This is a genomic window from Serpentinimonas barnesii, from assembly GCF_000696225.1.
GTDB classification, from domain to species: domain Bacteria; phylum Pseudomonadota; class Gammaproteobacteria; order Burkholderiales; family Burkholderiaceae_C; genus Serpentinimonas; species Serpentinimonas barnesii.
In genome coordinates this window covers 1-57,671 of the sequence record NZ_BAWN01000009.1, presented here as the reverse complement: position 1 = coordinate 57,671, position 57,671 = coordinate 1, and the positions used below count along the sequence as shown (strand labels likewise).

44 protein-coding genes and 1 tRNA gene (1 of these 45 running past the window's edge) are annotated in these 57,671 nt (G+C 64.4%); 17 read left to right on the top strand and 28 right to left on the bottom strand.

The window, feature by feature from the left end; all coding sequences use genetic code 11:
- A protein-coding gene (locus SRAH_RS03380) for a class III extradiol dioxygenase family protein (protein WP_029461944.1) crosses the window boundary here: on the top strand, positions 1-340 show its end. It extends 512 nt beyond the left edge of the window; only the last 340 of its 852 coding nucleotides appear in the window; the start codon falls outside the window, past its left edge; its stop codon occupies positions 338-340.
- Here the strand turns inward: SRAH_RS03380 and SRAH_RS11925 are convergent, their stop codons facing one another.
- Genes SRAH_RS11925 through SRAH_RS03365 form a run of 3 tightly spaced genes read right to left on the bottom strand, consistent with a single transcriptional unit; the run spans position 341 to position 6,103 of the window.
- Complete coding sequence (locus tag SRAH_RS11925) at positions 341-2,692, bottom strand: PAS domain-containing sensor histidine kinase (protein ID WP_052369069.1); 2,352 nt, start codon at positions 2,690-2,692, stop codon at positions 341-343.
- Positions 2,689-3,828 (bottom strand): ABC transporter substrate-binding protein, encoded by a 1,140-nt coding sequence (locus SRAH_RS03370; protein ID WP_076606974.1) that lies wholly within the window; start codon positions 3,826-3,828, stop codon positions 2,689-2,691. Before SRAH_RS03370 ends, SRAH_RS11925 begins: the two co-directional genes overlap by 4 nt.
- A gap of 37 nt (positions 3,829-3,865) precedes the next feature.
- A complete protein-coding gene (locus SRAH_RS03365; RefSeq protein ID WP_052369068.1) occupies positions 3,866-6,103 on the bottom strand; it encodes a putative bifunctional diguanylate cyclase/phosphodiesterase in 2,238 nt (745 codons plus the stop codon).
- Between the two features lie 394 nt (positions 6,104-6,497).
- Between SRAH_RS03365 and SRAH_RS03360 the strand changes: the two genes are divergently transcribed.
- A complete protein-coding gene (locus SRAH_RS03360; RefSeq protein ID WP_171816023.1) occupies positions 6,498-7,967 on the top strand; it encodes a methyl-accepting chemotaxis protein in 1,470 nt (489 codons plus the stop codon).
- Between the two features lie 4 nt (positions 7,968-7,971).
- Here the strand turns inward: SRAH_RS03360 and rpoD are convergent, their stop codons facing one another.
- The 5 genes from rpoD to SRAH_RS03335 form a co-directional block, all read right to left on the bottom strand.
- Positions 7,972-10,374 carry an RNA polymerase sigma factor RpoD gene (gene rpoD / locus SRAH_RS03355; RefSeq protein WP_045476026.1) on the bottom strand — a complete coding sequence of 801 codons (2,403 nt, stop codon included), beginning with the start codon at positions 10,372-10,374 and terminating at the stop codon, positions 7,972-7,974.
- Between the two features lie 310 nt (positions 10,375-10,684).
- Positions 10,685-12,775 (bottom strand): DNA primase, encoded by a 2,091-nt coding sequence (gene dnaG, locus SRAH_RS03350; protein ID WP_029461938.1) that lies wholly within the window; start codon positions 12,773-12,775, stop codon positions 10,685-10,687.
- A gap of 30 nt (positions 12,776-12,805) precedes the next feature.
- Positions 12,806-14,341, bottom strand: coding sequence for a GGDEF domain-containing protein (locus SRAH_RS03345; RefSeq protein WP_029461937.1), 1,536 nt, complete (start codon positions 14,339-14,341; stop codon positions 12,806-12,808).
- A gap of 61 nt (positions 14,342-14,402) precedes the next feature.
- The gene (locus tag SRAH_RS03340; RefSeq protein ID WP_029461936.1) at positions 14,403-15,161 is read right to left on the bottom strand and encodes a 3-hydroxyacyl-CoA dehydrogenase; all 759 of its coding nucleotides are present in this window, start codon (positions 15,159-15,161) and stop codon (positions 14,403-14,405) included.
- A gap of 118 nt (positions 15,162-15,279) precedes the next feature.
- On the bottom strand, positions 15,280-16,332 hold the full coding sequence (locus tag SRAH_RS03335) for a Fe(3+) ABC transporter substrate-binding protein (protein WP_045476044.1): 1,053 nt from the start codon (positions 16,330-16,332) through the stop codon (positions 15,280-15,282).
- A 116-nt stretch (positions 16,333-16,448) separates the two neighbouring features.
- Between SRAH_RS03335 and SRAH_RS03330 the strand changes: the two genes are divergently transcribed.
- Positions 16,449-17,396, top strand: a complete 948-nt coding sequence (locus SRAH_RS03330; RefSeq protein ID WP_082039925.1) for a patatin-like phospholipase family protein — start codon at positions 16,449-16,451, stop codon at positions 17,394-17,396.
- Between the two features lie 20 nt (positions 17,397-17,416).
- Here SRAH_RS03330 and SRAH_RS03325 read toward each other — a convergent pair whose 3' ends face one another.
- A complete protein-coding gene (locus SRAH_RS03325; RefSeq protein ID WP_029461933.1) occupies positions 17,417-17,971 on the bottom strand; it encodes a phasin family protein in 555 nt (184 codons plus the stop codon).
- A 195-nt stretch (positions 17,972-18,166) separates the two neighbouring features.
- Positions 18,167-19,258 carry a ferrochelatase gene (gene hemH / locus SRAH_RS03320; protein ID WP_029461932.1) on the bottom strand — a complete coding sequence of 364 codons (1,092 nt, stop codon included), beginning with the start codon at positions 19,256-19,258 and terminating at the stop codon, positions 18,167-18,169.
- A gap of 60 nt (positions 19,259-19,318) precedes the next feature.
- Between hemH and SRAH_RS11920 the strand changes: the two genes are divergently transcribed.
- The 4 genes from SRAH_RS11920 (at position 19,319) to SRAH_RS03300 (ending at position 26,505) form a co-directional block, all read left to right on the top strand.
- On the top strand, positions 19,319-20,467 hold the full coding sequence (locus tag SRAH_RS11920) for a sensor domain-containing diguanylate cyclase (RefSeq protein ID WP_045476023.1): 1,149 nt from the start codon (positions 19,319-19,321) through the stop codon (positions 20,465-20,467).
- Complete coding sequence (locus SRAH_RS03310) at positions 20,464-21,087, top strand: YitT family protein (RefSeq protein WP_171816022.1); 624 nt, start codon at positions 20,464-20,466, stop codon at positions 21,085-21,087. Before SRAH_RS11920 ends, SRAH_RS03310 begins: the two co-directional genes overlap by 4 nt.
- Positions 21,088-21,211: 124 nt before the next feature.
- Positions 21,212-25,552 carry a PAS domain-containing protein gene (locus tag SRAH_RS11915; RefSeq protein ID WP_171816021.1) on the top strand — a complete coding sequence of 1,447 codons (4,341 nt, stop codon included), beginning with the start codon at positions 21,212-21,214 and terminating at the stop codon, positions 25,550-25,552.
- Positions 25,552-26,505 (top strand): diguanylate cyclase domain-containing protein, encoded by a 954-nt coding sequence (locus SRAH_RS03300; RefSeq protein WP_029461928.1) that lies wholly within the window; start codon positions 25,552-25,554, stop codon positions 26,503-26,505. Before SRAH_RS11915 ends, SRAH_RS03300 begins: the two co-directional genes overlap by 1 nt.
- 20 nt (positions 26,506-26,525) lie before the next feature.
- Here SRAH_RS03300 and SRAH_RS03295 read toward each other — a convergent pair whose 3' ends face one another.
- The 15 genes from SRAH_RS03295 to SRAH_RS03225 all read right to left on the bottom strand — a co-directional run bounded on the left by SRAH_RS03295 (position 26,526) and on the right by SRAH_RS03225 (position 41,279).
- Positions 26,526-26,918, bottom strand: a complete 393-nt coding sequence (locus SRAH_RS03295; RefSeq protein ID WP_029461927.1) for a hypothetical protein — start codon at positions 26,916-26,918, stop codon at positions 26,526-26,528.
- 64 nt (positions 26,919-26,982) lie between these two features.
- Positions 26,983-27,684: a response regulator transcription factor gene (locus SRAH_RS03290; protein WP_029461926.1), complete on the bottom strand. Its 702-nt coding sequence runs from the start codon at positions 27,682-27,684 to the stop codon at positions 26,983-26,985.
- A 90-nt stretch (positions 27,685-27,774) separates the two neighbouring features.
- Positions 27,775-29,472 (bottom strand): sensor histidine kinase, encoded by a 1,698-nt coding sequence (locus SRAH_RS03285; RefSeq protein WP_029461925.1) that lies wholly within the window; start codon positions 29,470-29,472, stop codon positions 27,775-27,777.
- Positions 29,473-29,478: 6 nt separating this feature from the next.
- Positions 29,479-30,090 (bottom strand): metal-independent carbonic anhydrase family protein, encoded by a 612-nt coding sequence (locus tag SRAH_RS03280; protein ID WP_149028916.1) that lies wholly within the window; start codon positions 30,088-30,090, stop codon positions 29,479-29,481.
- A 170-nt stretch (positions 30,091-30,260) separates the two neighbouring features.
- Positions 30,261-30,656 carry a type II toxin-antitoxin system VapC family toxin gene (locus tag SRAH_RS03275; protein WP_029461923.1) on the bottom strand — a complete coding sequence of 132 codons (396 nt, stop codon included), beginning with the start codon at positions 30,654-30,656 and terminating at the stop codon, positions 30,261-30,263.
- The gene (locus tag SRAH_RS03270; protein ID WP_029461922.1) at positions 30,653-30,904 is read right to left on the bottom strand and encodes an AbrB/MazE/SpoVT family DNA-binding domain-containing protein; all 252 of its coding nucleotides are present in this window, start codon (positions 30,902-30,904) and stop codon (positions 30,653-30,655) included. The genes SRAH_RS03275 and SRAH_RS03270 overlap by 4 nt, the downstream gene beginning before the upstream one ends.
- Before the next feature lie 66 nt (positions 30,905-30,970).
- A complete protein-coding gene (locus SRAH_RS03265) occupies positions 30,971-31,630 on the bottom strand; it encodes an aspartate/glutamate racemase family protein (protein ID WP_029461921.1) in 660 nt (219 codons plus the stop codon).
- Positions 31,631-34,234: a TRAP transporter permease gene (locus SRAH_RS03260; protein ID WP_045476017.1), complete on the bottom strand. Its 2,604-nt coding sequence runs from the start codon at positions 34,232-34,234 to the stop codon at positions 31,631-31,633.
- Positions 34,235-34,354: 120 nt separating this feature from the next.
- Positions 34,355-35,350 (bottom strand): TAXI family TRAP transporter solute-binding subunit, encoded by a 996-nt coding sequence (locus SRAH_RS03255; RefSeq protein WP_029461919.1) that lies wholly within the window; start codon positions 35,348-35,350, stop codon positions 34,355-34,357.
- 156 nt (positions 35,351-35,506) lie between these two features.
- The gene (locus SRAH_RS03250; protein ID WP_029461918.1) at positions 35,507-36,844 is read right to left on the bottom strand and encodes an aspartate aminotransferase family protein; all 1,338 of its coding nucleotides are present in this window, start codon (positions 36,842-36,844) and stop codon (positions 35,507-35,509) included.
- Between the two features lie 189 nt (positions 36,845-37,033).
- The gene (mobV, locus tag SRAH_RS03245) at positions 37,034-38,116 is read right to left on the bottom strand and encodes a MobV family relaxase (protein ID WP_076606972.1); all 1,083 of its coding nucleotides are present in this window, start codon (positions 38,114-38,116) and stop codon (positions 37,034-37,036) included.
- Between the two features lie 212 nt (positions 38,117-38,328).
- Positions 38,329-39,555, bottom strand: a complete 1,227-nt coding sequence (locus SRAH_RS03240; RefSeq protein WP_029461916.1) for a tyrosine-type recombinase/integrase — start codon at positions 39,553-39,555, stop codon at positions 38,329-38,331.
- 77 nt (positions 39,556-39,632) lie between these two features.
- Positions 39,633-39,722 (bottom strand) — tRNA-Ser (locus SRAH_RS03235).
- 56 nt (positions 39,723-39,778) lie between these two features.
- Positions 39,779-40,699, bottom strand: coding sequence for an SPFH domain-containing protein (locus SRAH_RS03230; protein ID WP_029461915.1), 921 nt, complete (start codon positions 40,697-40,699; stop codon positions 39,779-39,781).
- A gap of 118 nt (positions 40,700-40,817) precedes the next feature.
- The gene (locus tag SRAH_RS03225) at positions 40,818-41,279 is read right to left on the bottom strand and encodes an NfeD family protein (protein ID WP_029461914.1); all 462 of its coding nucleotides are present in this window, start codon (positions 41,277-41,279) and stop codon (positions 40,818-40,820) included.
- 132 nt (positions 41,280-41,411) lie between these two features.
- Between SRAH_RS03225 and SRAH_RS03220 the strand changes: the two genes are divergently transcribed.
- Both SRAH_RS03220 and SRAH_RS03215 read left to right on the top strand, forming a co-directional pair.
- Entirely contained in the window at positions 41,412-43,706 is a 2,295-nt protein-coding gene (locus SRAH_RS03220) for an arginine/lysine/ornithine decarboxylase (RefSeq protein ID WP_029461913.1), read from the top strand.
- A 74-nt stretch (positions 43,707-43,780) separates the two neighbouring features.
- Positions 43,781-44,008, top strand: coding sequence for an HP1242/YdcH family protein (locus tag SRAH_RS03215; RefSeq protein WP_029461912.1), 228 nt, complete (start codon positions 43,781-43,783; stop codon positions 44,006-44,008).
- Between the two features lie 115 nt (positions 44,009-44,123).
- Here the strand turns inward: SRAH_RS03215 and SRAH_RS03210 are convergent, their stop codons facing one another.
- Entirely contained in the window at positions 44,124-44,828 is a 705-nt protein-coding gene (locus tag SRAH_RS03210; RefSeq protein WP_082210048.1) for a C40 family peptidase, read from the bottom strand.
- Between the two features lie 84 nt (positions 44,829-44,912).
- Between SRAH_RS03210 and SRAH_RS03205 the strand changes: the two genes are divergently transcribed.
- From SRAH_RS03205 to SRAH_RS03185, 5 genes are all read left to right on the top strand, one after another.
- Positions 44,913-45,527 carry an isochorismatase family protein gene (locus tag SRAH_RS03205; RefSeq protein ID WP_029461910.1) on the top strand — a complete coding sequence of 205 codons (615 nt, stop codon included), beginning with the start codon at positions 44,913-44,915 and terminating at the stop codon, positions 45,525-45,527.
- Positions 45,528-45,739: 212 nt separating this feature from the next.
- The gene (soxA, locus tag SRAH_RS03200) at positions 45,740-46,570 is read left to right on the top strand and encodes a sulfur oxidation c-type cytochrome SoxA (protein ID WP_082210047.1); all 831 of its coding nucleotides are present in this window, start codon (positions 45,740-45,742) and stop codon (positions 46,568-46,570) included.
- A 15-nt stretch (positions 46,571-46,585) separates the two neighbouring features.
- Positions 46,586-47,251 carry a sulfur oxidation c-type cytochrome SoxX gene (gene soxX / locus SRAH_RS03195; protein WP_029461908.1) on the top strand — a complete coding sequence of 222 codons (666 nt, stop codon included), beginning with the start codon at positions 46,586-46,588 and terminating at the stop codon, positions 47,249-47,251.
- 171 nt (positions 47,252-47,422) lie between these two features.
- Positions 47,423-51,505 (top strand): phosphoribosylformylglycinamidine synthase, encoded by a 4,083-nt coding sequence (gene purL / locus SRAH_RS03190; protein ID WP_029461907.1) that lies wholly within the window; start codon positions 47,423-47,425, stop codon positions 51,503-51,505.
- Between the two features lie 185 nt (positions 51,506-51,690).
- Entirely contained in the window at positions 51,691-52,548 is an 858-nt protein-coding gene (locus SRAH_RS03185; RefSeq protein ID WP_029461906.1) for a YbgC/FadM family acyl-CoA thioesterase, read from the top strand.
- Here the strand turns inward: SRAH_RS03185 and SRAH_RS03180 are convergent.
- Together SRAH_RS03180 and ygfZ are read right to left on the bottom strand one after the other, a co-directional pair.
- Positions 52,500-53,399: an NRDE family protein gene (locus SRAH_RS03180; RefSeq protein ID WP_052369065.1), complete on the bottom strand. Its 900-nt coding sequence runs from the start codon at positions 53,397-53,399 to the stop codon at positions 52,500-52,502. The genes SRAH_RS03185 and SRAH_RS03180 overlap by 49 nt on opposite strands.
- 11 nt (positions 53,400-53,410) lie before the next feature.
- The gene (gene ygfZ, locus SRAH_RS03175) at positions 53,411-54,490 is read right to left on the bottom strand and encodes a CAF17-like 4Fe-4S cluster assembly/insertion protein YgfZ (protein ID WP_082210046.1); all 1,080 of its coding nucleotides are present in this window, start codon (positions 54,488-54,490) and stop codon (positions 53,411-53,413) included.
- A 72-nt stretch (positions 54,491-54,562) separates the two neighbouring features.
- Here ygfZ and mltG point away from each other — a divergent pair, with 72 nt between their 5' ends.
- The 3 genes from mltG to SRAH_RS03160 are packed head-to-tail and all read left to right on the top strand — an operon-like array spanning position 54,563 to position 57,347.
- A complete protein-coding gene (gene mltG / locus SRAH_RS03170; protein WP_045476015.1) occupies positions 54,563-55,606 on the top strand; it encodes an endolytic transglycosylase MltG in 1,044 nt (347 codons plus the stop codon).
- Positions 55,603-56,334 (top strand): dTMP kinase, encoded by a 732-nt coding sequence (gene tmk, locus SRAH_RS03165; RefSeq protein WP_232840973.1) that lies wholly within the window; start codon positions 55,603-55,605, stop codon positions 56,332-56,334. The genes mltG and tmk overlap by 4 nt, the downstream gene beginning before the upstream one ends.
- Complete coding sequence (locus tag SRAH_RS03160; protein ID WP_029461901.1) at positions 56,331-57,347, top strand: DNA polymerase III delta subunit-related protein; 1,017 nt, start codon at positions 56,331-56,333, stop codon at positions 57,345-57,347. The genes tmk and SRAH_RS03160 overlap by 4 nt, the downstream gene beginning before the upstream one ends.
- The last annotated feature ends 324 nt before the right edge of the window (positions 57,348-57,671 follow it).

The window sequence follows — 57,671 nt, the reverse complement described above, 5'->3', positions numbered from 1 at the left end:
CGAAGCAATCGCCGCTTGGCAGAGCGACAAGCGGGTGCTGGTCATGGCCACCGGGGGCTTAAGCCACCAGCTCGAAGGCGAGCGCGCCGGCTTCATCAACAAGGCCTTTGACCAGCAGTTCCTAGAGAGCATGGTCTCCAACCCCGAGTGGGCGACCCAGTTCAGCGATCTGGAGCTGGTCGAGCGCGCCGGCACCCAGGGCGTGGAGCTGCTGATGTGGCTGGCCATGCGCGCCGCCCTGACACGCGGCGGGGCCGGGGTGCGCAAGGTGCACAGCAACTACCACATCCCGATCTCGAATACCGCCACCGGCGTGCTGGCGCTGGAGTGTCTGGCCTGATCAAGCGGGCTCGGGGTTGCCGCTGACTGATGCGGCCTCGCGTGGGGCCACCAGCGGGCACTGGATGGTGAAGCGCGCCCCATGGCCCGGGTTGCTCTGGAGCGCGATGCGCCCCCCCAGCACCCCGGTCACGAGGTTGTGCACGATGTGCAGGCCCAGCCCGCTGCCCCCTTGACCCAAGCGGGTGGTGAAGAAGGGTTCGAACACGCGGTCTTGCAGGTGCTGTGCAATGCCCTTGCCGTCGTCGCTCACGCTGAGCCAAAACTGCCCGTCTTCGATGGCGGCCTCAATGCGCACGCTGCCGCTGGGTCGGCCCTGCAGCCCATGCACCAAGGCGTTCTGGATCAGGTTGGCCAGCACCTGCCCAAGCGGACCAGGGTAGCTGTCGAGCCAGATACCGCTTGGTACCTGCACCTCGACCGCAAACGGGCTGCGCTTGAGCACCGGTTGCAGCGTGAGCAAGATTTCATGCACCACCTCGGCCAGGTCGAAGCGGCGCCGTTGCGAGCTGGTCTGGTCCACCGCCACCTGCTTGAAGCTGCTGATGAGCTCGCCGGCCCGCTCTAGGTTGCGGATGGCGATTTCATCGGCCGTGCCCACTTGCGCCACAAAGGCATCGAGGTCGCTGCGCCGCAGCCCTTGCTGCAAACGCTGGTGGAACTGGCGCAGGCTCTCGCTTAGGGTGCTGGCGGCCATCATGGCGTTGCCGATCGGGGTGTTGAGCTCGTGCGCCACCCCGGCCACCAAGCTGCCCAAGGCGGCCAGTTTGTCGGCTTGCAGCAGGCGGTCTTGGGTCGAGCGCAGCTCGCTCAGGGTGCGCTGCAATTCGTTGTTGGCTTGTTCAAGGCTCTGGGTGCGCAACTGCACCCGGTCTTCGAGCTCGCTGTTGAGGTTGCGCAGCTCGGTTTCGAGCCGTTTGATCTCGCTGATGTCAATGTCCATGCAGACGAACTGCAGCTCGCCCTCTTGTGGCCCGGGTATCGCAAACGTGGTGGAATAAATCCAGCGCAAGTTGCCATCGGCTCCACGCAGCGCGCCTTCGAAGGGGCCAAAGGGGGCGCCGGTTTCGGCGATGCGCGCCAAGATGGCTTCAAAGTCGGCCTGTTGCTGGGCATCGTAGTACAGCTCGCCAGGCCGCTTGCCCAGCGCCTGCTGGCGGCTGTAGCCCAGCATGCGCTCCGAGGCTGGGTTCCAATCGATCACGCGGCTATTGCGGTCGTAAATCTGCACCGCCACCGTGGGTCCGAGGTCAATGATGGCGCGCATCTGCTGCTCGCGGCGCCGGATTTCCAGCGCCATGCGGCTTAGGCTGCGCTCTAGGTGCTGCACCTCGGTGATGCGGCTGTGGGGCGGTGCAGCGTCGTAGTCGCCGCGCGCCACAGCGTCGGAATAGGCCACGCTGCGGCGCAGGTGGCGCCCGATGCGCGTGGCCACGAGCAGGTTGAGCAGCAAGCCAAAGCCAATTGCAAACAACACCGTCAGCCCGGTGACGACGATGGCCGCCCGTTCGCCGGTGCGAGCCAGCAGCAGCGGCTGGCCCGTGAAAGCCACCCATCCTAGGCGGTCGATGCGCAGGGCATAGCCCTCGAAGGTTTCGCCCAAGTGATCGATGCGACCGTGCGCCTGCGTCCCGCCGAGGGCGTGGGCGATCGGCGCTAGGTTGGCGATGTTGCGCCGGTGCAGCGGGTCGAGCGGGTCGGGTGAGCCGAGCAACTCGCCCGTGCCATCGGTGAGCAACACCAGCAGATCGCCGTGCGCGCCCCAGTCGGCGGTGGCGGCCACCAATTCTTGCACCGAGACTTCGGCGATCATGAAACCATTGGGCAACGGCAGTGCCAGTGCCACCACCGGCAGCCCCATCAGAGGTGAGAGGTACTGGTCGCTCCAAACCGGATGTTGACCTTGGGCCGCCAAGCGCAAAACCGGCAGATTGCTCAGGTCGGCCCCCACCCGGGCCATGACAGCGGGTTCGTCAAGGCTGAAGGGAAGCACGAAATCGATCACCAAACCGTCTGGACCGACCCAGTAAATGGCCTGAAACGTGATGGCCTGATCGGCCAGTTGCTGCGCAAACCGGCGCACTTGGGGGTGGACCAATCCGCCCTCGATCGGCCCGGCGGGGTGGGCACCTCTCAACATGGCCGTGAGCAACTCGGTGACATCGAGCCGCCCCTGCACCTGCTGCGCCACCACGGCGGCCATGCGCTGCTGCTCGTGGCGCTGCTGTTCACGGGCCAGGGGCAGGCGCCACGCCACCATCATCACCACCACCAAGGCAATCGCCAACACCAGCACCAGCGCGAACTGGCCCACCAGCAGGCGGCGGATCGACAGCGTGCGCACCACTTTCATGCGCCAAGGGTGATGAAACGGCCATTGCGGATTTCGCTCATCACCATGGGGCGTTGGCTGTCGCCATAATCGTCAAAGGTGATGGCGTCTTGCAAGCCGGGGAAGGTGCGCACGCGCAGCAGCGTGGCTTTGAGGGTTTCGTCCGGCGCCTGCTGCGCCAATCCGTGCAGCAGAACTTGGGCGGCGTCGTAGGCCACGACTTCGGCAAACTCGGGGGAGCGCCGAAAGCGCTGCTCAAAACGTTGCAAAAACAGCAGGTAGCTTTCAGAGCGGTTGTTGCGATCGACAAATTGCGCGACCAACATGCCCTCCACGGCGCGTCCGCCACGCACGATGAGCTGCCTCGATGAGGCCCATTCGGCGGCAAAGAGCGCTGTGGCTGGCTGGAGCTGCCGCGCCAGTTGAGCCAGCAAGGCCGCGTCATTGGCGTTGGCGACCAACACCAGCACCTCGGGCTGCTGCTCAAGGGCTTGCTGCAGCACGGTTTGCGCTTGCAGTGGTGTTAGCGGTCCGCGGTACGGCACCGGTTCGGCCACCGTGGCCCCCAAGCTGCGTGCTTGGGTTGCAAAAAAATCGGCCCAACTGCGCGTGAAAACGGCGTTGGAGTCGTCGCGGATCAGTGCCAGCCGGCGCCAGCCGCGCCGCTGCACTGCGAAAGCAGCGCTTTGCGTGGCGTACTCACTCGTGCTGGCGCTGACGCGGAAAAACTGGTCATCTAGGCCGCTGAAATCGTCGCTGGTCGCGGCTGGCGACACCGTGAGCAATCCATGCTGCTGCGCCAAGGGGATCCAGGCTTGTGCAATGTTGCTGGTTACCGGCCCAACCACGGCAGCCACCTGCGCGCTGGCCATGCGCAGCGCCACCTCGGGCAGCTTGTTGGGGTTTTGTGCATCGTCAAATTCCAGCAGCTCAACCGCCCGCCCGGCCGCGCGTGCAAGCTCGACTGCCAGCAACACACCATCACGCATGGCCAGACCCAAATCGCTGACAGGCCCTGTGAGCCCTCCCAGCACGGCCAGCCGAACCGGAGTCTGCTGCGCACAAGCCGATAAGCCGGCTGCCGCAAGGGCACTCCCTATGGGCCAAGCGGCCGCGCGCAGCAGCAAGCGGCGGCGCGTCGGATTGGCGGTGCTCATGCTGGCTTTGTGGGTTGCATTAGGGGGGCACGCTGGTTTAGCCGTGTGCACGGGTGTTCCACTCGCGCAACCATGCTGGCAGATCATCAAAAGGCATGGGCTTGGCGATGTGAAAGCCTTGCCCCTCGTGGCAGCCGATGGCCTGCAGTTTGCGCCACACCGCCGCGTCTTCGATGCCTTCGGCCAGCACGCGCAGCCCGAGTTTGGCACCCAGCTGGGCGATCAGGGCCGCGATGCGCGCTTCTTGGCCCTGCTGCAACTGGCTCACAAACTCGCGGTCGATCTTGATGCGGTCCAGCGGCAGCCGCTCCAGATAGGCCAGCGAAGAATAGCCGGTGCCAAAATCGTCAATGGCCACCGAAAACCCCAGCCGGCGCAAGCGCTGCAGCAGGGGCTCGACCACGCCGTGCCCAAGCGCCGCCACCGATTCGGTGATTTCGAGCTCGACCCGGTTCGCCGCCAGGCCCGAATCGAGCAAAGCCTGTTCGATCTGACCCACAAAGGCGGGGTTCTTGAACTGCGCCACCGACACGTTGACTGCCATCAGCTTGGGGGCCAAGCCGGCTGCAATCAGGCGCTGCATATCGTGGCAGGCGGTTTTAAAGACCCACAACCCCAAGCTGTCGATCAGACCCGACTGTTCAGCCACCGGGATAAAACGGTCGGGCGGCACCATTTGGCCGTCTTCGCGGCGCCAGCGCAGCAGGGCTTCGAGGCCGATTACGGCGCCCGACTCGAGGTCGATTTGCGGCTGATAGACGAGGAACAACTGCTTGTCGTTGAAGGCGGCGGTGAGGCGCTCCAGCAGCTCGGCGTGGTGGCGCGAGCGCTGCGCCATGTCGGCGTCGAAGCAGACCAAGGCACCCCGGTGCTGCAGCTTGGCGTGCTTGAGCGCGATGGAGGCGTTTTTGAGCGCATCGGCGCCCGATGGGCTCAGGTCTGCCTCTTCACAACAACCCATGGAAAGCCGCACCTTGAAGGGCTGGCCAGCCACGCTCAGGGGCGCTTCGAGGGCTCGTTGAACCCGATCGGCTTGCAGCGCTTCGTTGGCTCCAAACAGGCCGAAGGCATTGCCCGAGACGCGCGCCACCGTGACGGCTGCCGGCAGGCAATCGAGCAGACGCTGCGCCACGGCCTGCAGCACCCGGTCGCCAAAAGGGTGCCCCATGAGCTCGTTGATGCCGTTGAAGTCGTCGATGTCGGCCAAAATGAGGCGGTGCAGTGCATGGCTGCCGTGCTCGGTGCGCTCGATGCGTTCGATCAAGCTGGCCCGGTTCGCAATACCCAGCAGCGGATCTTGGTAGGCCACCAGTTGCAGGCGCTGCACGAGGTCGAGGTTGCGCAGGCAGGCGCTGAGATTGACGCACAGCACGTCGAGCAGTTGGCGCGTGATTTCGTCGTGTGGAAGCGGGGTGGGCAGATAAATCGCCATGTCCAAACCGCGCTCGCTGCCCACGTAGAGCACGGTTTCGGTGGCCCCCCACTGGCTGCACTGGTTTTTCAGGGCCCGTCGCAGATGCGCCAAGGCTGGGTGGCCATTGAGCGCATCGAGCGGCTGGTTGATTAGGGCCACGAAAGGGCCGGCGGCGGCCAGCACCGTGTAGGGGCCGCCCGGGGCCGGGCCTTGGGCGCAAACCAAGCCGTGCGGCGACACGCCCAGCAAGGCCGCCACCTGCGTCAGCACGCCGTCGGCAAAGCGCTGCAAACCGCTCAATTGCATCAGCTCGGCCGAGCTGAGCACGATCTGCTGCAGGCCGCGCCGGCTGGCTTCAATGGTTCGCACCTGCTCGTAGGCGCGCACCGCCGCCATCAGGGTGGAGACGAGTTTGTGCTGCGTGAGTTCGGACTTGGAGCGGTAGTCGTTGATGTCGTAGCGCGCCAAGGTCTCGTGCTCGGGGGCGTAGCCGGGCTGGCCGGTGCGCAGCACGATGCGCGTGGCGCTCAGGCCGAGCTCGCGCCGGATGTAGTCCACCAGCAACAAGCCGGCGTCGGCGGTTTCCATCACCACGTCGAGCAAGACCACGGCGATGTCGGCGTTTTCGGCCAAGATCTGGCGCGCTTGGGCTGCGGATTCGGCCCGCAGCAGCTCGATCGGGCGCTCCAACGTCCAGGTGAGGTCGAGCGCAAAGGCGGTGCTGATGTGCACGTCGGGGTCGTCATCGACCACCAGCACGCGCCAAGGCTTGCTAGGCGGCGTGAGGTCTTGGGGCGTCACAGGGCGGTCATCGGCAAAGACGAAGATGTCGGCCGGGTCTTGCAAGGGTTTGCCGGTCATGTATGCAATCGTTGAAGCTGATGGTGCGGGTTTAGGGGCAGCATGTAGTGGCGCCGATGCGGAGGTGCTGGATGGTGCACTGCGTGCATGTGCCAACAACACGCGCAAAAAGCGATTTAGCGGCTCATAATAGCATTTTGCGTAGAGGGAGTCTGCTTGCCAGCCCGGTGCAAACGCTGACTTTGAGTTAATATGCGCCCCGCTTACGCACTGCTTACGCACTTTGCGTGCATTTGGGCAGCATTTGGGCTTTGATGCCCACACGGATGTTTAGAAACGAAAGTTGGGAAACGGTATGGAACATAGCTTGCAAGCGCCATCAAGATACGCTGGTCTGAGCGTAGGGGCAAAGTTGTGGCTGGGTGTGGTGTTGCTGATGTTTGGATTGCTCGGCTTGGTCCTTGTCACATCCACGCAGTCGCGCGCCATCACAGCTCAATCGGAGGCCGTGCTGGCGCAAAAGAGCGAAAAGCTGCAACTGGCCACGCTCTGGGCCGGGCTGGTGGAAACCAACGTGACGCGGGTGCAAGCCACTTTCATTTCGGCCAACCCCGAACTCGAAACCCTGTACCGGGAGCTCATACCCCAGACGGTGCGCCAGATTAACGAGGTGCAAACCCGGCTCGCCGAGCTCGCCACCAGCGCGCCCGAGCGCGAACTGATGCAGCGCATTGCGGCGCAGCGCCAGGCGGTGCTGGATTCGCTGGCACGGGCAAGGGCGCTGCGCGAGCAGGGCAACGCGGCAGGGGCGATGCAAGAAATCGCCCAACAGTTCAACCCCGGTATTGCACCCTACATGAGCAGCCTGCGCGAATTTGCGGCGCTGCAAGCCACCCAGTTGCAGCAGTCGCAGGCGGTGTTTGCCGAATACCGCAACGCCAATATCCTCAGGTCCAGCGCCATGCTGGGGGTGCTGATCCTGTTTATTTTGGGGGGTGCAGCGGTGCTGATTCGCAGCATACGGGCGCCGCTGAACGATGTCATGGTCTTTGCGCAGCAGATGGCCGATGGCAACATCGGTGCGCGTTTGTCGATCGAGCGCGGCGATGAGTTCGGCCAGATGAGCCGCACCCTGAACGCCATGCGCGATCAGATTGCCCAGGTGGTGGCCGACGTGCGCCACGGCACCGACGGCATCACGGCGGTGGCACAGGAAATTGCGGCGGGCAACCAGAACCTGAGTGAGCGCACCGAACAAAGCGCCAGCAACCTGGAGCAGACCGCCGCCAGCATGGAGAGCATGTCGGACGCCATCGGGCACTCGGCCGCTTCAGCGCGCACCGCCAGCGAGCTGGCCCGCACCGCCGGCCAGAGTGCACAACAGGGGCGCGAGGTGGTGGGCAGCGTGGTGCATACCATGAGCGAGATCCAGCAAGCGTCGAAAAAAATCAGCGAAATCATCTCCGTCATCGACGGCATCGCGTTTCAGACCAATATCTTGGCGCTCAACGCCGCAGTCGAGGCAGCGCGGGCGGGTGAAGCCGGGCGCGGTTTTGCGGTCGTGGCCTCCGAAGTGCGCTCGCTGGCTGGGCGCAGCGCCGAAGCGGCCAAAGAGATCAAGGTGTTGATCAACAACAGCGTCGATCGGGTCGGGGCGGGCGTGGGTCTGGTGAACCAAGCGGGTGAATCGATCCAGGCCATCGTCGAACAGGTCGAGCGCGTGCGCGATGTGGTGGCCGAAATATCGAGCGCCTCGGGCGAGCAGGCCGAAGGCGTGGCGCAGATCAACGCCGCAGTCAGCCAGCTCGATCAGATGACGCAGCAAAACGCGGCGCTGGTCGAGCAAAGCGCGGCGGCCGCCAGCGCCATGAGCGATCAGGCGCGCCAGCTCTCGGAGGTGGTGCGCCGCTTCCGGCTGGAGTGAAAACTTAGAGCGTATCCATGAAGCTGCGCAGCTTGTCGGAGCGGCTCGGGTGCTTGAGTTTGCGCACCGCCTTGTTTTCGATCTGGCGGATGCGCTCGCGCGTGACGTCGAACTGCTTGCCCACTTCTTCGAGGGTGTGGTCGGTGGACATTTCGATGCCGTAGCGCATGCGCAGCACCTTGGCTTCGCGCGGTGTCAGGGTGTCGAGGATGTCTTTGACCACTTCGCGCAAGCCCGCTTGCATGGCGGCGTCGATCGGGGCGGTGTTGGCGCTGTCTTCGATGAAGTCGCCCAGGTGCGAGTCGTCGTCGTCGCCGATCGGGGTTTCCATGGAGATCGGCTCTTTGGCGATCTTCATGATCTTGCGGATTTTGTCTTCCGGGATCTCCATCTTCTCGGCCAGCATCGAGGCGTCGGGCTCGAAGCCGTGCTCTTGCAGGTGCTGGCGGCTGAGGCGGTTCATCTTGTTGATGGTTTCGATCATGTGCACCGGAATCCGGATGGTGCGCGCCTGGTCGGCGATCGAGCGCGTGATGGCCTGCCGTATCCACCACGTGGCGTAGGTGGAAAACTTGTAGCCGCGCCGGTATTCAAACTTGTCCACCGCCTTCATGAGGCCGATGTTGCCCTCTTGGATGAGGTCGAGGAACTGCAGGCCGCGGTTGGTGTATTTTTTGGCGATGCTGATGACCAGCCGCAAGTTGGCCTCGATCATCTCTTTTTTGGCGTTGCGCGACATGCGCTCGCCGTCGTTCATGCGCTTGTGGATGGCCTTGAGCTGATCGAGCGGCACCACCACGCTGGATTGCAGGTCGATCAGTTGCTGCTGCAGTTCTTGGATGGGCGGAATGTGGCGGCCCATGGTAGCGCTCCACGGCTTGCCGGCGGCGGCCTGCTTTTGCACCCACTGGCGGTTGAGCAGGTTGGGCGGGAAGTCGGCCACGAACTTGTCTTGCGGCATGCGGCACTTGTCGACGATGATGCGGCGCAGCTCGCGCTCTTTTTTGCGCACCGACTCGACTTGCTGGCGCACCGTGTCGCACAGTTTTTCGATCGCCTTGGCGGTGAAGCGGATCGTCATCAGCTTGTCGGTCAGCTGCGCTTGCGCCTGCTGGTAGGCCAGGCTGGCGTAGCCGTGCTGGTCGTAGCTGAGGCGCAACTGATCGAACAGCTCGCGCAGGGCTTCAAAGCGCAGCAAGGCCTCGCGCTTGAGTTCTTCCATTTTGCGCGACACCGCCTTGGAGCCGCCTTTGCCGTCGTCGTCGCTGGCTTCGTCGTAGTCGTCGAAGTCTTCTTCGGCCACGTAGTCGTCGGCGGCGTCGGCGTCGGCAAAGCCATCGACGACGGTGGAGATGACCACCGAGCCGGCGCGAATTTCGTCGGCCATGGTCATGATTTCGTTGATGGTGGCGGGCGACTGCGAAATCGCGGCCATCATCTCGTTCAAGCCGCCTTCGATGCGCTTGGCGATCTCGATCTCGCCTTCGCGCGTGAGCAGCTCGACCGTGCCCATTTCGCGCATGTACATGCGCACCGGGTCGGTGGTGCGGCCAAACTCGCTGTCCACGGTCGAGAGCGCGGCTTCGGCCTCTTCTTCGGCTTCTTCTTCGGTAGCCGAGGTGGGGCCGGCGTTGGAGAGCAGCAGCGTTTCGGCGTCGGGCGTTTGTTCATAGACCGCCACGCCCATGTCGTTGAGCAAGGAAACCACCACCTCCAGCGTTTCGGCTTCGGCCAGTTTGTCGGGCAGGTGGTCGTTGATTTCGCCGTGCGTGAGGTAGCCGCGCGTTTTGCCGAGCTTGATCAGGGCCTTGAGGTGGTCGCGCCGGGCCTTGGCCTCTTCTTCGGTGAGCACGGTGTCGTCGAGCCCGAACTCCTTCATCAGGGCGCGCTCTTTGGCCTTGCTGATTTTCATGCGCAAGGGCTTGGCTTTTTCGGCCGGCTCGGTGGCATCGGCGGCGTCGGTGACGTGGTCGGCTTCACCGGCTTCGGTCTCGACGCTGAATTCTTCTTCGAGGTCGATCAGGTCGACTTCGTCTCTGTCCGAAGGCGCCGCCGGGATCGGATCCTGAGCAGACTTGGGGCTTGCCTTGGGCTTGCGGCTGCGCTTGCTTGCGGGCGCCACGGCCTCGGCGGCAAGCTCGGCGGGCGCTGCTGCGGCTACCAGCGGTGCAGGCGTTGCCGCCGCAGCCTTGTTGGCACGAGGTGCCGTCGCTGGCTTGCTGGCGCTGCTGCGGGCCGGCTTGTTACGGGCTGCGGGCGCCGCAGCGCCAATCGGCTCTAGGCTGGAAGCTGCTTCGCTGGCCACTGGGGCACTGGCGGGGGCTTGGGCAGTCGGTTTTTTTGAGCTCACGAACGGCGCTTTCTGCACGGGCCAAAACCCGAGCGATGGGTGGGGCGGCAGCGGCATAGAGCCAGCCGACGCGCACAGGAACGAATAGGGGCGAACAAGGGCAACACAAAAGGTACTCAAGCCCCGTCAGGGGGAGTGCGGCACAAGTTGGGCGGGCGAACATTTGGGGTGCAGTCCTTGCGAGGGCTGGATGACCAGTGGCCGGGGGCTTGGAGCCCTGTTGCCCATGCATGGGCGTTGGCCGGTTCGGAGGTGCTGCTGTCGCACTTGTGCTAACCGGTCATTGTAGCCCATCAGTCGATAGGCCGCTTGGTTTGCAAATTTGCCTGATTGGTTAAGGGCCGGCCCGATCTGGCCCAAGGCGGCGTCAGGTCTTGCTGTTTTGCAGGATTTTTCGCTGCGCCGTCACCTCTCGGTAGCGCTGCATTTGCCCGGCGTCGGCTGCGGCATGGGCGATCAATTCGTTTTCGAGCTGCATCAGCCGTTCGATGTGCAGCAGCCGCAGCAATTCGCGCAGTTCGCTGCGCACGCCGGAGGGGTCGGTGGGGTCAAGGGCTTCGCTGGGCGCATGCGCTGGGGCCGCCGCTTGTTCCAGAACCATGCCGCCGCTGTGCAATTCCAGCGCCAGCGCCTCAAAGGCTTGACCGCGCAGCGCTTCACGCAGCGCCGCCCACGGCTGCGGGCCGTGTTCAAGCCACTGACCCTCCAGCCAGGCAAACAGCGCCCCGTGTGGCGCCGCTTGCTGGGCCAGCAACTGGTGGTCGTCGGCGCTGAGCCAGTCCCAGGCCTGCGAGGCGGCCAGCACGATGCGCGCCACCCGGTCGGCGCGCCCGAGCAGACCGCGCGGCGTGCGCCGGGTTGGGCGCTGGGCACGCGGGGGCGCAAACCCGGGCCAAGGGGCGCTGGCACGTGCGCCCTCCGAGGTTGGCTGGAGGTCGTGCCGCCGTGCAGGGGGGGGCAAATCGAGCGCCGCTGAGGCCGTAGCCGTCGCAGTGGGCGGGTAGGGCGGGTTGGGCGGGTTGGATGGGCTGCTCCGAGGGTAGCCCGGATCGGCAGCGGTTCGCCCGGGTACACGGCGTGGCGCCTTGGATGCGTGCGGTGGCTTGGGTTGCCACAGCGCGAGCAGGTCGCGTCCGTCTAGGGCCACCCGATCGGCCAGCTCCAGCAACATCTGGTGTTTGAAGGCGCCCTCGGGCAGCGCGCTCCATAGGGGCTCGGCCTGGCTGGCTAGGCGCGCGCGGCCTTCGGGCGTGTCGAGCGCGCAACCCTCGGCCGCCACATCGAGCAAAAAGCGGCTCAAGGGCAGGGCTTGCGCCAGCGCTTGCTCGAATGCCGGCGCGCCGTGGGCTCGAATGAAGCTGTCGGGGTCGTGTTCGGGCGGCAAAAAAAGAAACTTGACGCTGCGCGTGTCGCCCACCCAAGGCAGGGCGGCCGGCAGGGCCTTGCGGGCGGCGCGCCGGCCCGCGCTGTCGCCATCGAAGGCAAACACCACCGTGTCGCTGAAGCGAAACAGCAGCCGCACCTGCTCCGGCGTGCAGGCGGTGCCCAGCGTGGCCACCGCATAGCCCAAGCCGTGCTGGGCCAGAGCCACCACGTCCATATAGCCTTCGGTGACCAGCACGCAGCCGGCGTGGCGGATGGCGCTGCGCGCCTCGAACAGGCCATAGAGCTCGCGCCCCTTGGAAAACAGGGGCGTCTCGGGCGAGTTCAGGTATTTGGGTTCGCCCGCTCCCAGCACCCGGCCGCCAAAGCCGATGCACTGGCCTTTGACGTTGCGGATCGGGAACATGATGCGGTCCCGGAAGCGGTCGTAGCGCTTGCCGCTGCGCCCCGAGCCGCTGCCCGATTCAGGCGCAGCGGCCGCATCGGCACCCGCTTCATGGGCCGCATGGGCCTCGATCACCAACCCGGCCTCGACCAGCAGCGGGTTTTGATAATCGGCCACTGCGGTGGACAAAAAGCGCCACTGCCCGGGGGCGTAGCCGATCCCATACTGTTTGGCAATTTGGCCACTCAAGCCGCGGCGCTTGAGGTAATCCACCGCTTGCGGCGCCCCCTTGAGCTGCTGCTGGTAGGCTTGCGCGGCCTGCTCCAGCAACTCCGAGAGGCTGCTGCGCTGGCGCCGCAGGGCCGACGCCTGCGCCCTTTGTTCCGGGGTTTCTTCATCTTGCGGCACGCTCAGCCCGGCTTGCTGCGCCAGGTCTTGCACCGCCTCAATGAAGCCGGCGCCGGTGTGCTCCATCAAAAAGCCGAGCGCGCTGCCGCTCTTGCCACAACCGAAACAGTGAAAAAATTGCTTCGTCGGGCTGACCGTGAAGGAGGGCGATTTTTCGTCGTGAAAAGGGCACAGACCAAGAAAGTTGGCGCCGCCCTTTTTGAGCGCCACATGGCGCCCCACGACTTCAACGATATCGACCCGGGCCAGCAGCTCTTGCAAAAAGGCTTGTGGAATGCTCACGGCGAGGGAGCCTCAAACAACGCAAGCACCTCAAGCACGCAAGACGCGGTTTTTACCGGCCCGCTTGGCCGCGTACATGGCTTGGTCGGCGCGCTCCAGCGCCTGCGCCAGCGTTTCGTGCTCGAACAGTTGCGTCACGCCGGCGCTGAAGGTGATCAGCACGCGCTCGCTGCCGCTCAGGAACAACTGGGTTGAAAGCTCGCGCTGCACCCGGCGCACCACCTCGAGCGCTTCGTCGGGTTCGATGTCGGGCAGGATGATCAAAAACTCCTCACCGCCGTAGCGCGCCAGCGAGTCGTGCGGGCGCAGCGCGGCCTTGGCCACGGTGGCCAGATGCTGCAAAGCGGCATCGCCCGTGAGGTGGCCGAGGCGGTCGTTGAGGCGTTTGAAGTCGTCCAGGTCGAGCAAGGCCAGGCACAAGCTGCTGCCCAGGCGCTGCGCGCGCGAGGTTTCGCGCTCCAGCACATCGGTCATGCCCTTGCGGTTCAGGGCGCCGGTGAGCGCGTCGTGGCTGGCCTGTTCGCTCAGTCGTTGCAGTTCGTCGCGCAACTGCGCCACTTGCGCTTCGGCCTGGCTGGCGCGTTGGCGCAGCGCCCCCAGATCGGCACCGGTGCGCTGGCTATCCAGCGCCAGGCTGCGCGCCGACTGAATGGCCTGTTGCAACACCGGGGTCATTTCGGCCAGGCTGGTGGAGCGCTCGAGTTGGTGCGCAAAGTGCTCGAAGCGCTGCTGGTACTGCTCGCTGCTGGCGGCGGTTTCGCCCAGGCGCTGCATGAACACGGCCAAGGTCTCTTTCATCGCGTTTTGGGCCGCCAGCATTTGCTCTTGCGTCTCGAGCTGGAGCCGGGTCAGGTCTTTGAGGCGCGACTGCGCTTCCTCGAGGCGGCGGATCGACAAGGGCGGCTGGGCCACTGCGATCATGGCGCTGAGCTGCTTTTGCAGCCACGGCTGCTCCGGGTTGAGGGCGCGCACGTTGTCGAGCACGGCGTGCAGCAGCTTGAGCAGCGTTTCGCGGATGGCGGCCTGTTCCTCGGCCACGAAGGAGAGCCTAAAGGCAAAGTCGGCCATGAGCTTGCGCAGCGCAGGCGGATGCTGGTCGGGCAGGCGCAGATAGCGCATCAAGTCATCGGCCAACTCCACCACTTTGCGGTCGTCGTTGCCCACGGCGGGCAGGGCGTTGCCGACGAGGCGCGCCATTTGTTCGAGCAAGTCGGGCGGGAAGCGCTCCCGTTCCTGGGCCGGGAGCGTGACGGTAGGCGCTGTTGCAGGGGCTTCGGTGGGGGCTTGGCTCCTGATCTGCTGCGTGAGGGCTTTTTCCAGATCTTCCCAACTGTGCAGCGACACCGCCTTGCCAAACTGCGTCTTGAAACGTTGCTGCGCCGGGGTGGCGTCGGGCAGTGCCTGCGCGATCTGGCGCAGGTTTTCGAGCGGAAAGGGCTTGAGCGGCCGGGTGCCGGCCACCTCGTGGTAGTAGGTTTGAAAATTCTCGGGCGTGGGCGGCAGTTTGCGCGCCGTCAGGCGCTTGACCGCTTCGCGCGCGATGTCTTGGGGGGTAGAGGCCGTCATGGCAGGGGAGGGGTTCGCATGTTAGAGCCGCCCATCTTAGCGCCCCCGGCGCTCGGCTGCGTTAGCGCGGCGGCAGCCGGATCGCGCCGTCGAGGCGGATCACTTCGCCGTTGAGCATTTCGTTTTCGATGATGTGCTGCACCAGCCGGGCGTAGTCCAGCGGCCGGCCTAGGCGCGAGGGGAAGGGCACGCTGGCAGCGAGCGCGTCTTGCACCTCTTGTGGCATGCCAAAGAGCATCGGAGTGCCGAAAATACCGGGGGCGATCGTCATGTTGCGGATGCCGTTGCGCGCCAGGTCGCGCGCGATCGGCAGCGTCATGCCCACCACCCCGCCTTTGGAGGCGGCGTAGGCGGCTTGCCCGATCTGGCCGTCGTAGGCGGCGACCGATGCGGTAGAGATCAAGACCCCGCGCTCACCACTGGGCTCGGGCGCGTTGCGGCTCATGGCGGCGGCGGCCAGGCGGATCATGTTGAAGCTGCCCAGCAGGTTGACTTGCAGCGTTTTGGCAAACAGCGCCAATTCGTGCGGCCCGTTTTTGCCCACGGTTTTTTCGGCTGCAGCGATGCCGGCGCAGTTGACCAAGCCCGCCAAGTAGCCCAGCTCGCAGGCGCGCTGCACCACCGCCTGGCCGTCGGCCTCGCTCGATACATCGCAGGGCATGAATTCGGCCCCGATTTCGGCTGCCAGCGCCTGGCCGGCTTCGACCTTCAGGTCGGCCAGCAGCACCCGGCCGCCCAAGCTGCTCAAATGGCGCGCCGTGCCTTCACCCAAGCCCGATGCGCCGCCGGTGACGATGAATACCTTGCCTTCGATCTGCATGAGCGTCGCTCCTAGTTGACGTGTGCGTCAATTATGGGACAAAAAACCCGCCCCCAGCGCGAGCTTGGGGCGGGTGGGTCAGAAGGCGGGGTCGGTCTGGGCTGACCCTGCGCTTTGCTTAGCGGAATCCGGTCCGGTCCAGCAGGCGCTGCGCCGCTGTCAGGTGCCGTGCCACGTCGCCCAGCGGCAGTTCGTCTTGCTTAAAGGCGCCGGATGCACCGCCCAAGGCGCGCAGGGCCGGGTTGTCGATGGTCACGCCACGGGCGGCCGGGAACTCGTTGTTGGCATCGGCAAAGGTGCGCTGCGCAAACGGCGTAGCCAAGAACTCCATGAACTGCTGCGCCATTTCAGGCTGGCGGGTGTGGCGTGCCACGGCACCGCCGGCCACGTTCATGTGCGTGCCGCTGGTGGCTTGGTTGGGATGCAGCAGGCGCACGCGCTCCATCACGGCACGGTCTTCGGGGCGGGCCGAGCGCATCAGGCGCGCTGCGTAGTAGCTGTTGGTGATGCCGATGGCGCATTCGCCGGAAGCCACGGCGCGAATCTGATCCGTGTCGCCGCCCACCGGTGCACGGCCCAAGTTGGCCACCACGCCGCGCAGCCACGTTTCGGTGCGTGCTTCGCCGTGGCGCTCGATCATCGCAGCAAACAGCGTCAGGTTGTAGGGGTGCGAGCCCGAGCGCGAGCAGATCATGCCGCGCAGGGCCGGGTCGCTCAGTTGCTCATAGGTGGCGATTTGCTCGGGGCGCACACGCGCCGGGTCAAAGGCGATCACGCGCGCCCGGGCCGAAAAGCCGTACCATGTCACGCCTTGCGGGGTGGCGGCGGCGCGCAGGTTGGGCGGGATGGCGGCGTTGAGCGCGGCGGATTGGATCGGGCGGAACATGCCTTGGCTGTCGGCCAGCGCCAGCCGGGCGGCATCGACCAGCAGCACCACGTCAGCCGGAGAGGCCGCGCCTTCGGCACGCAGGCGGGCCATGATGCCGGCGTCGTCGGCCTGCACCTGGTTGATGCGTATGCCGGTGGTGCGCGTGAACTCGGCGAAGATCAGCTCATCCGACTGGTAGTGGCGGGCAGAATACAGGTTGAGCACCCGATCTTGGGCGATGGCCGTGCCGGCAAGGGCTGAGATCGTGAGCGCGCTCAAGGCTAAGGTCAGGGTTTTGCGCAGTGTCATGGTGAGTTTGCGGTGGGTGGGTTGATCGGGCGGATTGCTGTTGCGTGGGAGAGACGCGGCGCTATCTTAGCACAAACGAAAATGATTCCTGTTTGAATTACGGGCGGTTGATGGAAAATTTCACAGATGACGCGACGGGTGCGGACGCGACTCGGTTGGGTGGCCTGAGCCGGCGCGCTGCGGCTGCCGGGATGCTGCTCGCGCTGGCCGGTTGCGGGACCTTGGGCGTGGGCCCGGCGCCCGTGCCTGCGCCACCCACCCCGGCCCCGTTGCGCCCGCCGCGACTGGGCTTGGCGCTCGGAGGTGGCGCGGCACGCGGTTTTGCCCACATTGGCGTGATTCAGGTGTTGGAGCGCGAGGGCATACGGCCGGCGCTGGTGGCCGGCACCTCGGCCGGCAGCCTGGTGGCGGTGCTCTACGCCAGCGGCATGAACGGGCAACAGTTGGAACAGGCCGCACTGGAGATGGAGGAGGTGACCATCACCGACTGGTCGCTGCCGCTGTTCAACCGCGGCCTGCTGCGCGGCGAGGCGCTGGCGCGCATGGTCAACCGCATGGTGCAAAACCGGCCCTTGCAGGAGCTGGCGCTGCCGGTGGGTGTGCTGGCCACCGACCTGGGCAGCGGCGCCGGGGTGCTGTTTAGGCGTGGCGACAGCGGGCTGGCGGTGCGCGCCTCCAGCGCCGTGCCGGGGGTGTTCACGCCGGTATCAATTGCCGGGCGCGACTACGTGGATGGCGGGCTGGTGGCGCCGGTGCCGGTGGAGCAGGCGCGCGCCATGGGCGCCGAGCGGGTGCTGGCGGTGGACATTTCCAGCGCCCTCAGCGAAGGGTATGCCACCGATGCGCTGCGCGTGCTGCTGCGCACCTTCACCATCATGGGCCAGAGCATCAACCGGCTGGCGCTGGCCGGGGCCGATACCGTGGTGCGGCCCGATTTGGCGGGCATGGGCAGCGCCGACTTTGGCGTGCGGCAACAAGCCATTGCCGCCGGGCGCGCCGCCATGGAACACATGCTGCCCCAGCTCAGGCAACACCTGCGCCCCATTGCGGCGGCGTAACCCTGGTTAAACGGACGCAATCAGCGTTTTGTGCCACCCGGGGTCGGGGTGGCCTTGGCGGTCGCCAAGGCCGAATCGCTCATGTTTTGGAAATTGGATTGCGCCACCTCGGTGGCCTGCTTGACGGCACGCTGCACCGTTTCCATGGCGGTGTTGGCCGAGGCCACGGCATTTTTCATCACCACCACAGCCGTTTCAGAGCCAGCCGGCGCGTTGCGCGCCACGTTGTCCACCACGGCCATGAATTTTTGTTGGGCCTCGGCACCTTGGGCTTGCGCCAAGCGCGCCAAGCCCGAGCCGGTACCGGCCGCGATTTCAACCAACTGGCGGCTGTAGGCAGCGGTTTTTTCGGCCAAGGGCTGCATCAGCGCGGCTTGCAAGGCCATCAGCTCCTGGGCGTCCTTGACGCTGAGCAAGGCTTGCGCGTTGTTGGACGATTCGGACAGCGCCGCCCGGGTGGCTTGCAGGTTGAGCTCCAGCAAGCGCTCGACGCCCTCAAAGGCGGTCTGGGTAAGGCCAAAGAGGGTTTCGATCTGGGCTTTGTGGGCAGCAATCATTTGCTCGGCGGTCAACATGGTCAGGCTCCTTGGAAAAAATGGATCGGGTCAAAAAACAAAGGCAGCGTCCGCAGCGGCGGCTAAGCCCGACCGCAGGTCAGGGAGGGCCTTAAACTATCAAGGACGCCAGACAGGTTGCACATGCTGCGCCGCAGCACTTCTACCATTGTAGGCTTTTCGCGAGCCCTTGGGTTAAAGATTGGAGTGCCCTGCTCAGCTTTTGGCGCCCATGCTCAAAGCGCGCTGGCGGCTGTGCGCGCAGGCGCTGGGGTCGGGCGGCAGCCGAGTGGGCCAGCCCAACAGATGCTGTTCGCACAATGCGGTCAAGGCTTGCATGCCCTCGTGGCTGTCGTTGAGGCAGGGGATGTAATGAAACGCCTTGCCGCCGGCTTGAAGGAAAGCGCTGCGGGCTTCGAGGTTGATTTCCTCCAGTGTCTCGATGCAGTCGCAGGAGAAGCCGGGGCAGATCGCGTCCACCCGATCCACACCGCTGCGCGCCAGTTCGATCAGCGTGGGTTCGGTGTAGGGTTGTAGCCACTTGGCGCGGCCGAAACGCGACTGAAAGGTGACCCGGTACTGGTCGGCGCTCAGGCCCAGCGCCTCGGCCAGCAGGCGCGCGGTTTTGTGGCATTCGCAGTGGTAGGGGTCGCCTTTTTCGAGCGTGCGCGCCGGCATGCCGTGAAAGCTCAGCAGCAGCACGTTGGGGCGTCCGTGTGCCTGCCAGTGCCTGCGCACCGAGGCCGCCAACGCGGCTATGTATTCGGGCTGGTCGTGGTAGTTGCGCACCAGCCGCAGCTCAGGCAGGTTGCGCACCGTGCGCCCCCAAGCAAATACGGCGTCGGCCACGCTGGCGGTGGTGGCGGCGCTGTACTGGGGGTAGGCAGGCAGCACCAGAATGCGTGTGCAACCGGCCGCTTTGAGCGCATCGAGCCCGCTGGCCACTGAGGGCTGGCCGTAGCGCATGGCCCAGCGCACCTGCACGTGGTGCCCGCGTTCGCCCAGGTAGCCCTGCAGCAGCTTGGCCTGGCGTTCGGTCCAGACCTTGAGCGGCGAGCCCTCGGGCAGCCAGATGCTGGCGTACTTGGCGGCCGACTTGCGCGGCCGCAGCCGCAGCACCACGCCATGCAAAATCGGCCACCAGAGCAATCGGGGCAGTTCCACCACCCGCGGATCGCTCAAAAATTGCGCCAAATAAGGTCGCAGCGCCGCGGCCGTGGGGGCGGTGGGGGTGCCAAGGTTGCACAACAAAAGCCCGGTTTTTGGGCTTTGATCATGCGAATAGGGGGGTTCGGTTTGCATGGACATATGCTATTCTCATACAAATCGAACGCTTGTTCATTTTCCATAAAAATTACAACCATCGGCATGTCTGTCACCGCGCCTGCCCCCCGGCTGCACTGGATCGTCACGACCCATTGGGTGGTGCGCAGCCTCGCGTACCCGTGTGTGCTGATTTTTTTGGCCATTCACCTGTGGGAGCACGATCCGCCACTGCTGGCATGGTTGCTGTTGGCGGTGCAGTTCTTGCTCTACCCGCATCTGGTGTATCTGCGCGCCCGCCGGGCCGGCGACCCCAGGCAGGCCGAGATCCAGAATTTGTGGCTTGACAGCTTCTTGTTTGGCGCGTGGGCGGCTTGGCTGGGTTTTCCGGCTTTTATTTCACTCACCTTGTTTATCGGCAGCACAGTCAACAGCGCCATTTTTCGCGGGGTCGATGGCATCCTTTGGGCGATCGGGCTGTTTGCGGCCGGCGCTTTGCTTGGGGGCACCTTGGCAGGGTGGCCGCTCCAGCCCCAAGAAGAAAACTGGGTGATGTTGCTTTCTGCGCTGGGCTTATCAATTTACCTGATGGGCATAGGCGTGCTCGCGCACCAGCGCACACTGGCCTTGCGCCAAACCCGGGAATCTCTCAAGGTGCGCGAGTCCGAGTTGCAGGCACTCAATAGCGCGCTTTCCGAGCGCTTGCATGACATCGAGCGGCTGCAGGTGGAACTGCGCGAACAGGCCATTCGCGACCCGCTCACTGGCTTGTTCAACCGCCGCTATCTGCAGTCCACCCTGCAACGCGAATGGGCGCGTTGCCAGCGCGAGCGGGCGCCCCTGTGCGTGGCGCTGCTCGATATTGATCATTTCAAGCAAATAAACGAACGCTATGGGCATGGCGCGGGCGATCAGGTGCTGGTGCGCTTGGCGCAGTTGCTGAGCGATTCGATACGCCGCGAAGACCTGGCCTGCCGCTATGGGGGCGAGGAGTTTTTGCTGCTGCTGCCCGGCATGGGGGTCGATGAAGCCTACGAGCGCGCCCAAGGGTGGCGGCAGGCTTTTGCAGCACTCGAGATATGGGTCAACGGGTCCCGTTTGAACCTGAGCCTGTCGGTCGGGGTGGCGGTGGCCCCCATGCACGCCAGTGAACCCGAAATGCTCATCCACCAAGCCGATCTGGCGCTTTACGCGGCCAAGGCCCAGGGCCGCAACCGGGTCGTTCTGGCTGAACCTTGCCAAGCGAGCCCATGAGCCAGCCGCCACTGGCCGGGGTTGCCGCAGCCCCACACAGCCACTTTGAAGACGCGCAGGGCCTGCTGGTGGGCAGCTTGTTCGTGGCCTTGGCGGTGCTGATGTTTCAGCACGCGCAGCTGCTCACGGGGGGCACCACCGGGCTGGCTTTTTTGCTGCATTACGCGCTCACGTGGCCACTGGGCTGGCTGTTGTTTGTGGTCAATCTGCCGTTTTACGTGTTTGCCTGGTTGACGCTGGGGCCGGTGTTCACGCTCAAAACCTTTGCCGCCGTGGCCTTGCTGGCGCTGTGGGTGCAGTGGCTGCCCTTGTGGCTGGGGTTTGAGCGTTTGCACCCGGTGCTGGCCGCCGTGCTGGCCGGGCTGCTTGCGGGCACGGGCATTTTGATGCTGTTGCGCCACCATGCCAGCCTCGGGGGATTGGGCATCTTGGCGGTGTACCTGCAAAAGCGCTTGGGTTGGCGCGCCGGGGTGGTGCAGATGGGTTTTGATGCGCTGCTCTTGCTGGTCGCCTTCACCCTGCTGCCGCCCAAGCAGGTGCTGCTGTCGCTGCTGGGTGCGCTGGCCTTGAACATGGTCATTGCAGTCAACCACCGCGCCGGCCGCTACATGGGGGTTTGAAGGTCCGCTTGGGCTGCAGCGTTGGAGGGCTCGCAGATTGAGGGCTGCGCGAGCATTGCCCGATAATGTGATGCAACAGTGCCGGTTGCTGCGTGTCTTCCACTTCATTTTGGGTCTTTTAGGTTTGGCTCCGAATCCCGATCCCACCCATCCCGCCAGCGCCCTGTCGATGCTGGCCACCCACACCGACACCGCGGTGGTGGTGACCGATGTGCGCGGGCGCATCGAATGGGTGAACCACGGCTTTGAGTGCATTTCGGGCTATGGCCTGTCGGAAATCCGGGGCCAGAGTCCGGGCCGTTTGTTGCAATTTGGGCAAACCGACCCCGCTGTGCTGGCGCAACTCAAGCAGGCCTTGCGCGATGAGGCCCCATTCAAGGGCGAGCTGCTCAACCGCCGCAAAGATGGCCGCAGCTACTGGGTGGCGCTGGAAATCCAACCCCTGCGCGAGGCCTCTGGACGCTTGACCGGCTTCATTTCGCTGCAACAAGACATCACCGAGCGCAAACTGGCCGAAGCCCGCCTGCGCGAACAAAGCGAGCGGCTGCACCTGATTTTGAGCGGCACCGGCGCCGGGACCTGGACCTGTCAGGTCGATGAGGCGCTGCTGACCGTGGACGAGCAGTACGCGGCCATGCTGGGCGAAGAGCCCAGCCGCCTGCAAGGCCCGATCGAGCAGTTGTTGGCGCGCATGCACCCCGACGACCGCCAACGCGTGCAGCAGGCACAGCAACTGCAACTGACGGCGCAGCAGCCGCTGAGCGAGGTTGAGTTTCGTTTGCGCCACGCCCAAGGCCACTGGGTCTGGGTCTTGAGCCGCAGCAGCATTCAGCGCCGCCACCCCGATGGCCGGGCGGCACTGATTTCTGGCATTTTGCTCGACATCAGTAAGCGCAAAGGGATCGAGCAACAACTGATGCTCGAGCGCGAAGAACTGGTTGGGGTGATCGAAGGCACCCAAGTTGGCACCTGGCGCTGGAACGTAGAGACCGGCGAATTGCAGGTCAACCGCAACTGGCTGGCCATGATCGGCCATGAGGCGACGGAAAGCGAGCACCTGACGGTGGCTTGGTGGAGCGAACACGTGGAGCCAGCCGACCTCACGCGCACCATGCAGTTGATTGAAACCCACCTCAATGGCGAAAGCCCGTTTTTTGAGTCCGAGTTTCGTCTGCGCCACCGGCTTGGGCACTGGGTTTGGGTGCATTCGCGTGGCAAGGTCATCAGCACCAGCCCGGACGGGCGCCCGATTTGGATGGCCGGCACCCACACCGATGTGACGGCGGGCAAGCTGGTCGAGGTCGAGCTGCAACGCGCCAACGAGCGCTTTCGGCTGGCGGCGCGCAGCGCGCAGCTTGGGGTGTGGCAGATCGACGTGGCCAGCGGCGAAGTGGTCTGGAACCGGCAGATGCGCGAGCACTTTGCCATCGAGGAGGATTTGCCCTCGGGCGAGCTGCGCCGCCTTTGGCGCCAGCGCGTACACCCGGCCGACTTGTTGCACACGCACGCGCTGCTGCTCGACGTGCTGCACTGGGGCAAGCACTACGAGGCCGAATTCCGGGTCTGCTGGCCCACGGGGGAAATCCGGCACCTCAAATCGGTCGGGCTGGTGACCGAGAGCGAGGGCAATGAGCGCGGCCGCATGGTCGGCATCATGCAGGACGTGACCGACTTGCGCCGCAAAGAGGCGCAACTGCTGGCCAGCCGCGCATTCTTGGACAACGCCGGACGCATTGCAGGCGTGGGGGGCTGGATGGTGCACCGCGAGGGCATGCGGCTGGAATGGACGGCGCACACCTTTCGCATTCACGAACTGCCGGAGGGGCAGCAACCGTCGCTGGAGCAAGCGCTGGCGCACTGTCCGCAGCCGGCGCGAGCGCAGTTCGAGGCCGGTTTGCAGCAGGCCTTCGAGGCCGCACAGCCGATCGACATGGAACTCGATCTGCTCACCGCCAGTGGGCAGGCGCGCCGCGTGCACGTGGTGGGCGAGGCGCAATTGCAGGCCAATCAGGTGCAGCAAGTGATTGGAGCCATCCAGGACATCACCGAGCGCGAGGCGCAGCGCCAGGCGCAACGGGCCGCGCTCACCCACGCCAAGGAAATGGCCGAGGCCAACAGCGCCGCCAAGAGCCAGTTTCTGGCCAATATGAGCCACGAAATCCGCACCCCCATGAATGCCATTTTGGGTATGCTGGCCTTGCTCAAGAAAACCGGGCTCAACCCGCGCCAGGCCGACTACACCCTCAAGGCCGAAGGGGCCAGCCGTGCGCTGCTGGGGCTGATCAACGACATTTTGGACTTTTCCAAAATCGAAGCCGGCCGCATGGCGCTCGACCCGCGTCCTTTTGCTTTGGATGAGTTGCTGCAAAACCTGTCCACCTTGCTGTCGGTCAATTTGGGCAGCAAGCCGCTGGAGCTGTTGTTTGATGTCGATCCGCACATTCCTGACCGGTTGGTGGGCGACGACCTGCGCTTGCACCAGGTGCTGCTCAACCTGATCAGCAACGCCATCAAGTTCACGCCGCAGGGCGAGGTGCGGCTCAAAATCGGGCTGTTGCAGCAGACGGCACAGCAAGTCGCGCTCGAAGTCACGGTGCGCGACACCGGCATCGGCATTGCCACCGAACACCAAGAAAAAATATTTAGCGGCTTTACCCAGGCCGAAGGCTCGACCACGCGCCGCTTTGGCGGCACCGGGCTGGGGCTGCCCATCAGCCGCCACTTGCTGCGCCTGATGGGCAGCGACATCCAGCTCCTGAGTGTGCCCGGGCGCGGCAGCATTTTTAGCTTTACGCTGCAATTTCCGTTGCCCCCCGAACCCATCCCAGCCACCGAAGCGCCTGGGGTTAAGCCCTTGCCCCGTGCACGCGTGCTATTGCTGCACGGCTACGAACCCGCGCGCGCCTTGCTGCAGCGCATGCTGACCGAACTGGGTTGCGACTGCCAGGCTTATGGGGCCGACCCCGCATCCATGCAAGCCTTGCAGGCGTTGCTGCAACCCCCCGACCCCAATGCGCCAGACCGCGCCACCCGCTCCGCTGGCTTTGATGTGGCGGTGGTTGACGGACGGTTTTTTGAACCCACCGACCCAGGCCCGATCGAGCGCCTGCGCCAAGCCGTGCCAGCCGCCCTGTGCCCCAAACTGATCTGGCTCACTTCGCACGGGCGCGACCTGCTGGGTGCCGCGAGTGGCGCGGGCGTGCCAGCCCATGCGGGCCAGGCCGTGCAACTGGTCAAGCCCTTCACGGCCCCGATGCTGCACCGGGCGCTGGAGCAGCTGCTGCGGCAAGCCGAGCACGACCCCCAGCCCGGCACCGTGGCCATCCCGGCCCCAGACCAGCGCCTGCCGGGCCTGCGCCTGCTGGTGGTCGAAGACAACCGCATCAACCAGCAGATCGCGCTCGAACTCTTGCAAGGCGAAGGCGCCCGCGTGACGCTGGCCGACCACGGTCGTGCCGCCTTGCGTCAACTCGGTTTCGACGAGCACGACCGCGCGCCGGCCCACCCCGCGCCAGTCGATTTTGATGCGGTGCTGATGGATTTGCAGATGCCCGAAATGGATGGCCTGACTGCCAGCCGCCTGCTGCGCGCCGGACTGGGCCCGCACTGCCCGCCGCTGATCGCCATGACCGCCAACGCCATGGAGAGCGACCGCCAGGCGTGCCTGGAGGCCGGCATGGTGGATCACATCGGCAAGCCGTTTGAGCTCGACCAGTTGGTGGCTTTGCTGCGCCACTGGGTGGGTGGCGAGGCGCTGGCCGTGCAAGCGGCGCAGGTGCGACCCAAGGAGCTCGCGCCAGCAGCGCCTGCAGCCCCGACCCATGCCACCGCCCCGGTGCTAGACCTCGATGCGGCGCTGGCGCGCATGGGCCGCCAACACGATTTGTACAACCAGGTGGCGCAAAAAGTGGCCGCTGATTTGCCTCGCTACGCCCAAGCGGTGCGCGGCTGGCTGGCCTCGGCACAGCCGCCAGCGCAAGCAGAGGCGGTGCGCGAGCTCCACACCCTCAAGGGCTTGGCGGCCACCGTCGGGGCGCAAGCGCTGGCGCAGGCGGCGGCGCGCGCCGAAGCGGTTTTTGCCGAGGCGCCGCTTGGCTCGGGTCAGCGTTTGGGTGCGGCCGAACCCAGTCTGGCGGCCTTGCTCGATGCACTGGATGGCGCCGCTGCCGCGTTGCAGCAGGCCCTGACCCAGCCCGCCTTGGCGGCAGCGCCGCAGCATACACCGCTGCCGCCCCCTGTAGCCCACGCGCAGCCCGACCCCGCGCTGCACCAGGCCTTGCAGCGTTTGCGCAGTTGCCTGCTTGCGTTCGATATGCAGGCGCTCGATTTGGCCCAACAATTGGCCCCGCAACACGCTGGGGCCTTGGGTGGGCGCTTGCCGCAGTTGCTGGCGGCGGTGCAAAGTCTGGATTTTTCTGCTGCCTTGGCCGTATGCGACGCTTACTTGGATGAAAATCGCCCCTGATGGACTTTGCAGAAACCTTGCCACCCGGAACCCCCTTGGTAGGGGGGCTCGAACGCCGGCCGCGCCTGCTGGTGGTCGATGATCAACCGGTCAATGTGCAGCTGCTCTACCGCGTTTTTGCTTCGGATCACCAGGTGTTTGCGGCCACCGATGGCCTCAAGGCGCTTGAAATTGCGCGCCAGCAGCAGCCCGACCTGATCTTGCTCGACGTGGTCATGCCGGGCCTAGACGGCTTCGAGGTCTGCCAACGTTTGCAAGCCGACGAGCTCACGCGCGACATCCCAGTGATCTTCCTGACTGCCAACGCCGACCCCGATTCCGAAGCCCACGGCCTTGACGTGGGAGCGGTCGACTTCATCGGCAAACCGTTCAACACCAAAGTGGTGCGCGCGCGCGTCAAAACCCACCTCACCCTCAAGCGCCAAGGCGATTTGTTGCGCCGCTGGGTGTTCATCGACGGCCTGACCGGTATTGCCAACCGGCGCCATTTTGACGAACGGCTGGCGATCGAGTGGGCGCGCAGCCAGCGCAGCGGTGCGCCGCTGAGCGCGCTGCTGATCGACGTCGACCACTTTAAGCGTTTCAACGACACGCACGGCCACCAAAGCGGCGACGATTGCCTGCGTCGGGTGGCGGCGGCATTGGCCAGCGGCCTGCAACGCCCAACCGACCTCGTGGCCCGCTACGGGGGCGAGGAGTTTGTCTGCCTGCTGACCGATACCGACGAGTACGGCGCCCAACACCTGGCCGAGCAGTTGCGCCAGCGCGTGCACCAAGAGACCCAAACCACGGTCACCGGAGCTGCTTGGCCAGCGGTGACGGTCAGCATCGGCGTGGGCTGCGCCCGACTCGACCTGATGCAGGGCGCCGACGATTTGCTGCGCGAAGCCGACCACAACCTCTACCGCGCCAAGAAAGCCGGTCGCAACAGCGTGCGGGCCGGGGTGGTTTAGCTTTAGTCTGGTTTGGGGGCCTAGTCCACGTAATCCATCTCATGGATGGCGTCGCGCAGGGCCAGCAGCGGGTTGACCCCAGAATCGTTGTTGCCGTGGTCAGCGGGTCCTTGGCCAGCTTGGTCCACCGCCTCGACCCACGCTGCGCTGGGCTTGAGCCGGTGGCGGCGCACCAGTTCGATCAATAAACGCGCTTGCGTGGCGCGATCGGCCTGGCTGGGCCACTGCGCCAGATCGGCGCGCAGGCGGCGCCGGCGCACGCGGCGCCACACCAACCCCCACAAACCCGAGCCGAAGGCCACCACGCCCAAGGCGAAAAACGCCCACCAGAAATACACACTGCCGGGCACGCCGGCCAAGGGTGCCTCAGAGGGTACGATGAATGATTGATGCGGTGTGCGGTCGGTGAACATGCTAGAACAGGGGCAGGGCGCCCGGTGCGGGCGCAAAGCGGGCAGTGTACAGCGCCGGTTCTGGCTACCCGCTTGGCGCTGTTGGTGCAGCAACGGCATCGAGCCGGTAGCCCAGCCCGCGCACGGTCTTGATCAGGGCCAGTTCGTGCCCCTCGTCGACTTTGGCGCGCAGGCGCCGGATATAGACCTCGACCACGTTGGTGAGCGGGTCCTCGTAGCTGCCCCAGACGTTGGCCAAAATGCGCTCGCGGCTGTGCAGGCGCCCGGGCGCGCTCATGAGCAGCTCCAGCAGCGCCAGCTCCTTGGCTGTCAGGTGCAAGGCGCGGCCGGCGCGCCAGCACTGCATCTGGTCGCGGTCAAACAGCAAGTCGGCCACCTGCAGCGTGCGCGCGCCCTGCGCCAGCGCCGAAGGGCGGCGCAACAGCGCCTCGATGCGCGCCAGCAGCTCATCGAAGGCAAAGGGCTTGCCCAGATAGTCGTCGGCCCCGCAGCGCAAGCCCGTGACACGGTCTTCCACCCCGTCCAGCGCCGTGAGCATGAGCACCGGCATTGGCAGGCGCTCGGCGCGCAGCCGCTGACACAGCTCGATGCCGCTCATGCCCGGCAGCATCAGGTCGAGCAGCAGCAGGTCGCAGGGGTGCTGGCGCAGGCGCAGCAGCGCCTCTTCGGCGCTGGCTACGCGCTGGGTGGTGTAGCCTTCAGCGGCCAGGCCCCGACGCAAAAAGTCGGCTACCCGGTCGTCGTCTTCCACGATCAGCAAGTACATGGTGGCGGTGCCTGGATGGAGTTGGCCGAAGTTCGAAGGCTGGGGCGAAGGGCGAAAAAAGCAAAGGCCGATTATGGGTTGCCAGCGCGGCTATGCGAGCCCCACAGTGGCGGCCAGCGGCAACTCGATGGTGACGCGGGTGCCACCGGCCGCCCGCGCTTCGATGACTATGCTGCCCCGGTGCGCCAGCACGATGGCGCGCGCGATCGACAAGCCCAGCCCCAAGCCCTCGGGGCTGCGCTGGCGCGCCGCCTCGCTGCGAAAATAGGGTTCGAACACCTGTTCGGCTTGCTCGGGGTCGATGCCCATGCCGCTGTCGCTGATGCCGATGCGCAGGCACTGCGCCGCCGCATCGGGCTCGGCCTCGATCTGCACCTGGCTGCCGGCGGCGCTGTAGCGCACCGCGTTGTCGAGCACGATCACCAGCGCCTGCTGCAATTTGTCGAGGTCGGCATCGAGCAGGCAAGCGCAGGCCGCATCAGTGGCCAAATCGCGCAGTTCGATGCCCCGGTTCGAGGCGATGGCCTGCATTTGGTGCAGCGCCCCTTGCACCACGGCGCGCACGGGCACGGGTGCAAAGGCGTAACTTTGTGCGCTGGCATTGGAACGCGCCAGCCGCACCAGTTCCTGCACCCGCTGGCCCAGCGCGCCGGCTGCCTGGACGATGCGCTCGAGGGCGCTGCGGTAAACGGCTTGCTGGGACTCGGATGGTGCTTCGGCATGGAACCCTTGCCCTCGCTCACCGCCAGCGCGCCCGCCGCTGCGCAAGGCGATTTCGGCCTCACCCCGGATCACCGTGACCGGGGTGCGCAATTCGTGGCTGATTTCGGCAAAAAACTGCTGCCGCCGCGCATCGGCTTTTAACAGTGCCTCGTGGCTGCGCATCAGGGCTTGGGTGCGCTCGGCCACGGCGGCATCGAGCCCGGCGCGCAGGGCCTCGCTTTGGCGCCGGTTGGTATCGAGTTGCAGGGCCAGCGCATTGAGCTGCAGCCCGATTTGGGCAAATTCGTCGGCATGGGGGCTTATCGGGCGCTGCCGGTAGTCGCCCTCGGCCAGCGCTTGCGTGGATTGCAGCAGCCGCCTAAACGGCCGATGCAGCCGGCGCACGAAATAGCCCGCCGCCAGCAAACCCCACAGCGCCGACAACAGCACCAGCCCCACGCTGGAGCGTTGCAAGGTGGCCAGCGCCTGCTTTTGCTGCGCCATGGCCTGCTCGGTGGCGTCGCGCTGCTGCGCGATGGCGGCGGCCAGCACCTGGCGCATGTCGCGCCCGCCGTGGTGGTCAAACACCGTGGTGGCTTGTGCCCACATCAGCGCCTGATCGGCGGCCGGGCTGTGTGCGGCGGCACCGGCTTGGAGCAGATAGGCTTGCATGGCCTCAAAGTTGGCGCGCAGCAGCGTGATCGGCTGCTGCATGATGGGTGGGCTCAGCTGCTGCCCGGAAGGGGATTGCGTGCCCGCTGTGACTGTGTCTGAGGCGTACCAGCGATCTGGCGCCAACTGCGCTTGCAAGCGCCCCAGTTCTGCCAAGGACCGATCCATTTCATGCAACAACTTGGCGCGCTGATCCGCGCTGCCTTGGCCAGTCAGGGCCGCGCCCGCCAGCCAGACCAGCAAACGCTGCTTGTTGGCCGCCAGCGCTTGGTACTCGGTCAGCATTTGCTGGGCGTCGCGGGTGAGGGCCGACTGCGCGCTGGCGCTGCGCACCGCCCACACCGAAAAAGCCGCCTGCACCGCGCTGAGCAGGATCAGCACCGCAAAAGCCAGGGTCAGGCGGCTGAGCAACACGGCCGATCAGGAGCCGGTGAAGGGCAGCGAGGAGTGGTGCAGCACGATGCGCAGGTTGCCTTGCGGGTCGAGCCGGTAGCCCCAGGTTTTGTCAACCGTGGTGCGGGTGCCGTCGCGGTTGGTCAGGGTGACGTTGCCCATGGTTTTGGCGACGTCGCCATGAATCAGCACGGCGGCGTTGCGCACCTCCACGTTGGTCCAGCCCTTGAGGGCAAAGCCGCGGTCGTTCGGGAACGCTGGGTTGTTGCCCACGAAGTAAGCCAGCGCGCCTTCGCGGGTGGTGCGAAAGGTGTGCGGGGCGGTGGTCAGGGTGGGCTTGAACAACACCGGGCCCATTTGGTAGCCGTAAGCAGCATCGAGCACGGCCGAGGCGGTGGCGGTGGCACGCGCAATGCCGCCGCTGGCGAAATCGCTGCTGATTTGCACCAGCGCCCGGCCCCAAGCCTGCTGTGCCGCCAGCACCTGGGCTTCGGTGATGGTGCGTGCCGGGGTGGCGCGTGCCGCCGTGGCCGCGTGTGCAGCAGGCGTGGCCGCCGTGGTGGCGGCTGCGCCCCCCGCAGCATGCGAATGGGCGAGCGAAGAAAAGGCCAAGCCGGCGCCCAGAAGGGTAGCGCCCAAAAGATTGCGATTCAACATCCGAAAGTCCTTTGCATGGGGTGACAACAAGGGGCGAAGCCCAATCGCCTGCCCCAAAACCGATTTCACCCCAGCCAGCTTGGCAGGGCATGACAAGCGCATGAACGGGTGCTGAAGTTTGGATGAATGGCAGATGAACGAGGCGCTGCGAATTACAAAAGCCGTGCTCGGTGCCCCTGAGCCGTCAGCAAGGACACCGCTTTTTGATCAAAGGAAACAAAGGTTTCTCCACCCAGCCAACGGCCCTCGTAAGCGATCACGCCATCGGCAAAATCCCCGCCTGCATCGAGCACCGACAGACCTGCCTCAACGGCCGGCCGGTTCACTTCCACATTGGCGGCAGCCAATAGTGCGCGGATCGAGGCAGCGGCGTCGGCGGGTTGAAAGCCGTAAACCCTGAGCAGCACCCACACGAACTCGCACAGGCAAGGGAGCGCGACCGCAATCGATTCGGCATCGGCCAAGGTCTGGGCGGCACGGCGCGCTTGCGCGGGGTCGTCGCACACCACCGCACGCACCAGCACGTTGGTATCGACGGCCACCTTCATTGTTTGCCAGCCCAGCCCTGCGCGGCGGCTTGGTTGATTTCCTCCAAACTGGCAACCTTCGTGGTCCGGTTCGCCAGCAGCCCAACGAAGCCATCGATGGTGGCGGTGCGCCGGGCTGCCTGGAGCACGCCGCGGCCATCGGGCAGCAAATCCAGCTCGATCTGGTCCCCGGGCCGGATGCCAAGGTGTTGCAACACGTCTTTTCTGAAGGTCACTTGCCCGCGTGCGGTAACGGTCAGTGTGGTCACGGTGTCCTCACATGCGCTGATTGAAGACGTGTATGGTAATGCAAAAATGCCTTACTGTGCGATTTTTTATGCCACCGCCACACCGGCCAAACGCTGGCGCAAGGCACGCACCGCACTGCCCGGCGTGCTGAGCACTGGAACCCGAACCCGTTGCGCCACCCGATTGGCTGCGCGCGCCATGCTGAACTGCGCCAAGGCGATCACGTTGCAGCCTTGGGCCTGCAATTGCAGCGCGGCGTCGGCCACCAAGGCATCGTGGGTGTCGGGGTCGCCGCGTTGCAGGGATTGCATGGCCGCAGGCACGCAGGCGCTAAGCACCTGCACGGATGGCCCAAACTCAGCCGGCATGGAGGCCAACGTGGGCTCGAACGAGGCGATCAAGCCAACCCGGCCGCCGATGCGGGAGGCTTCCTCGATCATGGCTTGGTTGGGCTTGAGCACCGGCAGCGTGGGGTGGCGCGCCGCCACGGCCTCGATGCAGGGCCCAAAGGCCGAACAGGTAAACAAAATGGCTTGCGCACCCGAAAACACGGCGTAATCGGCCAGCCGCTCAAAACGCTGCTGCATGGTTTGCTCTAGGCCTGTAGCGCTGGCGTGCAGGTCGGCCGCAAGGCTGTCGTCGAGCAAATTCATGCGCAGCGCCTCGGGCCAGGCGCGCTCAAACTCGGCGTTGATCGGCTCCACCGAGAGCGCCAGCGCATGGATCAAAGCGATGCGCGCGGCCATTCAATTCGCAGACACGGGCCCATGGGCCGGCAAGGCTGCCGCACGTCGGCGCTGCAGGGCAACGATCAAGCCCAGCAAAGCCAAGGCCGGGATGAAAAACCACTCCGGTGCGGGCCGTTGCGTAGGCACATCGAGCCCGGTGATGCGAAAGCCCTGCTCGATGCCTTGGCGCTCGGCCACGCTGCGCATTTGCACCGCCATGACCATATAAGCTTGGCCATCGAACATGGCGGTGATGCCGGCGTGGCGCAGGCGCTGCGTGGCGTCGCCCGCAGGCCCAAGCGGCAACAAAACCCCCTTGCGGATGTCGTCGCCCTCGAGGTTCATGCCTTCTACCAAGAGCCGCTTGCTGGCATCGTCTGGGGCGGTTTCAAGCGCCTGCACCATCTCCGGGCCGCTCAAGGAGGCATAGGGCGGCTCCACCATGTCCATCCAGAAGTTGGGGCGAAACAGGGTGAAGCAAATCAGCAGCAAAGCCACGGCTTCATACCAGCGGTTGCGGGCAAAAAAGTACCCCTGGGTAGCGGCGGCAAAGACCAGCATCGCCACCGTGGCCGTTACCACCGTCAGCACCAGATCGAAGGGTCCAGTCAGGCCGATTAGCAACAATTGGGTGTTGAAGATGAACAGGAAGGGCAAAATTGCGGTGCGCATGCTGTAAGCAAATGCGGTTACCCCGGTTTTGATGGGGTCGCTGCGCGCAATGGCCGAGGCGGCTATCGAGGCCAAACCCACGGGTGGCGTCACGTCGGCCATCAGCCCAAAATAAAACACAAACAAGTGCACCGCAATGAGCGGCACGATCAGCCCCTGTTGCGCCCCCAGTTCCACAATCACCGGCGCCATGAGCGTGGCGACCACGATGTAATTGGCGGTGGTCGGTAAACCCATGCCCAGCACCAGGCAAATCAAGGCCACCAGCAGCAGCATCAGCATCAAATTGCCGCCCGAGAGGATTTCCACCAGTTCGGTCATGACCTGTCCGACACCGGTGAGCGAGACCGTGCCCACCACGATACCGGCCGCTGCAGTGGCCAGGCCTATGCCCACCATGCTCTGCGCCCCCAGGGCCAAACCGTCGATGAGGTCGCGCACCGCGTGCATGAAATTGGCTGCCACACGCCGGTCGCCGCGCATCAGGCCGAGCAGGGGTTTTTGCGTCAGGATCAGGAAGATCAGGAACGCCGTGGCCCAAAACGCCGACAGCGCGGGCGAAAGTTGCTCGACCATCAAACACCACACCAGCACCACCACCGCCAGCAGGTAATGCAGCCCCGATTTAACGGTCGGGCCGGTTTCGGGCAATTCAAACAAGGGGGAATTGGGGTCGTCCAATTCCAATTCGGGCATTTTGGAGCTAAACCACAGCAGGCCCAGATAGGCCGCCAGCAGCATGAGCAAAATCACCGGCACCGCCGCCTCACCCAGTGCGCCGCGTATGAAGCCGACGCTGTAATAGGTGAGGCCGGCCAGCACGATGAAGCCGGTTACAGTGGTCAACACCGAGAGCATGCGCTGCGCAAAGGTGGAGGCGTGCCGGCGCGGCAAACCCTGCATATTGGCTTTAACGGCCTCTAGGTGAACGATGTAGAACAGCGCGATGTAGGAAATGATGGCCGGCAACAAGGCGTGCTTCATCACCTCGACGTAGGGAATGCCCACGTATTCCACCATCAAAAACGCTGCAGCGCCCATCACCGGCGGCATGATCTGCCCGTTGACCGAAGCCGACACCTCGACCGCACCGGCTTGGTCGGGGCGGTAGCCCACGCGCTTCATCAGCGGAATGGTGAAGGTGCCGGTGGTAACCACGTTGGCAATCGATGAGCCGGAAATCACCCCGGTGGCGGCAGACGCCACCACCGCCGCTTTGGCCGGCCCGCCGCGCATATGCCCCAGCAGGGCAAAAGCGCTTTTGATAAAGTAATTGCCCGCACCCGCCTTGGCCAGCAGCGAACCAAACAGCACGAACAGAAAAATGAACCCGCTCGACACCCCCAGGGCAATGCCAAATACCCCTTCGGTGGTGAGCCAGAAATGCGATACCGCACGGTTAATGGAGGCCCCTTGGTGCGCCATCAGGTCGGGCATGAAGGGGCCGGCAAAGGTGTAGAACAAAAACACCAGCGCCACAATCACCATCGGCAGGCCCAGCACGCGCCGGGTGGCTTCGAGCAGCAGCACGCAGCCCACAGCCGCAACATACACATCCATCGGGGTGGGCAAGCCTGGCCGCGCCGCCAATTCTTGGTAAAACAAATACAAGTAGGCGGCACAAAAGGCCCCTACCGAGGCCAGCACCCAGTCCAGCACAGGCACCCGGTCGCGCGGCGAGCGTTTGCGGGCCGGAAACAGCATGAAAGCCAGAAACACCGCAAAAGCCAAGTGGATGGAGCGGCTTTCGGTGTGATCAAAAATAAAAATGCCCAAGGCAAAGGGCAGGGGAGAGGCGATCCAGAGCTGAAACAAAGACCAACTCACGGCCACGATCAGCAGCAATTTGGCGACTGCGGGGCCGGGTTTTCGGCCACCAGTATCGGCCTCTTCGACCATTTTATTGACATCGACCGCTGGAGCTGGGTCGGGCAGATGGGTAGCGCTCATCAATAGGCACCTGATTCAAAAATAGAGCTATTTCACAAGGGCAACAGCAAACGCCCAATGTCAGCTTGAGCCGACATTGGGCGCCAGATGGGGTATGCCCAGTCTAATGCGAAAGAAAGATCAGCGCATCCAGCCGCGCTCGCGGAAGTAGCGAGCGGCACCGGGGTGCAGCGGCGCGGCCAAGCCGTCGCGGATCATGGTTTCGTGGCTCAGGTTGCCCAGCGCCGGGTGCAGGCGGCGGAAGGCGTCGAAGTTTTCGAACACCGAGCGCACCAGCAGGTAAACCGATTCTTCCGAGGCGCTGGCCGATGTCACCAAGGTGGCGACCACACCGTAGGTTTGGATCGGTTGGTCGTTGCCGCGGTACATGCCGGCCGGGATGGTGGCGCGGGCGTAGAAGGGGTTCTCGGCGATCAGGCGGTCCACGGCCGGGCCGGTGATGTTGACCAGTCGCGCCCCGCAGGTGGTGACCGGGTCGAGAATGTTGGCGCTCGGGTGCCCGACGCCAAAGAAGAAGGCGTCGATGCGGTTGTCGCACAGCGCCGCGCCGTGCTCGTCTGGTCGCAGTTCGGAGGCGAGGCGGAAGTCAGCCGAGGTCCAACCCATGGCGGTAAGCAGTTTGTCCATGGACGCACGGTGCCCGGAGCCTGGGTTGCCAACGTTGACCCGGCGGCCACGCAGGTCGCTGAAGTTGCGCACATTGGCGTCGGCGCGAGCCAGCACGGTGAAGGGCTCAGGGTGGATCGAGAACACCGAACGCAGTTCTCGGAAGGGGCCGGCTTGCTGGAAGGTGCTGGTGCCGTGGAAGGCGTGGTGGTTCCAGTCGGACTGGGCGATGCCGAAGTCGAGGTCGCCAGCGCGGATGGTGTTGATGTTGGCCACCGAGCCGCCGGTGGACTCGACCGTACAGCGGATGCCATGGCGGGCCCGGTCTTGGTTGATCAGGCGGCAAATCGCCCCACCCACTGGGTAATAGACGCCGGTGAGGCCGCCGGTGCCGATGGTCATAAAGCGCTGCGGCGTTTGAGCGCTGGCCACGGGGGCAGCCGCCAAAGCCACGGCGGTGAGCGCGGCAACGGACAAGCCGGAGAGGATTTGCTTGAGGGTGGTTCTCATGGGACTAGGTGCTTCCAGAGGGGTTGAACGTGCGCAGCAATCGATGGGCGGCGCAACGCGCCCATTCGTGACGGGCGGGTGACAGTTTGTAACACAGCTCGCACACCCTCGAGCTCATGGTTTTCCAAGGGCAAGCAGAAAAAATTGCAAAACAGCCTAGCAAATTTCAAGCAAGGCGGTATCCAGCGCGGCGCGCAGCCGCTGCACGATCTGCGTGACCTCGGCTTCGTTAACGATGTAGGGCGGGGCCAGCAGGATGTGGTCGCCCACCTGGCCATCGACCGTGCCCCCCATGGGATAGACCATCAGGCCCTGCGCCATGGCGGCTTGCTTGATGCGCGCATGCAGGCGCAGCGTCGGATCAAACCACTGCTTGGTGCGGCGCTCGCGCACCAGTTCCAAGCCCCAGAACAGCCCGCGGCCTCGGATATCGCCCACGTGCGGGTGCAGAGCAAAAGTGGCTTGCAATTCCTGCTGCAACTGCTGGCCACGCAGGCGCACGGCGTGCAGCAAGTGTTCGCGCTCAATGACCTGCTGCACTGCCAGCGCGGCCGCGCAGGCCACCGCGTGCCCCAGATAGGTGTGGCCGTGCTGAAACAGCCCGCTGCCTGCCGACAAGGCCGCCACGATATGCCGCTGCGCCAGCACCGCGCCGATGGGCTGGTAGCCGCCCCCCAGACCTTTGGCTAGGGTGAGCAGATCGGGGCTGATGCCTTCTTGCTCGCAGGCGTGCAGGGTGCCGGTGCGGCCCATGCCGCACATCACTTCGTCGAGAATGAGCAAAATGCCGTGCCGGTCGCACAACTCGCGCACACCCTTGAAGTAGCCTGGCACCGGAGTCAGCACCCCCGCCGTGGCCCCCCCGACCGTTTCAGCCACAAAGGCGATTACGTTTTCACCACCCAGGCGCTCGATGGCGGCTTCGAGCTCGCGCAGCAAGCGTTGCCCGTACTGCTCGGGCGACTCATCCGGGGCGCAACCGCGATAGGGGTAGCAGGGCGCTACGTGCTCGACTTCGATCAGCAGCGGGCGAAACTGGGCCCGGCGCCACGCGTTGCCGCCCACCGCCAAAGCCCCCAAGGTGTTGCCGTGGTAGCTCTGGCGCCGGGCGATGAAGTGGCGCCGCTGCGGCTGCCCGATTTCCACAAAATACTGCCGCGCCAGCTTCAGGGCCGCTTCCACCGCCTCAGAGCCGCCACTGACGAAATAGGCGTGGCTCATGCCCTCGGGGGCGTGGGCCACCAAGTGGTCGGCCAGTTGCTCGGCCACTTCGGTGGTAAAAAAACTGGTGTGGGCGTAGGCTAGGCGGTCGATTTGCTGGTGCATGGCATGCAGCACCTCGGGGTGCCCGTGCCCCAGGCAGGAAACGGCTGCACCGCCCGAGGCGTCGAGGTAGCGCCGCCCTTGCTCGTCGGTGATCCAAGCCCCAAGCCCGCTCACCGCGCGCGGCGGCAGGTGCTGCAACTGGCGGTGCAGGATGCGGGTAACAGGCATAGCGTTTGATCGGCTTTCTTGCAGTCACCAAAGAAAAAACCCTTGTAAGCGCTTTGCCTGCAAAGGTTTTTAAGGTTTGGCGGAGAGAGCGGGACCCTCTCAAAAAACAAAAAAACCTTGAAGGATCAAAGGGTTGAGTAGCGAGTTGATGAAAAATCTCTTACCAAGGATGATACCACAAACAACCCCTCATTGCCTCTTCATAAAGGGGGTGAATTTTTTCCTTGCCCGTGACGATGATTTTATTGAAAAAATCTCTTCCTTTTCAGGTGTCAACTTTCTGACTTCTGCTTTTAAGTCGGTATTCTCAACCATCAGTTCCTCAATAAGCTGGCTATCATTCGTAGCCCTATTGATTGCATCTTTGTAAACATCTCTCCTCGCTTTTAGATTGTCCTCAATCTCTTTTAGCTTCCTCTCCTTCTCTGATAGCCTCTCTTGCTCCTTGCCGAGTTTTTCAGCCCATTGCTGAAAATCAAACAGATATTTTTCTTTCAGCGCCTTGTTCTGTTTCAGCAACCCATTAATGACAGGAGCAAACTTCTCCCTGATCTCTTCAATAGACACCTTGCTGCTTAAAAAATTGGTTTCAAGCCCTGTGATGGTGTCCTCAATCTTTTTTGAGTAGTCAGTGTTTAATGCTCTATTAACCACACTGTAGAATTCTTTTAATGATTTATGCTCCCTCATACTGCCCCTAACCCCTCTCTTGAGTCCTAATTCTATATTGTGTTTAGCGTGTTCTGTGTGTAAGTCAACTAAAAACTGCCTGTCATATCTTCTTGCATTCAAAGACCAGTTTTCAACCTCTTTGACCCCATACCTGTTTTTATACTGCTTGATGCTTTTTAACTCTGTTGAAATCATGAAGTGAATGTGAGGCGTCTTTTCGTCAAGATGAAGCACTCCCATTTGTAGCTGATCTCCAAATTTTTTCCTGAAAAAATTGGTTTGTTTGTCAGCCCACTCTTTGACCTCCCCTAATTTTTTCCCTTTGAAAAAATCAGGAGAGGCTGATACTACAAACTCCATCATCAGCACACTGTCCTTTCTCTCCTTCACGCCGAGCTTTTTATAGTATTCGGTCAGCTTTTCCTGCAAGTCCTGTGCCTTGGTCAAGTCGGCTCCCAGATCATTTACAAGAACCATATTCAGATGCGATCTGGTCTTGTCGATGTTGTGCTGATATCTTAACCTGAAGTTGTGCTCTGCACTTGCTGTGATTTGCGCTCTTGTCTTGACTTTTGCTGTTCTTAATATATTATTTGACATATGAGATGCCTCCTTCTATTTACTGCTCTCACATTAAATAGTATCGGAATTTATCTCGTAGTCAACTGATACAAATAGCTTTGTATCACTCACTATACAAACCTAGACCGCTACGCTAATCTAGGTTTGTGTGAGCCAAGGGGTAAACCCCTTGGAACCAAAAACAAAAAAGCACCCTAATAGGTGCCTTTTGTTTTATAGCCTGTGGCTGCCTAAATAAACGCTGCCAATTTAGCGAGCTTTAATTGCTGGCTTTCTACTTGCTTGAATAGAGCTTCTATGCTTTGCTTGCCTGTGTAGAAGTTGATGTTTACATTGTCCACCTCGTGCCCAATGTATTGACTTCGAGCCTCCAGGGAAACCCCATTTCTCATAAAAAAATCGTTAGTAAATTTTCTCAACGAATGGAAAACCAGCTTTTCTCTGCTGATTTTTAATTCCTCCAAGTGCCTGGAAAACTTCTTACCCACAGCATTGCCTGTCCCCTTGCCATCCCTTTGCATATATTTAAAGGCTGAAGTTTTACCCTTTAGAAATTCTTCTAAACCAAGCCCATCTAATATATCGGCACTTACTGGAACCTCTCTAACTCCTGCTAAAGTTTTACTTTGCATCACCTTGAAAACCCAAAACCCATCTTTCTTTTGAATCTCTTTGGCTTGAATGCCTGTCACTTCTGAAATTCTGCACCCTGTCAGCAAAGCAATCAATACAGCCCAGTAGTAATCAGCGTCTTTTTCCTTCTCGGTCTTGAAAGTTTCAGACCCGAAGAACTGCTTTATTTCTTCCTCTGTAAATATCGAATATCCATTTTTTATCTTGTCTTTCTTGCTTTGAAGGGTCCTGTTTTGAGCCGGGTTCTCGTTGAAGTAGTAGCCTTGTTTTATTGAAAAATAGAAAACTGTTCTGATTGTTGCAATCTTGTTGTCAATGGTTCTGATTGAATTGCCCTCTTTGGCTAGTTTTTCTTGATAGCGTGAAACGTCACCTTTGCCAATATCAGTGATAAATGGGTTTTTCAAAAATCCAGAAAAGTCTGTAATCGTGCTCTTGTAAGATTGCACCGTTGCGGTGCTCAGGTTCTTTTTCAGTAAAAAGAGCTTGTCTAGAACATCCCCAAGCCGAAGGCCCGACCTCTCCGAGCAAGCCCCTTTCAAGGGTTCCTCGGCAGAGCTTGATGGTTTCCTGACCCCCAGCCTCTCTACAAATTGCAGAGTTGTCAGCATGCGCTGGAAGTCATTTTCATCATTTGCCTTGAAGATGCCTTTGCCTATGTCAATCTCAAACTTTCTGATCATCACAGCCTCCAAAATCTTGCTTGCCTTGATGATAGCCACCTCTCTGGAAGCAGTCCTCAACGACCTTTTGAACTGCTGGCCACCTATCCTTGTGTGTAGGTAGTAGGTCTTGCCTCGCAGGTAAACGGGTAGTGCAAGCATGGTTTGCTACCATTTTTGCTACCACCCTCAAGGCAAAAAGCCTTGTAAGTGATTGACTTACAAGGCTTTTCTGGTTTTGGCGGAGAGAGCGGGATTCGAACCCGCGGTGGGGGTTAGCCCACACACGCTTTCCAGGCGTGCGACTTAAACCGCTCATCCATCTCTCCGGGTAGCCATAGATTCTACACTGGCCGCAGCAGACGCACGGGCCGCGGCCCGGCTTTCATGCCCCCGGCTTGAGCGTGCGCACCATCTGCATCGCGGAACCAATCAGCGTGCTGACTTCGCTCATATTCGAGGGCACGATCAGCGTGGTGTTGGACTCGGCGGCCACCTTGGCGTAGGCCTCAACGGCTTTTTCGGCCACTTTTAGCTGCACCGCCGCCTCGCCGCCTTCGGTGCGGATGGCGCGCGCGATGCGCTCGATGGCTTGCGCCGAGGCTTCGGCCACGGCCAGAATGGCGGAGGCTTGGCCTTGGGCCAGGTTGATGGCGGCCTGGCGTTCGCCCTCGGAGCGGGCGATGGAGGCTTCGCGCTCGCCGTTGGCGATGTTGATCTGCTCTTGCTTGCGCCCTTCGGAGGCGGCAATGAGGGCGCGTTTTTCGCGCTCGGCGGTGATCTGGGCCTGCATCGAGCGCAGGATTTCGGCCGGCGGGGTCAGGTCCTTGATCTCGTAGCGCAGCACCTTCACGCCCCAGTTCAGCGCCGCCTCATCGACGGCGGTGACCACCTGGGCGTTGATCATGTCGCGCTCTTCGAAGGTTTTGTCGAGCTCCATGCGGCCGATGATGCTGCGCAGCGTGGTTTGCGCCAGTTGCGTGATGCCCATCATGAAGTTGGAGGAGCCGTAGCTGGCGCGCATGGCGTCGGTGACTTGGAAGTACAAAATCCCATCGACCTTGAGCTGGGTGTTGTCGCGGGTGATGCAGATCTGCTCGGGCACATCCATCGGGATTTCCTTTAGGCTGTGCTTGTAGGCCACCCGGTCCACAAAGGGCACCAGAAAGTTCAGCCCCGGCCCGAGTGTGCCGGCGTACTTGCCCAGGCGCTCCTTGACCCAGGCGTTTTGCTGCGGCACCACCTGAATGGAGCGGATGACGAACACGATGGCCACGATGACCAGTGCCAGGGCGATGAATTCCATGGAGATTTCCTCTCAAAAAAAGCGGTTTCAGGCCCCACTCAGCGCCGCCACAGCCATCACGGCAAGGGCCACACCGGAATGGGCAAGGGATGTGTGTCGGCTGCGCGCTACTCGCTGGCTATTCGCTGCGGTGCTCGCTGTGCGGCGCAGCCGCGCTGGGGCTAAGCAGCAAAGTATTGCCCTGCAAAGCGACGATGGTGTGACGCCCGGGCCGGGCACTGGCCGGGTCGCCCTGCAACTGCACCGCCCAGTCGGCGCCGCGGTAGCGCACCTGCGCCGTGCCGTCTGCGCGCCAGTGCTCGACCGTGAGCGACTGGCCGATGTCGAGGTTGATGTCTGGGTTGTGCCCCGCTTGTGGCTGCGCCGGATGGCGCACGCGCCAGCGCTGCCAGAGCGCCACCGCACCGCCACCCACCGCAGCGGCGCTGAGCAATTGGCCGGTGAGGTCTAGGCCCGCGTGCGCCGCCAGCGCACCGGCGACCAAGCCCACGGCCAGCATGAGCAAAAAGAAGGTGCCGGTCAAGAGTTCCAGCACCACGGCAGCGCCCGCAAGCAGCCACCAAATGGTCCAATCGGTCATGCCCGTCCTTGGTTGCAGTGGATGTGTGACTTGCAGCATAACGCAAGCAGGGCTTGCGTGCCAAAAAAATCTGCTGGCCCAGGCGCCCACAAGGCAGCGGATTTTCACAATCCCTCACTACACTAGCGGGCTATGAAATTTCGCTTTCCCATCGTCATCATCGACGAAGACTTTCGCTCCGAAAACACCTCGGGTCTGGGCATTCGTGCGCTGGCGCAAGCCATCGAGAGCGAGGGCTTCGAGGTCGTCGGCGTCACCAGCTACGGCGACTTGTCGCAGTTTGCGCAGCAGCAAAGCCGCGCCAGCGCCTTTATTTTGTCGATCGACGACGAGGAATTCACCCCCGGCCCAGACCTGGACCCGGCGGTGCTCAATCTGCGCCACTTCATCGACGAGGTGCGGCGCAAAAATGCCGATGTGCCGATCTACATCTACGGCGAAACCAAGACCAGCCGACACCTGCCCAACGCCATTTTGCGCGAGCTGCACGGCTTCATCCACATGTTTGAGGACACGCCCGAGTTCGTGGCGCGCCACCTCATCCGCGAGGCCAAAAGCTACCTAGAGGGCATCCAGCCGCCCTTTTTCAAGGCGCTGCTCGACTACGCCGAAAACGGCTCCTACAGTTGGCACTGCCCCGGCCACTCGGGCGGGGTGGCGTTTCTCAAGTCGCCCGTGGGGCAAATGTTTCACCAGTTCTTTGGCGAAAACATGCTGCGCGCCGACGTCTGCAACTCGGTCGAAGAGCTCGGGCAGTTGCTGGACCACAACGGCGCCATTGGCGAGAGCGAGCGCAACGCGGCGCGCATTTTCAACGCCGACCACTGCTTTTTCGTCACCAACGGCACCAGCACCAGCAACAAGATGGTCTGGCACCACACCGTGGCACCGGGCGATGTGGTGCTGGTGGACCGCAACTGCCACAAGTCGGTGCTGCACAGCATCATCATGACCGGATCGATTCCGGTGTTCCTCAAACCCACGCGCAACCACTGGGGCATCATCGGCCCGATTCCGCAAAGCGAGTTCGAGCCCGACGCGATCCGCGCCAAAATCGAAGCGCACCCGCTGCTGACCGGGGTCGATGCGCAGGCGGTCAAGCCGCGCATCCTCACGCTCACGCAGTCCACCTACGACGGCGTGCTCTACAACACCGAAGTCATCAAGCAGATGCTCGACGGCTACGTGGACAACCTGCACTTTGACGAAGCCTGGCTGCCGCACGCGGCCTTTCACCCCTTTTACGGCACCTTCCACGCCATGGGGCGCAAGCGCGGGCGGCCGCAGCATTCGGTGGTCTATTCCACCCAGAGCATTCACAAGCTGCTGGCGGGCATCAGCCAAGCCAGCCACGTGCTGGTGCAAGACTCGCAGAGCACGCCGCTGGACCGGCACCTGTTCAACGAGGCCTACCTGATGCACACCAGCACCAGCCCGCAGTACAGCATCATTGCCAGTTGCGACGTGGCCGCCGCCATGATGGAGCCGCCCGGTGGCACCGCGCTGGTGGAAGAAAGCATTGCCGAGGCGCTCGATTTCCGGCGCGCCATGCGCAAGGTCGATGCCGAGTTTGGCGACGACGAGTGGTGGTTCCAGGTCTGGGGCCCCGAGGCGCTGGCCGAAGAGGGCGTGGGCCGCGCCCACGACTGGATTTTGCAGCGCACCACCCCCGATGGCCAGCCGCTGCTGCGCGGTGGCGACGCCTGGCACGGCTTTGGCGACATGGCGCCGGGCTTCAATATGCTGGACCCGATCAAGGCCACCTTGCTCACGCCGGGGCTGAACATGAAGGGCGACTTTGCCGCCAGCGGCATTCCGGCCAGCATCGTCACCAAATACCTGGCCGAGCACGGCGTGGTGGTAGAAAAAACCGGCCTCTACAGCTTTTTCATCATGTTCACCATCGGCATCACCAAGGGCCGCTGGAACACCCTGCTCACCGCCTTGCAGCAGTTCAAGGACGACTACGACCGCAACCACCCGCTGTGGCGCACCATGCCCGAGTTCTGCCAAAAGCAGCGCCGCTACGAAAAAATGGGGCTGCGCGACCTGTGCCAAATGGTGCACGAGCTCTACGCCAAGTCCGACATCGCGCGCCTGACCACCGAGATGTACCTGAGCGACCTGACCCCGGCCATGAAGCCCAGCGACGCCTTTGCCCAGATCGCCCGCCGCCGCACCGAGCGGGTGCCGATCGATGCGCTGGAAGGGCGCATCACCACCGCGCTCATCACCCCGTACCCGCCCGGCATTCCGCTGCTGATACCGGGCGAGGTGTTCAACCGCCGCATCGTAGATTACCTCAAGTTTGCGCGCGACTTCGCCTTGCAGTGCCCCGGCTTCGAGACCGACATCCACGGCCTGGTGGTGGAGCAGGGCGCAGACGGGCGCAACGCCTACTTTGCCGACTGCGTCAAAGCGCCCTGACTCTGGGTTACAGTAGACGCTGAAGCTGCGACCGCGTGGCCCAGTCAAGCATTTTTCAACGATAAGGAGTAAGCATGTTTCCTGAGTACCGCGATTTGATCTCCGAGCTCAAAGTGAGCGACCACCACTTCAGCCGCCTGTTCGAGAAGCACAACGAACTCGATCACACCATCAAGAACATGGAAGCTGGCATCACGTCCGGCAGCCACGATCAGATTGAAACGCTGAAAAAAGAAAAGCTGCGCCTCAAAGACGAGCTGTACGTGGTGCTCAAGATGGCCGACGCCGCCCGCACCGCCTGATCTGGTCAGGCCATAACCGCCTGACCACCCGTGCCAGAAAACCGCCTGCGGGCGGTTTTTTTATGCGCGGGTGGCGCAGGGGCGCATTGGGGGTGGGGGTGGGTGCGCTGCGCGCTTAGCGCTGCGCCAGCCGCTCGGCCTGCAAGGGCGCAGCGGGCGTGCGGGCCGTCGTGGCTGCATCGGCCGCCACCCGGCGCGCGCCGTTGAAGCGCGTGGTCCAGTAGCGCAGGTCCATGCGCTCGATGCGGATGCGCGCGCCGCTGCGCGGCGAATGCACGAAGCGGCTCTCGCCGATGTAGATGCCCACGTGGCTGTAGCGCCGCCCCAGGGTGTTGAAAAACACCAGATCACCGGGTGCCAGCTCGCTGCGCTCAATCGGGGCAGTGGCGCGGGCCTGCTCGCGCGAGATGCGCGGCAGTTGCAAGCCCATCACCTGGCGAAACGCCGCCTGCACGAAGCCGCTGCAATCGAAGCCTTCTTCGGCATTGTTGCCGCCAAGCTGATAGGGCACCCCCAGAAAACCCAGCGCATGCACCACCAAGCTGGAGTGCAAGGGCCGTTCGGGGCGGTCTGCACTGGCAGCCGCTTGGGGCGCCACCGCCTTAGGTACGGCGTTGGGATCATGCAGGTCGGCGGCAGGCGCTGCGGGATCGAAGGGGGCGCTGGCAGGGGTTGCCAAACCCTGTTGCTGCAAAAAATCGGCCAAGGCATCGGTGGCGTGAGCCGGTGCGGGCACAATCAGGGCAGCCCACACGGCCACGGTGGCCAGACGACACACCGCCTGGGCACGAAGGGTGTTGCACGCGTTGATTCGGCTCATGGCTTGCAGAATATAAGCAAAACTTCGTGCTGTCAATGGCTTGTGATCCAAATTTGAAGTAATCCGCTGACGGAGACCGTTACCATGCTGCTCGACCTTGATGATTGCCAACTGGTGCTGGTGGACTACCAGGCCAAGCTGATGCCGGTGATCGGCCACGCCGACGAGGTGCTGGCGCGTGCCGTGCTGCTGGCGCGTGCCGCCCGCTTGCTGGGTGTGCCGGTCTGGGGCACAGAGCAAAACCCCAGCCGCCTAGGGCCCAACGCACCCGAGTTGAGCGCATTGTGCCAGCAAACCTTCAGCAAAATGCATTTCAGCGCCTGCGAATCGGGCCTGCTGGATGCGCTGCGCCCGCCCGCGCGGCCGGCGCCCAAACCGGCGGGCAACGCGCGCAGCCTGCCCAAGCACCTGCAAAAACCCGCCGCCGCGCCCGAGCCCGAGCGCCAAACCGTGCTCATCGCCGGCTGCGAAACCCATGTGTGCCTGCTGCAAAGCGCGCTCGGCCTGCTGGAGCAGGAGTTTGAGGTTTGGGTGGTGACCGACGCCTGTGGCTCGCGGCGCGAGCGCGACCGCGACGCCGCCTTCGACCGCTTGGCCAACAACGGCGTCGAGCTGGTGACAAGCGAAATGGTGCTGTTCGAGTGGCTGCAGCACTGCGAGCACCCGCAGTTTCGCGAGGTGCTGGCGCTCGTCAAGTGAGCCCATTGTTGCTTTTTTGTGGCTGCTAGGCGGGCCGGACTTTGCCCCACCTCCTAAAAGAGGCTCCGCAGGCAATAACCCGCCACTCAATAATGTTATAAGCATATCTGCATTTGGTGTTTCCACCAATGGCGCCGCTCTGCTGGAGCCGCTAAGCTCCAACTGCGTAGCAGGAGAACGTGAAATTTTCACGACAAACAGGAGACATGCAGATGAAAAATAGAATTCGAATGGCGGCTGCCTTGGGTGCAGTTGCGGCTTTGGGTGTGGCCGGTTTTGCGCTGGCGCAGGCGCAAGCCCCGGCTCCGAGCATCCAAGACGGCATCGCCGAATACCGCGAAATGCTGGCCGACGGCAATCCCGCCGAGCTGTATATGATGAAAGGCGAAGAGTTGTGGCGCACCGCGCGCGGCCCCCGCAATGCCTCGCTGGAGCGTTGCGACTTGGGCAAAGGGCCCGGCGTCATCAAGGGGGCTTTTGTCGAGTTGCCGCGCTTCTTTGCCGATACCGGGCGGGTGCAAGATTTGGAAAGCCGCATCCTCACTTGCATGCAAACCCTGCAGGGTATTGACACAGACCGCGAGGTGAGTTCTCGCGGTTATCTGCGCGGTGAGACCGCCAACGTGGTGGCGATGGCGACTTGGGTGGCATCCGAATCCAAAGGCATGCGCTTCAATGTGCCGCAAGCGCACCAGGCCGAACGCACCATGTACGAACTGGGCAAGCGTGCCTTTTTCTGGCGCGCTGGCACGCACGATTTCTCCTGCGCCACCTGTCACGGCGTGGATGGCAAACGCATACGGCTGCAAGAGCTGCCCAACCTAACGGGCAACCCCGGCGACGGAGTCGGCTTTGCTGCTTGGCCGGCGTACCGGGTGTCAAACGGGCAGATGTGGAGCATGCAGCACCGCCTGCACGACTGTTTCAGGCAAATGCGCTGGCCCGAACCCAAATTTGCCAGCGATGTCACGATTGCGCTGAGCGTCTATATGGGAGTCAATGCCAAAGGGGCTGCGTCCGCCATTCCCACCATCAAACGCTAATTGGAGCCATAGACCATGAATAAATCCCTGCTCTTGGCCTTGAGCGCCCCTTTTGTTCTGCTGGCCTTGCCCTCTTGCTCGGTTCAGCCCACCGCGGCCGATTACGACCGCATGGCGCAGGAAATGATGAAAAATTCATTTGTGGCGCGTGGCATTGCCACCATGGATAGGCTTAACCCCGATCAGGCCAATGACTTGTGTGCGCAGGCCGAAGTGGCCGGCCAGCAACTCGACGACAAAACCGCTCAAGCGATTCAGGCCGCGCAGATGAAAACCATCGTGCCCCCAGCCGACGGACGTTTTCTGGGTGACTGGCGCGAAGGCGAACTGATTGCGCAAAGTGGTCGCGGCCTGACTTGGACCGATGTCGCGACGGCCGCCAGTGGTGGCAACTGCTTCAACTGCCACCAGATCACCAAGGCAGAAATTTCGTTCGGCACCTTGGGGCCCAGCCTGCTCAACTACGGCCGCTTGCGCGGCGTCACCGACCCCAACAGCCCCGAGGCGCGTCCGATCGTGGAATACACTTGGGGCAAGCTGTCCAACCCGCGCGCCTACAACGCTTGCTCCCAGATGCCGCGCGCCGGGCACAAGGGCATCCTGACTCAAGACCAGATGCGCCATGTCATGGCTTTGTTGCTCGACCCGGAGTCGCCGGTGAACCGCGAGGTGGCCAACTAAACCTTGCGGGGGTCTCGTGCCCGTACAGACCCGGTGCAAGGGCGCTTGGTCGGCCTGTGCGGGGCTGTTGGAGGAAGCCGGAAACCGTTTTGGGGCTGCAGCGCGTGTCTGGACTCGGCACGACTGGGGGCCGGTAAAATCAGCCCAAGCATCCTCTTTTTGGCCCACACCGTGACCCCACACCTGACCCCGATCGAGGGCGGCGACGCCCTCAGCCGTTTTCGCGCCCAACAACTCCTGCCACGCCTGCAAGCCGTATCGGATGCCATCGTGGGCGTATCGGCGCGCTACCTGCATTGGGTGGCCACGGACGAGCCCCTGACTGCGGCGCAGGGGCAGGCCTGGCAGGCGCTGCTCAGCTACGGCCCACCCAGCCCAGCCCAGCCCAGCGAGCGCGACAGCGTGCTGGTCGTGGTCACGCCGCGCCTAGGCACCGTATCGCCCTGGGCCTCCAAGGCCACCGACATTGCGCGCAACTGCGGTTTTGCTGTGCGCCGCGTCGAGCGCTGCACCGAATACCGCCTGCAACTGCGCAGCGGCCTGTTTGGCCGCGCCCCCGCCAGCCTGAGCCCAGCCCAGTGGCAACAAGTGGCGGCGCTGCTGCACGACCGCATGACCGAAAGCGCACTGACCACGCGCGAGGCGGCGCAGCAATTGTTCAGCGAGCTGGCCCCGGCGCCGCTGGAGCACGTCGATCTGCTCGGCGCGGGCCGCGCCGCACTGGAGCAGGCCAACCGGGCCTGGGGCTTGGCGCTGGCCGAAGACGAAATCGACTACCTGCTGGCGGCCTTCCAAGCGCTGGGCCGCAACCCGAGCGATGTGGAGCTGATGATGTTTGCGCAGGCCAACAGCGAGCACTGCCGCCACAAAATTTTCAATGCCGAATTTGTGATCGACGGCCAGGCGCAGCCGCACAGCCTGTTTGGCATGATCCGCCACACCCACCGCAGCCACCCGCAGCACACCATCGTGGCCTATTCCGACAACGCCGCCGTGATGCAAGGGCACCAGTTGGAGCGCTTCGTGGCGCGCATGGCGCAGCCCGATGCGGTGCCGGTCTATGCCACCGAGGCTGCCGAGCAGCACATTTTGATGAAGGTGGAAACGCACAACCACCCCACCGCCATCTCGCCCTTTGCCGGGGCCGCCACCGGCGCCGGCGGCGAAATCCGCGACGAGGGCGCCACCGGGCGCGGGGCCAAGCCCAAGGCGGGCCTGACCGGCTTTAGCGTCTCCAAGCTCTGGGGCGGTTGGGCCGACCTGCCCGAGGGCAAGCCCGAGCACATCGCCAGCCCCTTGCAAATCATGATCGAAGGCCCGCTGGGCGGGGCCGCCTTTAACAACGAATTCGGCCGCCCCAATCTGCTGGGTTACTTTCGCGAATACGAGCAGGTGGTGGGCGGGGTGCGGCGCGGCTACCACAAGCCGATCATGATTGCCGGTGGCATCGGCCAGATCGACGCCGCGCTCACACACAAGGTGCAGTTTGCGCCCGGCTCGCTCTTGATCCAACTGGGCGGCCCCGGGATGCGCATCGGCATGGGTGGCGGCGCCGCCAGTTCCCTGGCCAGCGGCAGCAACGCCGCCGAGCTCGATTTCGACTCGGTGCAGCGCGGCAACCCGGAACTGGAGCGCCGCGCGCAGGAGGTGATCAACCACTGCACCGCGCTGGGCGCACACAACCCGATTCTGTTCATACACGACGTGGGCGCGGGCGGCCTTTCCAACGCCTTCCCCGAGCTGGTCAACGACGCCGGGCGCGGTGCGCGCTTCGATCTGCGCGCCGTGCCGCTGGAAGAAAGCGGTTTGTCGCCCAAAGAAATCTGGTGCAACGAAAGCCAAGAGCGCTACGTGCTGGCCATCGCCCCCGAGTCGCTGGCGCAGTTCCAAGCTTTTTGCGAACGCGAGCGCTGCCCCTTTGCCGTGGTGGGCGTGGCGACCGAGGCGCGCGATCTGGTCGTCAGTGATGGCGGAACGGGGGGCAGCGCAGCGCCGCTAGGCGCAAGCGTGGGGGCACCACCACCAGTCCAGATGCCATTGGACGTGCTGCTCGGCAAGCCGCCCAAAATGCGGCGCGATGTGCAGACCGTGCCGCGCCCGCGCACCGGGCTCGACCTCACCGAGGTGCAACTGCAAGCCAGCGCGATCGGTGTGCTCAGCCACCCCACGGTGGCCTCCAAACGCTTCCTCATCACCATCGGCGACCGCAGCGTGGGCGGCCTCACGCACCGCGACCAGATGGTGGGCCCGTGGCAGGTGCCGGTGGCCGACTGCGCCGTCACCTTGGCCGACTTTGCCGGCGTGGCCGGTGAGGCCATGAGCATGGGCGAACGCAGCCCGCTGGCTGCGCTCGACGCCCCGGCGGCGGCGCGCATGGCGGTGGCCGAAGCCATCACCAACCTGCTGGCGGCCCCGATCGAGCTCGGGCGCGTCAAGCTCTCGGCCAACTGGATGGCCGCTTGCGGCGAAGCGGGCGAAGACGCCGACCTGTATGCCAGCGTGCGCGCCGTGGGGCTGGAGCTGTGCCCGGCGCTGGGCGTGAGCATTCCGGTGGGCAAAGACAGCCTCTCCATGCGCACCCAGTGGCGCGCCGAGGGCCAAACCCTCAAGGTGACATCGCCCGTGAGCCTGGTGGTGAGCGCCTTTGCCACCCTAGCCGATGTGCGCGGCACCCTGACACCGCAACTGCAAACCCAAGAACCCGACACCGCCTTGCTGCTGATCGACCTCGGCAAAGGGCAGATGCGCCTAGGCGGCTCGATTCTGGCGCAGTGCCTGGAGCAGAGCGGCGACGCCGTGCCCGACCTCGACCAGGCGCAAGACCTGATCAACCTGGTGCAGGCCGTCAACGCCCTGCGCGCCCAAGGCCTGCTGCTGGCCTACCACGACCGCAGCGACGGCGGCCTGCTGGCGGCGGTGGCCGAAATGGCCTTTGCCGGCCAGGTGGGCGTGGCCCTCAACCTCGACGCCCTGCTGGTTGAGGGCGACGGCGTGAGCGACAGCCGCATGGACGCGGGCGACAGCAAAAACTGGGCCGCCCAGGTGGCGGCGCGGCGCGAAGAGCGCAGCCTGCGCGCGCTGTTCAACGAAGAACTCGGCGTGCTGCTGCAAGTGCGCAGCGCCGAGCGCAGCCAGGTGATGCAGGTGCTGCGCGCATACGGCTTGGGCGCGCACAGCCACTTCGTTGGCAAGGTGCAAAGCCCGGCTTGGCCCAGTGCCGCCAGCGCCAACGCAAGCGATGCAGCCCCTGAGCAGCGCTTGCAAATCTGGCGCGACGCGCGCAAGGTGTTCGACTCCAGCCTGCAAGACCTGCAACAAGTCTGGGACAGCGTGAGCTGGAAAATCTGCCGCCTGCGCGACAACCCGCTCTGCGCCGACGCCGAACACGCCGCCCTCGGCCAGCCGGGCGACCCCGGTCTGCACCTGGCGCTTACTTTCGACCCCGCCGACGATGTGGCCGCCCCCTACCTCAACCTGGCGCGGCCCAAGGTGGCCATTTTGCGCGAGCAGGGCGTGAACTCGCAGCTTGAAATGGCCTACGCCTTCCACCTGGCCGGCTTCGAGGCGCACGATGTGCACATGAGCGATCTGCAAAGCGGCCGCGCGCGCTTGCAAGATTTCAAAGGCTTGGTGGCCTGCGGCGGCTTCAGCTACGGCGACACGCTCGGGGCCGGCATAGGCTGGGCGCGTTCCATCACATTCAACCCGGCGCTGGCCGAGCAGTTCAGCGCCTTCTTTGGCCGCCCCGACACCTTTGGCCTAGGCGTGTGCAACGGCTGCCAGATGTTTGCCGAACTGGCCGATCTCATCCCCGGTGCGCAAGCCTGGCCGCGCTTCACCAGCAACCAGTCGGAGCGCTTCGAGGCCCGGCTCTCGATGGTCGAGGTGCAAGCCAGCCCCAGCCTGTTTTTCCAAGGCATGGCCGGCAGCCGCCTGCCCATTGCGGTGGCGCACGGCGAGGGCTATGCCAACTTCAGCCAGCGCGGCAACGCCGAGCAGGCCATTGCGGCGCTGCGCTTTGTCAACCACCATGGTGCGGCCACCGAGGCCTACCCCCACAACCCCAACGGCAGCCCGGGCGGCCTCACCGGCGTGACCACCGCCTGCGGGCGCTTCACCGCGCTCATGCCACACCCCGAGCGCGTGTTTCGCAACCTGCAACTCAGTTGGACCGACCCGCGCCACAGCGGCGCGCTCGAAGGCCCCAGCCCGTGGTTGCGCATCTGGCGCAATGCGCGGCGTTGGGTGGGCTAGGGAGGCTTGCGCATAACCACCACGGGCCTTGCGCCAACTTTGGCTGCTGCCTGTCCGCGCGCTGGGCAATGCCTCTGATTTTTACCGAATGCCACGAAAAATCCCGCATTGCGCGCAGGCGACAGGTCTGCAACCGGGTGCAGCCACATAATGGGCGGCTTCACCACCCAAGGCCGCATTCACTCATGAAGCCTCAAGATTTTCGTTTTTCGCACCGATTGCGGGTGCGCTGGTCCGAAGTCGATATGCAAAAAATCGTCTTCAACGCGCACTATCTGGCGTATTTCGACTTGGGCGTGTCCGAGTACTGGCGCACCCTCGGCCTGCCCTACGAGGACGCAATGGCGCAGCTCGGTGGCGAGCTCTACCTGAAAAAAACCACGCTCGAGTTCAATGCCTCGGCGCGCATGGACGACCAGCTCGACGTGGCGCTGGCCTGCCAGCGGCTGGGCAACAGCTCGATGACGCTGCGCGCGGCCGTCTTGCGCGCCGAGCAGCCCTTGGCCGTGGGCGAGCTGGTGTACGTGTTTGCCGATCCGGCCACGCAGCGCCCACGCCCTTTGCCGCAGGCCTTGCGAGCGCTCATCGAAGGCTTTGAGGCTGGTCAGCCGGTGCTGGAGCTGCGCACGGGCGGCTGGGCCGAACTGGGGCCGGACGCGCAGCGCGTGCGCACGGCGGTGTTCGTCGAAGAGCAGGGCATTGCGCGCGAGGACGAATGGGACGCCGCCGATGCCGACTGCCTGCACGTGGTGGCCTACAACCGCCTGGGCCAGCCGGTGGCCACGGCGCGGCTGCTGCCCGCCCAAGCCGGTGTGGCCAAGCTCGGGCGCATGGCGGTGCACCGGGTGCTGCGCGGCACCGGCGTGGGCCGCAACTTGGTGAGCGCGCTCACGCAGGCGGCGCAAGCCCGTGGCGACCACTGCCTGCGCCTGAGCGCGCAACGCAGCGCCCAAGGCTTTTACCGGCGTTTGGGTTTTGAGACTGTGGGCCAGCCCTACGACGAAGTGGGCATTGCCCACATCGAGATGCAAAGGCGGTTGTAAGTGCTTTGGTTCGGCGGCACGGGCGGGTGCGTCCACTCCTGCAGTTCGAGCTGGCTGCTGGCCGCCGAGGGGCGCAGCCAGCGCGCGATCAGGCTGCTGCGGGTGCCGTAGCCGTGTTGCGGCATCTCCACAAAGGGGCTGGAGAGCAGCTTTTCTTGCGCCAGCGGCACCCCGGTGGCGGGCAGTTGCGCCTCGGGGGCCGGGCGGCGATCGAGCAGGGCCTGCAGCAGCGGGTCCTGCCAGCGCTCACCGTGCAGCGTGTCTTGCAGCGCAGCGGCAACGGCGGCCTTGAGCTGCCGCACCTTGGGCCACGGGCTGTCGAGGGCGGCGTTGGACAGGCCATACACCCCAGGCGCCAGCGCCGCACCGCACCAGCCGGGAGGCAAGTCATGGGGCCGCAAGCGGGCGATGGGGCTGTCTGCGCCGGGCCCATCGCGCTCTGCGCTGCGCGACCGGTTCGAGAGCCAGCACCAGTGGCCGCTGAGGCAGTCGCCCAGCACCAGGTTGAAGCCGCCGTAGGCGCTGGGGTCGGTCTGCTGCAGCAGGGCTGGCACATCCGGGGCCGCAGCGGGGCCGGCCAGCCAGCGCGTCACCAGCTCGCCACGGCTGCGCGCCGCGCGCTCGGGCTGGCCGTCGCGCACGTTGGTGAGCATCGCGACCCGGCCGGCGGCTGAAAAACCCAGCCAGGTGCCGCCCGCGAGCAGATCGCGTCCGGCGTACACGGTGAGGCCGTTTTCCAGCGGCCAGGCGGCCAGCGGCAGGGTGGGGCGCGCCCAGAACTCGTCGCGGTTGGCCGCCAGCAGCAGCGGGCAATCGGTGCGCTGGCCGATGGCGAAGGCGATCAGGCACATTTCAGGCGCAGTTACACATCGGCCAGCAGCTCGTAGGGCAAGGGCAATAGCGTCAAGGTGGCGCCATCGGGCGCGCCCAGGTGCAGCATCTGGCCGTCGGCGGCGCTGGTCTGCAGGCTCAGCAGGGCATCGAACCCGCCGACTGGGTGCGCGGCCGCTTGCACCACCACGCCGCAGGGCTGTTCGGCGTCGCCGGGGTGAAACACGGGCTGCCCGGCCTGCAGGGTGGCATGGGTGGCGGCAGCGGTGCCATGCGCCAGATAGGTGCGCCGCTTCAAGGTGCCGCGAAACTGGCTGCGCGCCACCACCTCTTGCCCCGGATAGCAACCCTTTTTGAAGTTGACCCCCCCCACCGATTCGTAATTGAGCATCTGCGGCACCAGTTGCTCGATCAGCGGCTGGCTCAGCAGCACCACGGCGCTGCGCACCTGCAGCCAGTCCCAGTGCGCTGGGGGTAGGGGGGCGGCGTGGGCAGCGGCAGTTGGCGCATCAGCCGGCGCAGCAGTGGCCGTTTCTTCGCACAACACAGCCCGACCCAAGCCCACCGCGGATGGCAGCCGCACCCAGGCTTGCGCCCCGGCGTCGAGCTTGCTCCAAGGGGGCGCGGGCAATGCCTCGGGCACCGCCGCGCCCACTGCACCCCAGAGGGCAAAGCGCTGCGAGGCGTCGCTCAGTCGCACTTTGGCGCGCAGCACGAAGCGCTGCAGGTGTTGCAGGGTCTGCGGCAGCAGGTCGCGCGCGCACAGCAGCAGCACCTGCTCCGGGCCGCGTTTGAAGCCGATGAACGAGGCCAGCATGCGCCCCTTGGCGTTGCACAGCGCCGCCAGCCGCGCTTCGGCCTGGCCCAGCAGGGCAAAGTCGTTGCTTAACTGGTTGTGCAAAAAGCTTGCCGCATCCGGCCCCTCGGCGGCAATCAAGCCCCAGGCGGGCAGGGGGGCTAGGCCGCTCCAGCCGCTGGTGGGGTCGAGGTTCGCGGCCGCCGTTGTGCCAGCGTCATGGGCTGCATCTGCAGCGGTGTTTGCCGCTGTGGCGGGGCCAGTGGGGCAGGCAGGGGATGGTTGGGCCTGGTGGGGCAGGGGATTGGGGTTCATAGTGCAGACAACGGGGGGGCGCAGGGGTGAATGGGGGAGGCGGGAGCGGAACAGCCAGCGTGTGCCTCACTTATGATCGGGCCTCGATTGTCCCAGAGGTGCAAATCCGTGTTCCGAACCTTGAAATGGTTGCTGCTGGCCGTGCTGGCCAGTGCCGTGTTGTTGGCCGCGCTGGCTGCTTGGTGGCTGCAGCGGCCGCTGCCCTTGGAGCCGCAAGCGCAGGGGGTGGTCGATCTGGTGATCGAGCCCGGCACCTCGGCGCGCGGGGTGGCGCGGCTGCTGGTGCAAAGCGGGGTGCAAACCTCGCCCGAGCTGCTGTTTTTGTGGTTTCGCGCCTCTGGTCAGGCGCACCGCCTGCAGGCCGGCACCTACGAGATCGACGCCCAGACCAGCCCGCGTGCGTTGCTGCGCAAGCTGGTCGAGGGCGAGCAGGCGCTGCGCCGCATCACCTTGCTCGAAGGCTGGACTTACCACCAGGTGCTGCAGGCGCTGCGCCAGGCCGAGTATTTGCGTTTCGACCTGCCTGCTGGAGACGATCCGGCTGCTCTGATGCGGGCCTTGGGCCTGCCACACGCGCACCCCGAAGGGCGGTTTTTCCCCGACACCTACAGCTACCCCAAAAACGGCTATGCCTCGGCGCTGCTGCGCCAAGCCGCGCAGGCCATGGAGCGGCAACTGGCCCAGGCCTGGGCGCAGCGCCAGCCCAATCTGCCGCTGCGCAACCCCGACGAAGCGCTGATCCTAGCCAGCATCATCGAGCGCGAAACCGGCTTGGCCAGCGACCGCCCCATGGTTTCGGGCGTGTTCAATAACCGGCTGCGCATCGGTATGCGCTTGCAGGCCGACCCGACCGTGGTCTATGGCCTGGGCCCCCGCTTCGATGAGCGCTTGCGCCGCATCCACCTGGAAACCGACACACCCTGGAACACCTACACCCGCGCCGGCTTGCCGCCCACGCCGATTGCCATGCCCGGCATGGCCTCCCTGCTGGCCGCGGTGCAACCGGCCGATACCCAGGCCATGTACTTCGTGGCCCGGGGCGACGGCTCCAGCGCCTTTAGCCGCACCTACGCCGAGCACAACGTGGCAATCCGGCGCTACATCCTGAACCAATGATGCCCCCCGACGCAGCCCCCCCGCAGCCGCCCGCCCGCAGCGGCTGCTTTGTTACGTTCGAAGGCATAGACGGGGCCGGCAAGTCCTCGCACATCGAACCCTTGGCCCAGGCCCTGCGCGCCCACGGCCGCTCGGTTACGCTCACGCGCGAGCCCGGCGGCACGCCCTTGGCCGAGCAACTGCGCGCCCTGTTGCTGGCCCAGCCCATGGATGCGCTGACTGAGGCGCTGCTGCTGTTTGCGGCCCGGCGCGAGCACCTGCTCACGGTCATCGAGCCGGCGCTGGCCCAGGGCCAGGTGCTGCTGTGCGACCGCTTTACCGACGCCACCTTTGCCTACCAGGGCCATGGGCGCAGCTTCGATTTGCAAATTTTGCAGACGCTGGAGCAGTGGGTGCAGGCCCGCCCAGCCACCCACGCCAACTGGGCCGAGCTTGCTGGCCCGAGCGCAGGTGCATCCACCCCCGGCCTGCGCCAACCCGACCTCACGCTCTGGTTCGACCTGCCCCCAGCCACCGCCGCCGCCCGCTTGGCCGGCGTGCGCGCACCCGACAAGTTCGAGGCCGAGCCGCAGGCATTTTTTGAGCGCGTCGCGGCCGGCTACGCCGCGCGCTGCGCCCAAAACCCGCAGCGCTTCGAGCGCATCGACGCCAGCTTGCCGCTGGAGCTGGTGTGGCAGCAGGTGCGCGCAGCGTGCCAGCGGCGCGGCCTGCTGGGGCCAGCGGCATGAGTTTGGCGCCCTGGTTGCAGCGCCAGTTGGCCAGCTTGCGCCAGCAGCGCAGCCACGCCCTGCTGCTGGCTGGCCCGCCCGGCTTGGGGCAGTACGAGCTGGCGCTGGCGCTGGCGCAAGCGTGGCTGTGCGAGCGCCCCGGCGAGCAAGGGGCTTGCGGGGTGTGCAGCAGTTGCCACGCCATCGGGGTGCGCACGCACCCGGATTTGTTCGTGCTCATGCCCGAGCTGCTGGCGATTGAGCTCGGCTGGCCGCTAGACCCCAAAACCCAGGACAAGATCGACAAGAAAGAAGCCAAGCCGAGCCAGTTCATCCGCGTTGATCCAGTGCGCGCCGCGCTGGCCTTCAGCCAGATCACCGCCTCGCGCGCGGCCACCAAAGTGGTGCTCATCCACCCCGCCAACCGGCTCAACGCCGAATCGGCCAACGCGCTGCTCAAAACGCTGGAAGAGCCGCCAGCGGCGCTGCGCTTCATCCTTAGCACCGAAGCCGCGCACACCCTGCCCGCCACCATCCGCAGCCGCTGCCTGACGCAGCAAATGGCCTGGCCCAGCGAGGCCGAAGCGCTGCCGTGGCTGGCGCAAACCGCAGCCCCTGGCACCCCCCTGCCGCAGTTGCAGGCCGCCTGGCGCGCCAGCGGTGGCCGCCCCGAAGCCGCGCGCCAGTGGCTGGCACGCGGCCTCGATGCCGCCCTCTGGGCCAGCCTGCCCAAGCGGATAGCGGCAGGCGACTTTGCCCCTTTGCGCGAGTGGCCGCTGGCGCTGCAAATGGAGCTGCTGCAACAACTCTGCCACGACCTCATGGCCGCTGCCGTGGCCGCCGAGCCACGCTTTTTTGCCGCCCCCGACCTGCCACCCACCCCGCCCCTGGCCGCGCTCAGCGCCTGGCAGCGCGACCTGCAGCAAGCGGCGCGCACACTCGAACACCCCTTCCAGGCCGCCTTGCTGCAAGAGGCGTGGGCGCTGCGCGCGCGCCAGGCCTTAGGCAGCGGCGCAGGCCGGGCAGGGCAATAGCAGCTTGCAACAGGCGAGCGGAGCGCAGCAAGACCGGAACGGCAGCGAAATCGAGGAGGCGGCAGGGGTCGGGCTGGGCCAAGGCGAGGAACCAGAGCCTGCGACAGGCGAGCGCGGTGCGACCAAAACGGCAGCGCAATCGAGGACGCGGCAGGGGTCGGGCTGGGCCAAGGCGAGGAACCAGAGCCTGCGACAGGCAGGCGCAGTGCGACCAAAACGGCAGCGCAATCGAGGAGGCGGCAGGGATCGGGCTGGGCCAAGGCGAGGAACCAGAGCCTGCGACAGGCGAGCGCGGTGCGACCAAAACGGCAGCGCAATCGAGGA

Excerpts from the sequence above, each read along its gene's own strand:
- SRAH_RS03275 (WP_029461923.1), bottom strand. The coding sequence starts at position 30,656 with ATGAAGGTGGCCGTCGATACCAACGTGCTGGTGCGTGCGGTGGTGTGC.
- mltG (WP_045476015.1), top strand. The coding sequence starts at position 54,563 with ATGATCGGGCCTCGATTGTCCCAGAGGTGCAAATCCGTGTTCCGAACC.
- SRAH_RS03300 (WP_029461928.1), top strand. The coding sequence starts at position 25,552 with ATGGACTTTGCAGAAACCTTGCCACCCGGAACCCCCTTGGTAGGGGGG.
- SRAH_RS03340 (WP_029461936.1), bottom strand. The coding sequence starts at position 15,161 with ATGCAGATCGAAGGCAAGGTATTCATCGTCACCGGCGGCGCATCGGGC.
- hemH (WP_029461932.1), bottom strand. The coding sequence starts at position 19,258 with ATGTCCATGCAAACCGAACCCCCCTATTCGCATGATCAAAGCCCAAAA.
- SRAH_RS03295 (WP_029461927.1), bottom strand. The coding sequence starts at position 26,918 with ATGTTCACCGACCGCACACCGCATCAATCATTCATCGTACCCTCTGAG.
- SRAH_RS03255 (WP_029461919.1), bottom strand. The coding sequence starts at position 35,350 with ATGAGAACCACCCTCAAGCAAATCCTCTCCGGCTTGTCCGTTGCCGCG.
- SRAH_RS03250 (WP_029461918.1), bottom strand. The coding sequence starts at position 36,844 with ATGCCTGTTACCCGCATCCTGCACCGCCAGTTGCAGCACCTGCCGCCG.
- SRAH_RS03260 (WP_045476017.1), bottom strand. The coding sequence starts at position 34,234 with ATGAGCGCTACCCATCTGCCCGACCCAGCTCCAGCGGTCGATGTCAAT.
- SRAH_RS03365 (WP_052369068.1), bottom strand. The coding sequence starts at position 6,103 with ATGACCGGCAAACCCTTGCAAGACCCGGCCGACATCTTCGTCTTTGCC.
- SRAH_RS03325 (WP_029461933.1), bottom strand. The coding sequence starts at position 17,971 with ATGTTGACCGCCGAGCAAATGATTGCTGCCCACAAAGCCCAGATCGAA.
- mobV (WP_076606972.1), bottom strand. The coding sequence starts at position 38,116 with ATGTCAAATAATATATTAAGAACAGCAAAAGTCAAGACAAGAGCGCAA.
- SRAH_RS03185 (WP_029461906.1), top strand. The coding sequence starts at position 51,691 with ATGAAGCCTCAAGATTTTCGTTTTTCGCACCGATTGCGGGTGCGCTGG.
- SRAH_RS11925 (WP_052369069.1), bottom strand. The coding sequence starts at position 2,692 with ATGAAAGTGGTGCGCACGCTGTCGATCCGCCGCCTGCTGGTGGGCCAG.
- soxX (WP_029461908.1), top strand. The coding sequence starts at position 46,586 with ATGAATAAATCCCTGCTCTTGGCCTTGAGCGCCCCTTTTGTTCTGCTG.
- SRAH_RS03210 (WP_082210048.1), bottom strand. The coding sequence starts at position 44,828 with ATGAGCCGAATCAACGCGTGCAACACCCTTCGTGCCCAGGCGGTGTGT.
- SRAH_RS03265 (WP_029461921.1), bottom strand. The coding sequence starts at position 31,630 with ATGGCCGCGCGCATCGCTTTGATCCATGCGCTGGCGCTCTCGGTGGAG.
- soxA (WP_082210047.1), top strand. The coding sequence starts at position 45,740 with ATGAAAAATAGAATTCGAATGGCGGCTGCCTTGGGTGCAGTTGCGGCT.
- SRAH_RS03205 (WP_029461910.1), top strand. The coding sequence starts at position 44,913 with ATGCTGCTCGACCTTGATGATTGCCAACTGGTGCTGGTGGACTACCAG.
- rpoD (WP_045476026.1), bottom strand. The coding sequence starts at position 10,374 with ATGCCGCTGCCGCCCCACCCATCGCTCGGGTTTTGGCCCGTGCAGAAA.
- SRAH_RS03345 (WP_029461937.1), bottom strand. The coding sequence starts at position 14,341 with ATGACGGCCTCTACCCCCCAAGACATCGCGCGCGAAGCGGTCAAGCGC.
- SRAH_RS03310 (WP_171816022.1), top strand. The coding sequence starts at position 20,464 with ATGAGCCAGCCGCCACTGGCCGGGGTTGCCGCAGCCCCACACAGCCAC.
- SRAH_RS03215 (WP_029461912.1), top strand. The coding sequence starts at position 43,781 with ATGTTTCCTGAGTACCGCGATTTGATCTCCGAGCTCAAAGTGAGCGAC.
- SRAH_RS03240 (WP_029461916.1), bottom strand. The coding sequence starts at position 39,555 with ATGCTTGCACTACCCGTTTACCTGCGAGGCAAGACCTACTACCTACAC.
- SRAH_RS03160 (WP_029461901.1), top strand. The coding sequence starts at position 56,331 with ATGAGTTTGGCGCCCTGGTTGCAGCGCCAGTTGGCCAGCTTGCGCCAG.
- SRAH_RS03225 (WP_029461914.1), bottom strand. The coding sequence starts at position 41,279 with ATGACCGATTGGACCATTTGGTGGCTGCTTGCGGGCGCTGCCGTGGTG.
- SRAH_RS03230 (WP_029461915.1), bottom strand. The coding sequence starts at position 40,699 with ATGGAATTCATCGCCCTGGCACTGGTCATCGTGGCCATCGTGTTCGTC.
- SRAH_RS11920 (WP_045476023.1), top strand. The coding sequence starts at position 19,319 with ATGTCTGTCACCGCGCCTGCCCCCCGGCTGCACTGGATCGTCACGACC.
- SRAH_RS03370 (WP_076606974.1), bottom strand. The coding sequence starts at position 3,828 with ATGAGCACCGCCAATCCGACGCGCCGCCGCTTGCTGCTGCGCGCGGCC.
- tmk (WP_232840973.1), top strand. The coding sequence starts at position 55,603 with ATGATGCCCCCCGACGCAGCCCCCCCGCAGCCGCCCGCCCGCAGCGGC.
- SRAH_RS03330 (WP_082039925.1), top strand. The coding sequence starts at position 16,449 with ATGGAAAATTTCACAGATGACGCGACGGGTGCGGACGCGACTCGGTTG.
- SRAH_RS03220 (WP_029461913.1), top strand. The coding sequence starts at position 41,412 with ATGAAATTTCGCTTTCCCATCGTCATCATCGACGAAGACTTTCGCTCC.
- SRAH_RS03290 (WP_029461926.1), bottom strand. The coding sequence starts at position 27,684 with ATGTACTTGCTGATCGTGGAAGACGACGACCGGGTAGCCGACTTTTTG.
- SRAH_RS03180 (WP_052369065.1), bottom strand. The coding sequence starts at position 53,399 with ATGTGCCTGATCGCCTTCGCCATCGGCCAGCGCACCGATTGCCCGCTG.
- ygfZ (WP_082210046.1), bottom strand. The coding sequence starts at position 54,490 with ATGAACCCCAATCCCCTGCCCCACCAGGCCCAACCATCCCCTGCCTGC.